General features: G+C 49.2%; 52 protein-coding genes (1 of these 52 running past the window's edge). 30 read left to right on the top strand and 22 right to left on the bottom strand.

Features of this window, described 5'->3' with window-relative positions; genetic code table 11:
* The 15 genes from GWG06_RS27465 to GWG06_RS27395 form a co-directional block, all read left to right on the top strand.
* Positions 1-270, top strand: the 3' portion of a protein-coding gene (locus GWG06_RS27465) for a phage tail protein (RefSeq protein WP_127035834.1). 192 nt of this gene lie to the left of the window's left edge; 270 of the gene's 462 nt are visible here — the last part of the coding sequence; its start codon lies off the left edge, out of view; it ends in the stop codon at positions 268-270.
* 118 nt (positions 271-388) lie between these two features.
* Positions 389-574: a DUF5908 family protein gene (locus GWG06_RS27460; RefSeq protein WP_127035832.1), complete on the top strand. Its 186-nt coding sequence runs from the start codon at positions 389-391 to the stop codon at positions 572-574.
* Positions 575-576: 2 nt separating this feature from the next.
* Positions 577-1,293: a CIS tube protein gene (locus GWG06_RS27455; protein ID WP_202183137.1), complete on the top strand. Its 717-nt coding sequence runs from the start codon at positions 577-579 to the stop codon at positions 1,291-1,293.
* Between the two features lies 1 nt (position 1,294).
* Entirely contained in the window at positions 1,295-3,049 is a 1,755-nt protein-coding gene (gene vgrG, locus GWG06_RS27450; RefSeq protein ID WP_160717582.1) for a type VI secretion system tip protein VgrG, read from the top strand.
* Between the two features lie 13 nt (positions 3,050-3,062).
* Positions 3,063-3,362: a PAAR domain-containing protein gene (locus GWG06_RS27445; protein WP_127035826.1), complete on the top strand. Its 300-nt coding sequence runs from the start codon at positions 3,063-3,065 to the stop codon at positions 3,360-3,362.
* 12 nt (positions 3,363-3,374) lie between these two features.
* Positions 3,375-3,785, top strand: a complete 411-nt coding sequence (locus GWG06_RS27440; protein WP_127035824.1) for a GPW/gp25 family protein — start codon at positions 3,375-3,377, stop codon at positions 3,783-3,785.
* Positions 3,785-7,003 carry a baseplate J/gp47 family protein gene (locus GWG06_RS27435; RefSeq protein ID WP_160717580.1) on the top strand — a complete coding sequence of 1,073 codons (3,219 nt, stop codon included), beginning with the start codon at positions 3,785-3,787 and terminating at the stop codon, positions 7,001-7,003. Before GWG06_RS27440 ends, GWG06_RS27435 begins: the two co-directional genes overlap by 1 nt.
* Positions 7,004-7,022: 19 nt before the next feature.
* A complete protein-coding gene (locus GWG06_RS27430; protein WP_160717578.1) occupies positions 7,023-8,093 on the top strand; it encodes a tail fiber domain-containing protein in 1,071 nt (356 codons plus the stop codon).
* Positions 8,086-8,289 carry a hypothetical protein gene (locus GWG06_RS27425; protein ID WP_127035817.1) on the top strand — a complete coding sequence of 68 codons (204 nt, stop codon included), beginning with the start codon at positions 8,086-8,088 and terminating at the stop codon, positions 8,287-8,289. Before GWG06_RS27430 ends, GWG06_RS27425 begins: the two co-directional genes overlap by 8 nt.
* Positions 8,286-11,126, top strand: a complete 2,841-nt coding sequence (locus GWG06_RS27420) for a hypothetical protein (RefSeq protein WP_160717576.1) — start codon at positions 8,286-8,288, stop codon at positions 11,124-11,126. The genes GWG06_RS27425 and GWG06_RS27420 overlap by 4 nt, the downstream gene beginning before the upstream one ends.
* 12 nt (positions 11,127-11,138) lie before the next feature.
* The gene (locus GWG06_RS27415; RefSeq protein WP_160717574.1) at positions 11,139-12,761 is read left to right on the top strand and encodes a contractile injection system tape measure protein; all 1,623 of its coding nucleotides are present in this window, start codon (positions 11,139-11,141) and stop codon (positions 12,759-12,761) included.
* A 31-nt stretch (positions 12,762-12,792) separates the two neighbouring features.
* Positions 12,793-15,066 (top strand): vWA domain-containing protein, encoded by a 2,274-nt coding sequence (locus tag GWG06_RS27410; protein ID WP_127035812.1) that lies wholly within the window; start codon positions 12,793-12,795, stop codon positions 15,064-15,066.
* A 6-nt stretch (positions 15,067-15,072) separates the two neighbouring features.
* Positions 15,073-19,071 carry an eCIS core domain-containing protein gene (locus GWG06_RS27405; RefSeq protein ID WP_160717572.1) on the top strand — a complete coding sequence of 1,333 codons (3,999 nt, stop codon included), beginning with the start codon at positions 15,073-15,075 and terminating at the stop codon, positions 19,069-19,071.
* 28 nt (positions 19,072-19,099) lie between these two features.
* Positions 19,100-19,480 carry a hypothetical protein gene (locus tag GWG06_RS27400; protein WP_127035808.1) on the top strand — a complete coding sequence of 127 codons (381 nt, stop codon included), beginning with the start codon at positions 19,100-19,102 and terminating at the stop codon, positions 19,478-19,480.
* A gap of 32 nt (positions 19,481-19,512) precedes the next feature.
* Entirely contained in the window at positions 19,513-20,862 is a 1,350-nt protein-coding gene (locus GWG06_RS27395; RefSeq protein ID WP_160717570.1) for an ATP-binding protein, read from the top strand.
* 88 nt (positions 20,863-20,950) lie between these two features.
* On the opposite strand, the gene GWG06_RS27390 is transcribed toward GWG06_RS27395, so the two are convergent.
* A complete protein-coding gene (locus GWG06_RS27390; protein ID WP_160717568.1) occupies positions 20,951-22,345 on the bottom strand; it encodes an alkaline phosphatase family protein in 1,395 nt (464 codons plus the stop codon).
* A 171-nt stretch (positions 22,346-22,516) separates the two neighbouring features.
* On the opposite strand from GWG06_RS27390, the gene GWG06_RS27385 reads away from it, so the two are divergent.
* The gene (locus GWG06_RS27385; protein WP_160717566.1) at positions 22,517-23,401 is read left to right on the top strand and encodes a TolB-like translocation protein; all 885 of its coding nucleotides are present in this window, start codon (positions 22,517-22,519) and stop codon (positions 23,399-23,401) included.
* A 49-nt stretch (positions 23,402-23,450) separates the two neighbouring features.
* Here the strand turns inward: GWG06_RS27385 and GWG06_RS27380 are convergent, their stop codons facing one another.
* The 3 genes from GWG06_RS27380 to GWG06_RS27370 form a co-directional block, all read right to left on the bottom strand.
* Positions 23,451-23,702 (bottom strand): hypothetical protein, encoded by a 252-nt coding sequence (locus GWG06_RS27380; protein ID WP_160717564.1) that lies wholly within the window; start codon positions 23,700-23,702, stop codon positions 23,451-23,453.
* A 225-nt stretch (positions 23,703-23,927) separates the two neighbouring features.
* On the bottom strand, positions 23,928-24,827 hold the full coding sequence (locus GWG06_RS27375; RefSeq protein ID WP_160717562.1) for a LysR substrate-binding domain-containing protein: 900 nt from the start codon (positions 24,825-24,827) through the stop codon (positions 23,928-23,930).
* A 33-nt stretch (positions 24,828-24,860) separates the two neighbouring features.
* Entirely contained in the window at positions 24,861-25,994 is a 1,134-nt protein-coding gene (locus GWG06_RS27370) for a tetratricopeptide repeat protein (protein WP_160717560.1), read from the bottom strand.
* 265 nt (positions 25,995-26,259) lie between these two features.
* Between GWG06_RS27370 and GWG06_RS27365 the strand changes: the two genes are divergently transcribed.
* Positions 26,260-27,141 (top strand): NAD(P)-dependent oxidoreductase, encoded by an 882-nt coding sequence (locus GWG06_RS27365; RefSeq protein WP_127035795.1) that lies wholly within the window; start codon positions 26,260-26,262, stop codon positions 27,139-27,141.
* On the opposite strand, the gene GWG06_RS27360 is transcribed toward GWG06_RS27365, so the two are convergent.
* On the bottom strand, positions 27,138-27,473 hold the full coding sequence (locus GWG06_RS27360) for a winged helix-turn-helix transcriptional regulator (RefSeq protein ID WP_235938561.1): 336 nt from the start codon (positions 27,471-27,473) through the stop codon (positions 27,138-27,140). The two genes, GWG06_RS27365 and GWG06_RS27360, sit on opposite strands and share 4 nt — an antisense overlap.
* A 267-nt stretch (positions 27,474-27,740) precedes the next feature.
* On the opposite strand from GWG06_RS27360, the gene GWG06_RS27355 reads away from it, so the two are divergent.
* Both GWG06_RS27355 and GWG06_RS27350 read left to right on the top strand, forming a co-directional pair.
* The gene (locus tag GWG06_RS27355; RefSeq protein ID WP_127035791.1) at positions 27,741-28,193 is read left to right on the top strand and encodes a VOC family protein; all 453 of its coding nucleotides are present in this window, start codon (positions 27,741-27,743) and stop codon (positions 28,191-28,193) included.
* A gap of 249 nt (positions 28,194-28,442) precedes the next feature.
* Complete coding sequence (locus GWG06_RS27350) at positions 28,443-29,273, top strand: helix-turn-helix transcriptional regulator (protein WP_127043723.1); 831 nt, start codon at positions 28,443-28,445, stop codon at positions 29,271-29,273.
* A 293-nt stretch (positions 29,274-29,566) separates the two neighbouring features.
* On the opposite strand, the gene GWG06_RS27345 is transcribed toward GWG06_RS27350, so the two are convergent.
* Both GWG06_RS27345 and GWG06_RS27340 read right to left on the bottom strand, forming a co-directional pair.
* On the bottom strand, positions 29,567-30,106 hold the full coding sequence (locus GWG06_RS27345; RefSeq protein WP_127043724.1) for a DUF4199 domain-containing protein: 540 nt from the start codon (positions 30,104-30,106) through the stop codon (positions 29,567-29,569).
* Positions 30,107-30,221: 115 nt separating this feature from the next.
* Positions 30,222-30,692, bottom strand: a complete 471-nt coding sequence (locus GWG06_RS27340) for a response regulator transcription factor (RefSeq protein ID WP_127043725.1) — start codon at positions 30,690-30,692, stop codon at positions 30,222-30,224.
* A gap of 256 nt (positions 30,693-30,948) precedes the next feature.
* Between GWG06_RS27340 and GWG06_RS27335 the strand changes: the two genes are divergently transcribed.
* From GWG06_RS27335 to GWG06_RS27325, 3 genes are all read left to right on the top strand, one after another.
* Positions 30,949-31,440, top strand: coding sequence for a hypothetical protein (locus GWG06_RS27335; RefSeq protein WP_127043726.1), 492 nt, complete (start codon positions 30,949-30,951; stop codon positions 31,438-31,440).
* A gap of 116 nt (positions 31,441-31,556) precedes the next feature.
* Entirely contained in the window at positions 31,557-31,982 is a 426-nt protein-coding gene (locus tag GWG06_RS27330) for a hypothetical protein (protein ID WP_160717558.1), read from the top strand.
* Between the two features lie 30 nt (positions 31,983-32,012).
* Positions 32,013-32,441, top strand: coding sequence for an SRPBCC family protein (locus tag GWG06_RS27325; RefSeq protein ID WP_127043728.1), 429 nt, complete (start codon positions 32,013-32,015; stop codon positions 32,439-32,441).
* A 3-nt stretch (positions 32,442-32,444) separates the two neighbouring features.
* On the opposite strand, the gene GWG06_RS27320 is transcribed toward GWG06_RS27325, so the two are convergent.
* The 6 genes from GWG06_RS27320 to GWG06_RS27295 all read right to left on the bottom strand — a co-directional run bounded on the left by GWG06_RS27320 (position 32,445) and on the right by GWG06_RS27295 (position 38,530).
* Complete coding sequence (locus GWG06_RS27320) at positions 32,445-32,927, bottom strand: YdcF family protein (RefSeq protein ID WP_160717557.1); 483 nt, start codon at positions 32,925-32,927, stop codon at positions 32,445-32,447.
* A gap of 6 nt (positions 32,928-32,933) precedes the next feature.
* Positions 32,934-34,244 carry an erythromycin esterase family protein gene (locus tag GWG06_RS27315; protein WP_160717556.1) on the bottom strand — a complete coding sequence of 437 codons (1,311 nt, stop codon included), beginning with the start codon at positions 34,242-34,244 and terminating at the stop codon, positions 32,934-32,936.
* 48 nt (positions 34,245-34,292) lie between these two features.
* Positions 34,293-35,000 (bottom strand): LytR/AlgR family response regulator transcription factor, encoded by a 708-nt coding sequence (locus GWG06_RS27310; protein ID WP_127043731.1) that lies wholly within the window; start codon positions 34,998-35,000, stop codon positions 34,293-34,295.
* The gene (locus GWG06_RS27305) at positions 34,997-36,103 is read right to left on the bottom strand and encodes a sensor histidine kinase (protein ID WP_160717555.1); all 1,107 of its coding nucleotides are present in this window, start codon (positions 36,101-36,103) and stop codon (positions 34,997-34,999) included. The genes GWG06_RS27310 and GWG06_RS27305 overlap by 4 nt, the downstream gene beginning before the upstream one ends.
* A gap of 420 nt (positions 36,104-36,523) precedes the next feature.
* Positions 36,524-37,042 (bottom strand): N-acetyltransferase, encoded by a 519-nt coding sequence (locus GWG06_RS27300; protein ID WP_127043733.1) that lies wholly within the window; start codon positions 37,040-37,042, stop codon positions 36,524-36,526.
* Positions 37,043-37,126: 84 nt separating this feature from the next.
* The gene (locus tag GWG06_RS27295; RefSeq protein WP_160717554.1) at positions 37,127-38,530 is read right to left on the bottom strand and encodes an aminotransferase-like domain-containing protein; all 1,404 of its coding nucleotides are present in this window, start codon (positions 38,528-38,530) and stop codon (positions 37,127-37,129) included.
* A 109-nt stretch (positions 38,531-38,639) separates the two neighbouring features.
* Between GWG06_RS27295 and GWG06_RS27290 the strand changes: the two genes are divergently transcribed.
* From GWG06_RS27290 to GWG06_RS27280, 3 genes are all read left to right on the top strand, one after another.
* Entirely contained in the window at positions 38,640-39,152 is a 513-nt protein-coding gene (locus tag GWG06_RS27290) for a hypothetical protein (protein ID WP_160717553.1), read from the top strand.
* 101 nt (positions 39,153-39,253) lie between these two features.
* Positions 39,254-39,661 (top strand): VOC family protein, encoded by a 408-nt coding sequence (locus tag GWG06_RS27285; protein WP_127043736.1) that lies wholly within the window; start codon positions 39,254-39,256, stop codon positions 39,659-39,661.
* 372 nt (positions 39,662-40,033) lie between these two features.
* A complete protein-coding gene (locus GWG06_RS27280; RefSeq protein ID WP_160717552.1) occupies positions 40,034-40,912 on the top strand; it encodes an EamA family transporter in 879 nt (292 codons plus the stop codon).
* Positions 40,913-41,050: 138 nt separating this feature from the next.
* On the opposite strand, the gene GWG06_RS27275 is transcribed toward GWG06_RS27280, so the two are convergent.
* The gene (locus GWG06_RS27275; protein ID WP_127038844.1) at positions 41,051-42,034 is read right to left on the bottom strand and encodes a GlxA family transcriptional regulator; all 984 of its coding nucleotides are present in this window, start codon (positions 42,032-42,034) and stop codon (positions 41,051-41,053) included.
* Between the two features lie 470 nt (positions 42,035-42,504).
* Here GWG06_RS27275 and GWG06_RS27270 point away from each other — a divergent pair, with 470 nt between their 5' ends.
* Together GWG06_RS27270 and GWG06_RS27265 are read left to right on the top strand one after the other, a co-directional pair.
* Complete coding sequence (locus GWG06_RS27270; RefSeq protein ID WP_160717551.1) at positions 42,505-43,488, top strand: ABC transporter ATP-binding protein; 984 nt, start codon at positions 42,505-42,507, stop codon at positions 43,486-43,488.
* Positions 43,489-43,823: 335 nt separating this feature from the next.
* Complete coding sequence (locus tag GWG06_RS27265) at positions 43,824-45,992, top strand: ATP-binding protein (protein ID WP_160717550.1); 2,169 nt, start codon at positions 43,824-43,826, stop codon at positions 45,990-45,992.
* Here the strand turns inward: GWG06_RS27265 and GWG06_RS27260 are convergent, their stop codons facing one another.
* From GWG06_RS27260 to GWG06_RS27250, 3 genes are all read right to left on the bottom strand, one after another.
* Positions 45,993-46,622, bottom strand: coding sequence for a hypothetical protein (locus tag GWG06_RS27260; RefSeq protein ID WP_160717549.1), 630 nt, complete (start codon positions 46,620-46,622; stop codon positions 45,993-45,995).
* A gap of 134 nt (positions 46,623-46,756) precedes the next feature.
* Positions 46,757-47,863 (bottom strand): agmatine deiminase family protein, encoded by a 1,107-nt coding sequence (locus GWG06_RS27255; RefSeq protein WP_202183136.1) that lies wholly within the window; start codon positions 47,861-47,863, stop codon positions 46,757-46,759.
* Positions 47,864-47,953: 90 nt separating this feature from the next.
* Positions 47,954-48,790: an AraC family transcriptional regulator gene (locus tag GWG06_RS27250; RefSeq protein ID WP_160717547.1), complete on the bottom strand. Its 837-nt coding sequence runs from the start codon at positions 48,788-48,790 to the stop codon at positions 47,954-47,956.
* Positions 48,791-48,939: 149 nt separating this feature from the next.
* Here GWG06_RS27250 and GWG06_RS27245 point away from each other — a divergent pair, with 149 nt between their 5' ends.
* On the top strand, positions 48,940-49,134 hold the full coding sequence (locus GWG06_RS27245; protein WP_127038865.1) for a hypothetical protein: 195 nt from the start codon (positions 48,940-48,942) through the stop codon (positions 49,132-49,134).
* A 141-nt stretch (positions 49,135-49,275) separates the two neighbouring features.
* Here the strand turns inward: GWG06_RS27245 and pafA are convergent, their stop codons facing one another.
* The 5 genes from pafA to GWG06_RS27220 form a co-directional block, all read right to left on the bottom strand.
* On the bottom strand, positions 49,276-50,928 hold the full coding sequence (gene pafA, locus GWG06_RS27240; protein ID WP_160717546.1) for an alkaline phosphatase PafA: 1,653 nt from the start codon (positions 50,926-50,928) through the stop codon (positions 49,276-49,278).
* 127 nt (positions 50,929-51,055) lie between these two features.
* Positions 51,056-51,961, bottom strand: a complete 906-nt coding sequence (locus GWG06_RS27235; protein WP_160717545.1) for a glycerophosphodiester phosphodiesterase family protein — start codon at positions 51,959-51,961, stop codon at positions 51,056-51,058.
* 135 nt (positions 51,962-52,096) lie between these two features.
* Positions 52,097-52,828, bottom strand: a complete 732-nt coding sequence (locus GWG06_RS27230; RefSeq protein WP_262888738.1) for an MIP/aquaporin family protein — start codon at positions 52,826-52,828, stop codon at positions 52,097-52,099.
* Positions 52,829-52,850: 22 nt separating this feature from the next.
* The gene (gene glpK, locus GWG06_RS27225; RefSeq protein ID WP_160717543.1) at positions 52,851-54,359 is read right to left on the bottom strand and encodes a glycerol kinase GlpK; all 1,509 of its coding nucleotides are present in this window, start codon (positions 54,357-54,359) and stop codon (positions 52,851-52,853) included.
* 55 nt (positions 54,360-54,414) lie between these two features.
* Positions 54,415-55,986 (bottom strand): glycerol-3-phosphate dehydrogenase/oxidase, encoded by a 1,572-nt coding sequence (locus GWG06_RS27220; protein ID WP_160717542.1) that lies wholly within the window; start codon positions 55,984-55,986, stop codon positions 54,415-54,417.
* 192 nt (positions 55,987-56,178) lie between these two features.
* Here GWG06_RS27220 and GWG06_RS27215 point away from each other — a divergent pair, with 192 nt between their 5' ends.
* Positions 56,179-56,949, top strand: a complete 771-nt coding sequence (locus GWG06_RS27215) for a DeoR/GlpR family DNA-binding transcription regulator (protein ID WP_338076711.1) — start codon at positions 56,179-56,181, stop codon at positions 56,947-56,949.
* 49 nt (positions 56,950-56,998) lie between these two features.
* Positions 56,999-57,454 carry a NanQ anomerase/TabA/YiaL family protein gene (locus GWG06_RS27210; RefSeq protein ID WP_127038885.1) on the top strand — a complete coding sequence of 152 codons (456 nt, stop codon included), beginning with the start codon at positions 56,999-57,001 and terminating at the stop codon, positions 57,452-57,454.
* Positions 57,455-57,671: the final 217 nt, after the last annotated feature.

Here is a 57,671-nt window from a genome sequence, read left to right as displayed (position 1 = left end):
CGTACAAAATTCCCGAACCTGGTACTCAAACGAGGTCTTATTAAAGACTCCTCGCTGATCAAATGGTGCCTGAACACCTTTGAACACCTGGAGATAAGACCCGTAGACCTGGAAGTAAAACTGCTGAACGAAAAACATGAACCCCTGGTGACATGGGCGGTAAAACAGGCATGGCCCAAAAAGTGGGCCGTAGAAGACCTCAACGCCCAGGAGAGCAAAGTACTGGTAGAATCCCTCGAACTCCGCTACCAGTTCTTCACCATCCTCTGATACCAGCGTTCCGCCACTGAAACTTCAAACAAAAAATCAAATAAAAAATCAAAAAACAACCCCCAAAAAACACCGGTCAAATCTCAAATCTCAAATAATCAAATAATCAAATAATCAAATGATTGAAATCCGTGAACTCTACATCAAAGCGGTCATAGATACCGGCGGTCCGAAAGGAGGTGCAGCACCTGCCGGAGCGGCCACCCCGGAAACTCCTGCCGGATCGGCTCCACCGCCGGATGATCTGATTGCGCTTTGCGTGGAAAAGGTAATGGAAATACTGAAAGATAAACAGGAACGCTGATTATGTCTGCCGAACTCAATAAGGTAAAAATTACGGCTTATACTTCCGCCGGATTTGAGGAAAACAAAAAGTTAACCTCCGGGGAATTTACAGTGCTGGTAAATCCGGAAGGCTATAACCGTACCTATAAGGTGAAGTACAAGGAGCAGCAGGCCTCCGGTACCAAATCCCAACAGATGAAGTTCGATAAGATGGAGCCGGAGGATATTGACTTCGATTTTCTCTTTGACAAAACGGGCGCCTTACCAGGAACCTTCAAGGCGAAAGACAGCGCCGGTATCCAGGAGGAAAGCAAGGAAGGTATCTGGCCGGATATCCTGCAGTTTAAGAAAGTAGTGTACGATTATAAAGGACAGATACATCAGCCTCCTTACCTGATTATCCAGTGGGGAGAACTGCTTTTCAAATGTGTGCTGAAGGAAATGACGATCAACTTCAAGCTGTTTAAACCTGATGGCACACCGATACGGGCTACCGTAAAGGCCAAGTTCACCGCCACCGTAGAGAATGAACTGAGGGTAAGGCAGCAGGCAGATAAATCGCCGGATATTACCCACAAACGTATTGTACAGGCTGGAGATACCCTGCCGATGCTTTGCTACAAGGTATATGAGGATCCCGCTTTTTATATGCAGGTGGCCAGAGCCAACAACCTGGCCGATTTCAGGAACCTGCAGCCCGGTACGCAGCTGATATTTCCGCCAATTGAAAAAAAGTAACATGAGCAACGACAGAACAATACCCATGAAGGTGGATGGCGCAACGGTCACCTTTACCGTAAAGGTAAACGGAACAGCTATCCCGCGCACCTGGCAGGTGTTCTCCGTTACTGTGCTGAAAGAAGCCAACCGTATCCCGCAGGCGAAAATTACCATCATCGACGGGGATCCCTCAAAGGAAACCTTTGCTGCCAGCAGCGATGCTATTTTCCTGCCGGGCGGCGTCATCGAAATATTTGCAGGACATCAGTCAAAGGAAGATCTTATTTATAAAGGCGTTGTTGTGAAGCATGCCATTGCCATAAGACGTAACGGCGCTTCCCAGCTGAAGCTGGACTGCCGCGATACCGCGTATAACATGACGCTGGGCCGCTTCAGCGCCAGTTATAAGGATATGAAGGACACGGACATCGCTTCCAATCTCTTTTCAAAATATAAACTGAACATCGGCAAAATTGATAAAAGCAAATTCACACATCCGGAAATGGTACAGTATGATAGTTCCGACTGGGACTTCCTGCTTGGCCGCCTCGATGTGAACGGTAAGCTGGTCCTGATTAATGACGGCACCGTATCAGTTGTAAATCCCTCTTTCTCAGCAGAACCGGTGCTGACACTGCAATACGGCGCTACCATCCTGGAGCTGGACGCAGAAATGGATGCGCGGAATCAATTCGCCGGCGTAACAGCGCTCACCTGGGATGTAGCAGATCAGGAAGTGGCGGAAGTAACCGGACAGGCGCCGGCTTCCGTAAAGGAAGCAGGTAATTTCCCTGCATCGCAGCTGGCCGGCGTCACACAGCTGAAAGCCATGCTGCTCCGTCATGGTGGCAATATCCCGCAGGAAGAACTGCAGGCGTGGGCGGATGCCGCCCGCCAGAAGTCCCTGCTGGCAAAGATCCGCGGACGTGTAACGTTCGACGGATTTGCTGCTGTTAAACCCGGCGACCTCATTTCCCTGCAGGGCGTTGGCGACCGCTTCAACGGAAAGTTATTTGTATCCGCTGTCCGGCACGACATCAGCGATGGCGCATGGACTACCAGCGCGCAGTTTGGTATGGAGCCGGAATGGTATACAGAAAAACTGCCGCAACATACCGGAGCCGCCATGCTGGTGCCGCCGGTACATGGACTGCAAACTGGTATTGTGGCGCAGCTGAAAGATGATCCTGCCGGAGAAGACCGCATCCTGATAAAAATACCGATGGTAGATATCAGCGGAGAAGGCGTATGGGCACGTATTGCCACCCTCGACGCAGGGAAGGAACGCGGCTCCTTCTTTCGCCCGGATATCGGCGACGAAGTGCTGGTTGGATTTATCACCAACGATCCCCGTGAAGCCATCGTGCTGGGCATGCTCAACAGCAGCAAAAAACCGGCGCCGCTATCGGCTAAGGATGAAAATAAAGAAAAAGGTTTCTTCTTCGCCAGCAAAATGAAAATACTTTTTCAGGAAGAAGATAAAAGCATGACGCTGGAAACACCCGCCGGAAACAGGATTGTACTGTCTGAAAAAGAAAAGGGGATTACCCTTGAAGATCAGAACGGTAATAAGCTGGTGATGAATGCGGACGGCATCACCCTGGAGACTGCCAAAAAAATCACCCTCAAATCTTCCGGCGGAGATATAGAACTGCAGGGCGTAAATATTAAAAATGCCGCACAGGCGCAATTTAAGGCAGAAGGCAGCGCAGGAATGGAACTGAGCAGCAGCGCCATCGCCAAACTGAAAGGATCGCTGGTGCAGATTAACTGATAAACAATATATAATGGGACAACCCGCAGCAAGAATAAGCGATATGCATGTATGCCCGATGGTAACACCCGGCATACCGGCAGTACCACATGTAGGTGGTCCGTGCAGTGGGCCCGGAGCCGCTACGGTACTGATTGGCGGCCTGCCGGCAGCAGTAGTGGGAGATATGGCAGTATGTACCGGCCCTCCCGATACCATCCTGCAGGGCTCATCCACCGTGCTGATAGGAGGTAAGCCCGCCGCCAGAATGGGCGACCCCACCGCGCACGGCGGACAAATCGTTATTGGTGAATTTACCGTCTTAATCGGATAAATGAATGCAGCTATGAACTCGGATCAATCATTCCTCGGTACCGGCTGGTGCTTTCCGCCGGCTTTCAATAATAATACCGGCACGGTGCAGATGGTAGCTGAAGCGGAAGATATAGAACAAAGCCTGAAGATACTGCTGGCTACCCGCCCCGGCGAAAGAGTCATGCAGCCACGCTTTGGCTGCAACCTGGAAGTACTGCTGTTCGAACCTATCACCACCAGCCTGCTGGCTTATGTGAAGGATATGATACAGACAGCCATCCTGTATTATGAACCCAGGATAGAGCTGGATTTTGTCCGCATTAATGCGGTGGACGATACCAACGGACTTATCCTCATCTCCATGGAATACACGGTGCTGGCCACTAACTCAAGGTACAACCTGGTATATCCGTTTTACATTAACGAAGGCGCTGTACAATAATGGAAGATCTGCGAATCATATATCAGTCACTGTTATACTCCGATGGCATCGGGCAGTGGGATCGTCTGGGCGCCGCGCTGGCAGATGATTACGCCCAGCTCGAAGAAAGAGATGTACCCGGTATGATAGCGCTGCTGTATACCCTTGCCCATGAACTGAATTTCTTTACGCCTGACAATACCGTTGCCGGAGACTGGACTTCGTTGTTCCGTAATTTTCTGACCAGCGGACCTGTGCCAGCATTGCTGCCGCCTGCTGATATTGCAGCCATTGCCGGCCAGGCAACGGATACTGAACCACATATAGCCCTGTTGCTCGCTTTCCTGCGGCTGCTGGATAAAGCAAGGAACAACCTGAATGCCATTACCAGCGCGCATATGCAGTTTTACTTCAGCGAGGTGCTGAAATTTCCGCGGCGTCAGGCGGTGGCAGACAAGGTGCATGTTTTCTTTGAACTGAACCGCAATGCCCTGCCGCAGCTGATACCTTCCGGCGCGGTACTGGACGCGGGTAAAGGCCCTGACGGGCAGCTGCTGAGCTATACAACCACCAGCGATATTGTGGTGAACCAGGCCCAGGTAGCAGCATTGTATTCCCTGTTTGTTGAAAATACAACGGCAGATAAAACACGGCTGCTATGGTCTGCACCTTATGATCCGGCTAAACTTCCCGGACAGCTGCTGCCATTCGGTAGCCCGCAATCCAGGCTGGCAGCGGCCGACAGAACCATGTCGCCGGTCACTACCGGGATGGGTATCTCCTCATCCCTGCTGGAACTGGAAGGTGGTTCCCGTACCATTTACCTCAGGGCGCACTCTATGCCATATGCGGTGAAAGCGCCACTGCTGGTAGACTTACAGAACATCATCCAGGTAGAGATAACCGGCGAAAAAGGCTGGATAAAACCACAACTGACAAAAGCAGTCATCTACCAGGATACCATACAACAGGCATGGCTATACGTAGAAGTATTACTGCCGGAAGTAATGCCGCCGGTTACCGGGCATAGCCAGGCCGTACATCAGAGCCGTTTTCCGGATGGCGTGCCGGCAATGAGAATCACCGGGCTGCCGGGAAAACCGCTTCCACAGGACCTGCTGGACTTTACCACAGAAACAGCCGCACTCACCGTAGATGTAAAAGGACTGAAGAAACTGATTGTACAGAGCGAGGAAGGCGTTCAGGCCGTAAACAAACCATTTACTCCTTTCGGGTCATGGCCTTCCGCCGGCTCCCGCTTCTTCATCGGCAACCGGGAATGCTTCAGTAAAAAACTGAAAAATGTTACGGTAAACGTGCAATGGCAAACACCTGCACAGGATTTTAAAACTTATTATACCGGATACAGCATCCCGGTAGATCTCACACATACCAGCTTTCAGGTAGATGCTGATGTGTTGTTCAACGGAGTGTTCGACAATCCTGTAAAAACCGGATACACGCTGTTTGAAGGCCAGGTGAAAGCCTACCGCATGAAGATGACCTTTTCAGAAGAAGACCTGAAAATTGCCAATGATAACCAGGTCCCCGAACGTAATCCCGGCCTGCCCGATATTTCGGGCGGATATGCCGGAGGCATGCCTGCAGGGTTTATCCGGCTGACGCTCTCCGCACCGGATACACCAGGGTTTACTGCTTTCGGACACAGCAACTATGCCAATGCGCTCGCGCTGGCCACGCAGAAAATGGTACAGTTTCCCAACCTGCCGCCGGTCATTCCCCAGCCGCCCTATACACCGCTGATAAGGGAAATCAGCCTGGACTACATCGCAGAAGATAACATATTTCCCGGCACTGACGATCAGGTATTCCATATAACGCCACTGGGTATACGAAAACTGACAGATAAAGGTAATCCGCTGTTTCCGGACTTCCCGGCAGTAGGATATCTTTATATAGGGCTGGCCAACCTGCAGCCGGAGCAATCCGTCAACCTGCTGATGCACCTGGCTGAAAATGATGCGGTGCAGGCCAGCGATCCGGATGCGGATTACGCCAATCCCGTTATCTCCTGGGCATACCTGGCCGGCGATGAATGGTCGCCGCTGCGCACCGATCAGCTGGCGCTGGATACTACCTCCGGATTGCAGCAATCCGGATTGCTTTCCCTGCAAACCGGCGCCGATGCGGCTACCGGTCTGCTGATGCCGCCGGGGCTTCTCTGGTTACAGGCAACCCTTACACAAGGCCTGAACAGGATCTCCCCGCTGGACGGTATTCACACACAGGCCGTAGAAGCGGTGCTCAGCCTGCTGCCCGGCGATGACCTCGCGGATTATCCGCTGCACCTGGCACAGGGCCTTCCGGCAGATACTATCAAACAAATGATTAACAGCAGCGTATCACTTAAAAGTATACGCCAGCCATACGCATCGTCCGGCGGGCTGCAACCGGAAACAAAAACGCATTACATCACCAGGATGTCGGAAAGGCTCCGCCACCGGAACAGGGCCATCAATTCCTGGGACCTGGAACGCCTGGCACTGGAAGCCTTCCCGGGTATTGTTAAGGTGAAATGTCTGAACGGCAGCGCCATCGCTACTCCCGGCGTGACCAGGGCAGTGGTGATACCGCGTATCGCAGTTGCCGCGCCGCTGGCAAAAAGACTGCAGCCCAAAGCCAGCAGCTTCCTGCTGGATCAGGTAGCGGCAGCCCTGAAAGCCCGTACCACCGCCTTTACGACCGTACAGGTCAGCAACCCGGATTACGAAGAACTGCTGGCAGATTTTAAAGTGAAGTTCAACGCAGGATTTGATCCCGCCTATTACCAGGAACAACTGAACCAGGATCTGGTGCGCTTCCTGTCGCCCTGGGCATTCGATGATAAAGTAGTGCTGCACTTTGATACCGAAGTATATCGCTCGGAAATCATCTACTTCATAGAAAATCTTCCCTACGTGGAATATATCGCTGACTTCAAACTGTTTCACCGGAATGTTACCGGCAATACTGGAGGTATCAGCAAAATGAAAATCGGAAAAACATTTGAAATCAGCCGGCAGCCGATACCCAATATCGGTATCATGAATATCGGGGACTCCTTCCTGGTAGGTATCGACTGGGAAGTGGTGACACCTTCGCAGCCCGCTGCTATACTGGTTTCTGCACCACAGCACACCATTGCCATCGTGGATACTTCCAGGGTATGTACGGCAGTATCCGGTCTGGGCATCGGTAATATGACCATCAACATAGATTTTATTGTAAGTAAAAGTTGACTCCTAAAAATATAATATCATGGAAAGACCAAGGCCAGATTTGAAAACAATATTCCGGGATGGCGCCCGCCCGAATGGAATTGATTTCGGTGATCTGTTTGATTCTTTTGTTCACCGTTCGCAGGACGGATTCAGCTTTAATCCGGTCAGCGGGATTAAAGCTGACAATTTCACGCTGGGAACTTTCAGCGCAACTCCGGCTGCCGGCTCCATGCGCTTTTTAGGCGGAGAAATTCAATTTTACAACGGAACGGAATGGAAAGGCGTAGGCAGCGGTTTCGCCCCGCTGGCTTCACAACCACCTTCCAATCAGCCTGATGTTGCCTACCGGGGCAGGGTAGGCGTTAACCTCGGTCCTTCACCTATCACCATGACGGATGATTTCGAGGTAGGCGCCGCAGGTACCGTCACCAAAGGGCGTGTAGGCAATGCCGTTATAGGCTCTCATATAGGCGGTAATGCAGGCCGCGCACTGTTCTTTCATCAGCGTGTACGCCTGCTGGCTACCAACGGGGGCAGCCCGGAAGCCAACTACGGATTCGGACAGAACCAGAACGGATCGGTGTTCATCAATACCATCACCGGGCAGGCCATCACCTTCAGCGCCAATGATGTTTCCTTCGCAGAATTCAATCCCGCCGGCAGATTGGTGCTCGGAGGCAATACCATTCCGCTGACACCGGCGGCGCCAACAGCAGATACCTTGTCCCTGCATGTATATGGTAACGCCATTAAGTCACAGGGTGGCGCCAACTGGCTCTCTACCTCCGACGAGCGTACAAAAAAAGATATACAGGACTTCCATGACGGACTGGAAAAACTAAAGGCGCTCCGGCTGGTCAATTTTAAGTATAACGGTAAAGGGGGTACGCAGGATAACGTGGAACAGATTGGCCTGATAGGTCAGCAGGTGGAAGCAGTCATGCCTTACATGGTGAAACGCCTTGGCAATGCCGGCGATGAACGCTTCCCTGAAGATATGCTCCTGCTGGATACCAGCCCGCTGATCTATGTGGTTATCAACGCCGTACGTGAACTGGATGAGAAAATACAGCAACTGCAACAATTAAAAACTGCCGACAATGCCTGAACAACTGAAACTCGAAATTACCCTGGATGAAGCCAATATGATTCTCAGCGCACTGGGAAACCTGCCTTATATACAGGTACACCGCCTCATCCATCAGCTGCAAAACCAGCTGGGACCTCAACTGCTGGAACTGGACGCCGGCAGCGACGCCCCTGTAAATACCAACGGAAAACTGAATAAAACAACTGCTGCATGAATCAGCTGATCCCTCCATTTATCAAGCCTGTTGAAGCAGTGGCCGGAGATACCGATTACAGCTCCCTGCGCGCCGCCGCCATGGAAATGATTACCGGCTACTCCGGAAGGCGATGGACGGACCATAATGAACACGATCCGGGCATCACCACCCTGGAAGCACTCTGTTACGCGCTCACGGAACAATTGCATTTCAGCAACCTCTCCGTGTCAGAACTGCTGCAGCTGCTGCGGGAAAAAGACGCACTACAGACGGATTTTTTCCAGCCGCAGGATATACTCTTCAATGCGCCGGTAACCCTGCTGGACTGGAAGAAATTTCTGGTTGACCAGGATACCGTCAGTAATGCCTGGCTGACACCGCTGACTAACGGTAACGTACCTCCGCTGTTTCTGAAGAATAATGTTTACAACTATACTGCCGGCAAATCCATCAACATACGGGGTATCTATAACGCTTTGCTGCAATGGGCGCCGGATAAAAACCTGGGAGAACTCAACGGCAATATCCTCTCTATTCCCCGTACGCTGAACCTTCCTAACGGTACACAGAAAACCTACTGGGCCGACCTGATCTTTTCCTTTACCTGGGATTCCACTGATGTGGAAGCAATCGCTTTCAGAAGTATCCTGGCGATTACGAATATTACCCTCACTACCGGTCTGGTGCCGGATGTTGCTGCTCCCGGTGTATATTTTGCCACACTGAAAATTGACCTTGGAGGTCCCAGTGTAACCGTAAACGTTATACTCCGCATCAATACCGAAATGGCCACCGGGCTGGAACGCGCGAATGTGGAAACAGAATTCGGAAATTACCTGAAAGATAAGATCGCAGGACCTGTACCGGTGTACAATAAAATCATTAACCAGGCATGGACACTTTCCCTGAATATCCGGAAGTTATTGCTGGCACACCGTAACCTCGCGGAAGATTTCTTCCAGCTCAGCGCCGTAAAAATTATTGAAATAGGTCTTCAGTGCGATCTGGAGCTGACACCAGGGATAGAGATCGAACCAGTACTGGCAGAGATTTTTTATGTGGTAGATAAATTTATCAGCCCGGTCATTCTCTTCGAAACTCCGGACCCGCAAAATTTAGCTGACAGCTTTGAAGGCCCTGAGCTGTTGCACGGGTATCTTTCTGACAGGCAACTGCTGCAATCACCCAGCTGCTGCCTGTTCCTGTCCGATATTCTGCATATCATGCTGGAAGGAAAACAGCAGGTCCGTAATCCCAATATCATCGCTATTTTCAACCTCTCCTTACAGAGCTATATCAATAATAAAATTGCCGGTAACAGTGAAGAAAACTGCCTGCGGCTGCTGGAAGACATTTCCTGGCGCCCCAGGCTCAACATTTTCAAATCTGCTATAACCGTCAGACAACGTGGTGTAATGAAATCTTTCAGCATCAGCGATGTATTCAACCGCTTCAATGTTCTTAAGAATACACCTGCTGCACTACCCGCTGCATTGCCTCCGGCAGATACAGGGGCCGATGCGGTGCAGATTCCCCTGATTCCTGCGTACTACCCGGTGCAATATGAGCTGCCGGACTGCTACCAGTTGTCTCTCCAGGAGAAAACAGCTGTCAACACCCAGATGCGGGGATACCTTTTCTTCTTCGAACAACTGCTTGCCAATATGCAATCGCAATGGCAGCATAGCATGCAACTGCTGTCTGTAGCCAATGTTGGCACAGAAACAAGATTTCCGGTGAATCTCCGCCAGGCGCTGCCTTTTTATGACAGCTACCTGAAAGCCGGATACGATACTGCATTGCTGACAGACAACAAGGAAAACCAGCTGCGCCGAAGCCTGATGCTGGATCATCTGCTGGCAAGACTGGGAGAGGATTTCCGCTATTATGGCAGCTGGAATAACCTCACTGGCGCAGCGCTGAATACCGCCAAGTATAATTTTCTTATCAGCTTGCCTGCTCTTGCTACAGCCAGGTTACAGGCTTTTGACTACTCAAAGGTTTCCTGGAATTCAACCAATACCGCTACTGTTCAGCAGAAGCTGGTACACCTGTTACATCTCCCGGATAATCTCAGTAAACGCCGCTGGAAAAATCCGAACAGCCCTGCCGGACCTTTTTCCATTACCGGCGGAGGCCCGTTCGGGTTTACTGTAAACAATGGTAATCCTTTACAGGTAGTGAACAGTCCTAATAACAATTATGCTTTCAGATATGAAGCGGAAGATGCCGCCACAGCTGTTATCCAGTGGGGAGGAAACATCGGGAACTATCAGATTCAGGAGAAGGCGGGCGCCTACTCTTACGTATTATTGAATGATGAACAGCAGCTGATAGCAGTTTCCAATAATGTGCTGTTTGTTTCGCCAGCGGCGGCACTCGCCGCGGCTACAGCGCTGGCTGCCTATCTGGCGGCGCAGTGGTTGCCGCTTGAAGGTATGCACCTGGTGGAAATGCTGCTGCTGCGTCCGCAGGTATATGTTACCGGTGGTCTGCAGGATGAGCTGCTTACCATCCCGCAGGTGAACGGCGCTATCGCAGAAGGCTTTAACGAAGATATGTACTCCTCGCAGGTGATGGCCGTATTACCCGGCGCCGGTCCGCGTTTCGGTGACCCCGGTTACCAGGAAGTAGCTGCTGCCGTCATCCGCAAAGAACTGCCTGCCTGGTTGCAGGTACGCGTAGTCTGGCTGAATATCTTCAAAATGTTTGAATTCGAAGAGGCATACCAGAGCTGGGTCAGCACTGTCAGTAATCCAGCCGCTACAGAGGTAAACATCCAGAGTGCCAAAAAAGGAATGGTGCGTATTGTCAACAGTATTCATGATATGTTGCGGCTGCGCGGCGAATATTAAAACCAGTGAAATATGAACAGGCATCTGATTCATCAGCAATTTGTAGAACTGTCGTTGTCCGACAGCAGTGCCTTTCATGCCGTAGCAGAAAAATTTTCGGATATGCTTTCCCGTAGTGCCCTGCCACTTTTATCTGATAATCTGGACCGGCTGGCGGGAGAAGAAGAAATGATTACCCTGCAGAAGGTGGAAGTAGACATGGGTGTTATCAGGTGGGAAGAAGAACAACACCTGCTGGCAGACAGGCTGGTGGCCCTGCTGCTGAAAGCCCTGCAGGATCTGTTGCCGGCACAGCCATATGGCCAGGCGCCCGGCGATGAAAATGTAATGCGTACTTCCCCGGCCATGCGCCACTGGCAAAGCTGGAGCCTGTATCTCCAAACCGGAACACTGCCCTGGCATGCATTACCGGTTCCCTCAGTATCGTGGTGGGAAGAAGTACTGCTGCAGGCGCTGGAAGGTCCGCATCGTACCAGTATTATCCGGATCATCCGGGAGGTGCTGACTACTGCGCCGGCGGTACGCAGACTGACAACTGTTTTTACACCGGAATTTATTACAAAGATCACTACTGCCGCAGCAGTATTATCTGAAACGGATATACAGCTGTCTGTTTTACTGGGCAGCCTGATACACCGGTTGCGGGCTTCAGATGCAGCCATACGTCTGATGTGGCAGCAACTGCTGATAAATGAATTTTCTTTTCCCTCATTATCACCACGATTGGTACAGCTGCTGGATTTGCTGATCCGTCAGTTTCCCGGCGAACACTGGATAGAACAGTTGTCCGCCTGGATACTCATCATGCACACCGGTATGAACGGGCAGACATCCCTGGTTTGCCCGTTACCGGTAGTGTCGCTGGTACAGGCGCTGCAGGTGGCCGCTGTTAAAGGGCCGGCCGTATTATCCGGACTTCAGGACAATGCTGTAAAACAGCTGCTGTCCCGGCTCTCTGAGCAGTCCCTGGCGATACTCCTGCAGCAACGGGAAAATGTAAATGATAACGTAATGGAATACACGAATAATGAACCGGTGCCTCATGCTGCAGCGGAAAGTCCGCTTGCTCCGGAAATAACACCGGTACCAGGTGATGATAACGGTCTTGAATACACGCCGGATGAAACAGCGGCGGTATATATTCCGGATGCAGGTCTGGTTATTGTTGCAGCCTTTCTGCCTGCCTTGTTCGAGGCGCTGGAATATACGGCAGACGGGCAGTTTCGCAGTGCGGCACAGCAATGGCGGGCAGTGATGCTGACTGCTTTTCTTGCGAATGCGAAACCCTGTACACCTGATTGGGAACTGACTATGGCAAAGATATTATGCGGTCTGCCGCCTGCTGCCATTATACCTGAAATAATACTGACGGAAACGGAGCTGGAGGAAGGGTTGGCGATGTTGCGGGCAGCCATCAGCTACTGGCAGGCTATCGGTAATACAACCGAAGACGGGCTGAGAGAAGGTTTCCTGCTGCGCAACGGAAAGCTGACCGGCAAAAACGGAGAATGGCTGCTGCTGACAGAAGCACAGGCTATCGACCTGTTACTGGAGAAACTGCCCTGGGGTATCGGCATGATACAACATCCCTGGATGCCGTGGCTCCTGCGAACAGAATGGCCGGGCATCATTTGAAGCTGAACAAATAACCTCAAAAATAAGAATCATGAAAAAAACAATTCATCTGTTTCGATGCATGATGGCATCCATTGTATGGCTGCTTTTGTTGTCAACGACGGCAAGAGCAGATTTTCCTGTTAATAAACCCGACGGATTTGTAACAGAAGGCGAATACATTACGCTGTACCTGGTAAAGGGACAGGGTGATAAGATAGTGGATTTTGATCCCGGTGCGGGCGCACCTGCGGGCGCCCAATCATGGTACATCACCGCCAAGGGTTGCCCTACGGCGCCAGCGCGACCCTGCACTTTCCCGGTATTCACGGACGATACACAGGGCCTCATGACCATCAATACCAATACCGCCTATACGGCTACTTTCAGCGTAGGTGTAACCATAGGCGCTGAATCGGCTATCGAACAGAAAGTGAAAATCGTTGTACGTAATACCATTGATATTGCCCTGGTACTGGACCGCTCCGGCAGTATGTCCGGTAATGTTAACGGCTCGTGGCCATCCGTGGTAGACTCCTCCCGCTGGAAAGGTCTGATAACAGGCGTGGGCCTGCTCGCTGCCAAGTTAAAGGAATTCTGTACTGATAAAGATTCTATTGGCTACCGCTACTTTGAAAATACAGTGTTTAAACCTAACGCACCATTTAATGGAGGACTGGTATCTCTACCGGTAAATGCACTCGCGATTCAGACGGAAGTAGCCAGTCATAATCCCGGCAGTAGCACAGCTCTCGGCGATGGTATGGCTGCTGCAGCTGAAATGCTGAAGAATAAAGACGACCACAGCAAAATTATGTTCGTCTTCAGCGATGGAGAACAGAATGACGGCGACCTCGTAAGGTCAGACAGCCCGCAGGTGACCGTTGGAAAGAAAAACCTGAATGACAGCGGCAGAATCACTACCTACACCATCGGTCTGGGTAACGCGGAAGGCTATCTGAATATGCTGGAAGCCATCGCCGAACACCAGACGGACCGCTTCCTCACCCTGAAAACAATCGGCGCCAACGACATCACCAAAATGGTGGAAGCATTTGATGCCATGGTTAACAGGATCAAGAAGGAATCCAGCCCGCAGTTCGTGGACGTGAGAAGAAATAAATATACCCGTGACGGTTATGTATGGAAGTTCAAGGAAAAATTCACTGTCAATAAAGGAATCAGCAAAGTGTTTATCACCCTGGTATCTTCTCCTTCCTATGAAGATGGTATCGAATCGCTGAAAATTGATAGCCTGGATGTACTGCCGTATGCACGCCAGTTTTCAGGCATCGGATTCCGTACGCTGGTGGTAGACTTCCCGATTTCAGAACGGGCAGATATAAAACCGGAAGGCGTCTGGACAGTAGTCGGACAACAGGGCGGATATAACAGCGCTACTCATTCTTCGTTTGATGGCGGCACCGCTAAAGCGCCTGCTTATTACCTGTCCTTTACGGTAGACGATCACCTCGTTCATCTCGATTATTCTCTCGGGGATAAAGCGAAACATGTAGGAGATGTAGTTCGTCCGAGTGTAAGGCTCACCCGCGCAGGCGTGGATGTAAAGAATGCAGTAGTAAAGGCCGTACAGCTGGCTCCCGGCGTAGATATCGGTAACTTCCTGGCCACTGCGGGCGGTGAATACAACAATCCTGATACTACCGATCCCGGTTCCCCATCTGCACAGAAGCTGGCAGAACTGCTGCGTGATACTGCCATCGCAGCAAAGCTCGCAGATAAGGTAAGTGAAATCACCCTGACCTACGATGGTACATCCGGTACATATACAGGCAGCTTCCCCAAACTGCAAGTATCCGGTAACTACCAGGTGTTGTTCTATGTACAGGCAGATGATTCCATCGTAAGTAAAATTATGCGCTATGAATCCGGTAACTACAACGTGGCGCAGAAAGATGTAGACCTGTCACAGTCAGGCGTTTCCGTAGTCGTAAACGGCGCCGGTCAGACGGTTATCACCATCAGGCCCCGCGCAGGCAACGGATTATACTGGGGTCCGGGCTGGGCAGGAAGTATTCACGTGAACTTCCCCGGCGCTAAAGTCAACAATGTAGTGGACAAGGGTGACGGTACCTATGTGATTACCATCGATGGTAAGCTGGAAGGTAAAGGTACGATCAGCATCGGGGATGTGAAAATCCTGGATGGCGATGCCAGCCAGCTGAACTGTTACAGCAATCATACAAATTTCTGGGAAAAGATAAAATGCTGGCTGATTGCGCACGGCCTGCCTGTATGGCTGGTATGGGTCATCATCGCTGCATTGATTATCCTCCTGTGGCTGATATTTAAAAAGAAGAAATAAGAAAATATGAAATCTGCTGATCAGAAATCTCCTGCAATTGCCCGGCAGCCGCAACGTACGGCTACTGCCAATCCGTTCTTTGCCAGGGCGGGAGCAGGAGGTTTTGATCATGCATCAGATACAGGCGCTCCGTTTTTTACCGGTACCTCCCCGGTGCAGGCTAAGCTGAAAGTACATCCTGCCGATGATGTGTACGAACAGGAAGCAGACGCCATGGCAGATAAAGTGGTACAGGAAGCTCCCGCCGCCGCTGCCGGCGCACCCCAGGGAGGCGATGATGAAGGCATTCAGAAAAAGCCGCTGCACAACGGCTTCCGGGCCGCACAGCGACAGCGCGCCTTTGAAAGTCCGACTGCGATGGAGCAGAACAGCGCGCATGCTGCCGGCGCCATGGAAACACCGCTGCAGGCAAAAAGTTCCGGCGATCCGTCTGAAGCTCCATCCGGCGTTGAATCCCAGCTGGATGCTTCCAAAGGCAGCGGAGAACCATTACCGGAAGCTACCCGCGATAAAATGGAGTCTTCCTTCGGAAATGATTTCAGCGATGTACGCATCCATACCGGGGCCGCTGCAGCGCAGATGAGTGATGACCTCCATGCACGCGCGTTCACACACGGAAAAGATATTTATTTTAATGAAGGCGAATACAAACCGGATACACCCGCTGGTGAACATCTGCTGGCGCACGAGCTGACACATACAGTGCAGCAGGCCGGCGGCGTAGGCCGTAAAAAGGCCGGATGGGCTATACAGAAGGCTACACCGGCTGCAGGCGCTACACCATCCTATAAAATACTCCTGGCAGATGTAACACCAGGCGCTGATAATAATTCCTTCACCGTTAAAAGCAACAATGAACAATATGCACTCACCAATGAACAGGTGAACATGCCTGCCATCTCCCTGCCGGCGCTGAAGAAGAGAAATGCCGCTAAATTCAAACTGCCGTTGCTTTCCGTCAAGGGCCGGCCGGATACCAAACAGTCCAAAGGCTGGGACCTGGCAGTAGCTGCCTTCGTGAATCCTGCCGTATTCCGACATGTGCAGGAACTGGAAAAGAAACCGGGATTTGCAGCGAAGTCAGGAGATATTTATTACCTCAAACTGTCCGGCAAGGCCTCCTTCCATGTAATAGGCACACCGGAACAAATAGCCAAATTGTGCTACAATCCTAAGTGGGACCGAAACGGTAAACCGAAGGCACATCAGGTGGATCATATCGTGGAAATGCAGCTGGGGGGCGCTGACCAGCCTGAAAATACACCGCAAAACTATGAGCTCCTGTCTGCCAAGGCCAATATGGCATCCGGTAACCTGATTAAGGGAGAACGGAAGAAACGTGTGAAAGCTGCACTGGAGCTGTTTACAGACCTGAATAAACAACAGGCTACCCTGTTTACCAAAATACCCAGCGTGGAAGATGTGATGAGCAGCTATTTTCAGCAGTATGCATCCATCGATAACAAGGACCTTGGTAATATACCGGAAGGAGATATCCGCTGGAGCTTTGAAGAAATCAAAGCTGGTAAGCAACTGCTGAAACTGGAGCCCATGACGGCGAAAGAAGTGGATGAAGCCAAAGGTAGCCCGGATGAGGCCATGATCTATGTCAGCAATAAACTGGGATCCTCTAAAAAATTAAAGTATCCTGCTCCGCAGACATTTGCAGACTTCTATCAGGGATTGGATATGCAGAGCAATAACCTGGATACCATCCGTGGTACAGATGCTGATGGCCTGATCAAATTTAAACTGAACAAGAAATTTACAAAGAAAATGAAAGCCGGCGACGAACTGGAGTTTACACTCAAGAAAATACCCGGCAGGCTCAACACCTATTTCATTCAGACCACCAAAGCGTTTAAGAAAAATACCTTCACCAAGTTTGAAGGGCTGAGTCCTGTTACGATCAATGATATTGACCTGGATGAAAGCGGATTGGTAGTGACAGGGGTAATTGAGCCAAGCATCGATCTGTTCAAAGGTATGACGATAGACTTTTCTATCGGCGCAGGAGAACTCAGCTTCTCTGCAGATGTACCGCTGGCGGTGTTGACGAAGAACTTCCCGAAAATATTCGGCATCACCAATGCCTCCCTGGAAATCAGTTACAGCACAAAAGATAATAAACTGAACCTGGCAGGTAATGTCAACTTCAACATTCCCAAGCTGGGAGAAGGAGAGGTGAGAGCCAGCTCTGATGCCAAAGGCTTCGCGATCAACGGTAAATTCATCTTCGATAAATCCAAGTTCGATGGTGAAATGCGCGTAGGCTATAGCAGCGAAAGCGGCTGGTCATTCGGCGGTTCCGCCAGAATCGGCGCCAATAAAGTAAAGGGCGTAAAAGACGCGCAGGTCAGCTTCGACTATGCCAATGGCATGATTACCGTGAATGGTAATGCCAACCTCACCGTACCGGGTATCAAAGCGCTGAAAATTGCCGCTAATATTTCCAAGGACGGCGACTTCATTATTACGGTAGAAACCACGCTGGGCGAGGTGCCCGGACTGAAGGGCGGTAGTGTGACCGTGACTATTTCCTCCAAAAAAGGAGAAGAGCTGGATATGGCCGTGGCTGGAACTGCCGTGCCGGACTTCCCGAAAGTACCGGGGCTGGGAGCTTCCGTCAGCTTCTCCTACAAGAAAGGCATTTTCGAAGTACGTGCCCTGATTGATTATAAGAAAGACCGCTTCGATGGTAAACTGGAACTTGGGCTTACGAACCGTAATGTGGATGAAAAGGGCAAGATCTCCGGAGAGCCTACAGAAGGCGCGGTTATTGTATTCGGTTACGGAGAACTGACCGTAGACCTGTTCAAGGGCAGTAAAGGCACTATCAGCGCAAGGTTTACGCCGGACAAACAATTGCTGGTAGCCGGTAAGTTCAGTATACAGAACGTATCACCATTCGGGGAAGGGGTAGACATCAACAGGAAGATTGTAGAATTCCCATCCATCAAAATACCGATCGTAGGTGTGCCGGGTGTGAGCATCTTCTTTGAAATCAGTGGTGGCGCTTATTTCAAGTTCAACTGGCAGCCATTGATGATAAAGGAATTATCTATCGGGTTCCAGGAAACCAATATCAACGAAATAGAAAATGCACAGGTAGATATTCACGGAGATATAGGCTCCAAAGCATCTGCAGAAGCATATATGGAAATCAAGGCCTCGCTGGGCGCCGAAGTGCTGATAGCACAGATCAAAGGCTCGCTCGGAGGCCAGGCAGGTATTGGTATTGAAGGAGAAGCCGGAGGTAAGGTAGATGCCACCTGGAATAATGAAAAAGGATTGCAGCTGAAAGAAGTACAGGCGTACATCACCGTGAATCCCAAGGCTATTTTCCGGCTGACCGGAAGCATCAGTGTAGATCTTGATCTGTGGTTGACTACCATCAATCTCTATTATAAAGAGTGGGTGCTGGCAGAAGGTTCTGCAGACCTGAGCGGCCTGGCGCTGAAGGTTAACTTCCCGATTAAGTTCGATGAAGAAGGTAACCTGATCCGGCCTGACTTTGACAAACTGAATATAGAAAAACCTGATTTCTCCGGCGAACAGGGTAAAGCGGCACTGGACGGAGGAATCAACGGAGACGCACAGAAAGAACGCAAGCTGGCTAAAGACAAGCTGCGCGCAGATATTGCGCGTGATATGAAAGCCTCCGTCAATGACGAAGATTTCTCTCCGACAAAATATGCTAACGGGCTGAAGGAAAAATATGCAGAGGATGCAGAAATGCAGGCATTTATCATGGATTCCGTAGAGGAAGAAGTGAAGATCAGAGAGTATGAAGAGTTTGAAGCCAAGAAGACTGAATTACGGAAGTCAGAAGCCTCCCTGGATAGTAAAATGCAGGACGCCTTTTTCTTCAAGATGTGGCGCGCCCGCATCAGTCAGGGTGATTTTCAGGCCTTCATCCAGGAATTGCAGGCAGAAGAACAGAAAAAACACGAAGCAGGGCAGCAGCAGCAATCACAGGACCAGCCGGCAGACCAGCCAGCATGATTTTTAAACACTATTAATCAGTCACACTATGCGGACAAGAAATATTCGCAGACGCAAACGTTCATCGATCCAGAAAAAACAACCTTTCTTCGGAAAGGCTGATGGGCACGAAAAGCCGTTCTTCAGCAGCGGTAGTCTGCAGCGCGAAGCCAGCGAAAAGAAAGATGATAAAGCAGCGCAGAAGGCAGAGAAGAAGGAAGATGATAAAGCAGCGCAGAAGGCAGAGAAGAAGGAAGATGATAAAGCAGCGCAGAAGGCAGAGAAGAAGGAAGATGATAAAGCAGCACAGAAGGCGGAGAAGAAGGAAGATGATAAGGCCGTGCAGAAAGCAGGTAAGGAAGAAGAAGGCGCGGCCCAGGCGAAGCGCTTTGACAGCAGCCATACGCCGGATACTGCCCCGCGGAGTTAATACATTTTACCGATAGTATGATATGTTAATTTATGCATCAATCGCAGCAACAGAAAGGTACTTACAGCTATAACTGGGATTATTATTTTCATACCCTGGCGTCACTGATAACCAGGCGTATACAGGCGTGTTTCAGCGATGACAGCAGGATGATTGCCCTGTTACCCCCGCTGGACCGCGGCAGTGGTCCTATGGCCGATTTTGTGGCAGAAAATAAACTCACCCTCCAGGATCATTACATGCTGCTCATTGCGCTGGCGCCGCATCTGCGACCGGGGTTCTTCGATGAGGTGATACAGGCAGCCCTGCCGCAACCGGGCGATTTTCCACAGATCGGCGGGGTAAGAGGGCGCCAGTTCCGGGGCTTCCTGCCAACCGCAGAAACGGCACTTTTCCTCCTGGCCGGTGATAACTGGAAGGAAAGACATGAACTGTTCCAGGATACTTTCGGCCCGGACCATTTCTTCTCACAGAAAAATATATTGCAGCTCGAAACTCCGCCTGACGGCGAACCGCTTATCAGTGGTAAACTGCTGCTCAGCCAGTCCATGGTGACCTGGTTTACCACCGGCCGTGAATACCTGCCGATGTATACGTCGCAGTTCCCTGCGAGGGAGCTGAAAACTGCGCTCACCTGGAAAGACGTTATCCTTAATCCGCAAACCCTGCACCAGCTGCAGGACCTGCGCGCATGGCACCATCATAGTAAAAAACTATTTGAAGATATGGGCCTGGGAAAGAAAGTAGGGCCAGGTTACCGCGCATTGTTCTATGGTCCGCCGGGAACCGGAAAAACTATTTCTACTGCGATACTTGGCAAGGAATTCGGTAAAACAGTATTCCGTATTGATCTTTCCAGCCTGGTATCCAAATATATCGGTGAAACAGAAAAGAACCTGGCCAGGGTATTTGAAGAAGCCGGTTACCGCAACTGGATCCTGTTCTTCGACGAAGCAGATGCGCTGTTCGGAAAACGTACGCAGGTAAAGGATGCGCACGACCGCTATGCAAACCAGGAAGTGTCTTACCTGATGCAGCGTATTGAAACATTTGACGGAATGGTGATTCTGGCGAGTAACCTGAAAGGTAATATGGACGATGCCTTTGTCCGCCGCTTTCAGTCCATCATCTATTTTCCATATCCCACGCCGGATGAACAGGTACAGATCTGGCGAAAGGCTTTTCCTGCCCGGCTGCAACCTGCACCGGATATAGATCTGCAGCAGATAGCACAGCGGCATAAACTGTCAGGCGCCAACATCATGAACATTGTACAGTACTGCTGCCTGGCTGCCATGGCAGCGAAAGAGAAGAAAGTCAGCGGAGAACTCCTGCTGCAGGGTATTCAACGCGAGCTGTCAAAAGAAGGCAAAACATTTTAACCGCCTGATTTTCCTGCAGGAGGGCTTATGTATTTAACCAGGCAGCGATGTACTACATCACTGCCTGGTTATGAAAGGAATGCAGGTATTATTTACTTTTTGATGCCAGGTGTTGCCAGCTGCGGGCCATAATGAGAGCGTGCAGGTCGCTCAGGTGCATAATGGAAGGCTCCGGATCAGGACATACCGGGGCTGTAACAATAGGCACATCCGTACGGGGTGTATTCAGATGAAGGATCTGTTCAAAGGTAGGAGCCTGGTTAACGCGTTCACCCAGATTCCATTTGGAGCGGTCAATCTGAAACCAGTTCAGTACCGTGGCAATTACTGATGTATGATCGAAGGGTATTTGACCTTCAGGCATGCGGAATACGCTGCCTGCAGGAATCCAGGGGGAAACGAATATGGCAGGCACACGAACCCCGAATGTATTGAAGCCAAAACCATATTCACCGGGATCACTGGTAGGAGGAGCCGCATTCAGCGCAATGGGTACATGATCATAAGTACCGCCGTGTTCATCAAAGGTAATGATGAACAATGTTTCTTTCCAGGCAGGACTCTGTGAGAGAGCATCATATACCTGTTTAACAAAAGTTTCGCCCGGACAGACATTTGCAAGCGGATGATAATCAGATCCGTTTAAACCAAGTTTCCAGTACATCAGTCCCCAGTCTGGTTCCAGGAAGCTGTAAGCAGGAAGCGTACCTGTGATGGCCTGATTGTAGAACTCCTGTATCGGAGAGAAGTGAGGATCAAATGCGCTGCTCCCCAGGTTGTCCTTAAAAAGGTCGCGGGTCAGGCAATAGTCGTGCGCCCACCACAGCTGACTGTAATAGATCATCCAGTCCTGCGGGCTATCTTTTCCGTTTTCAGACAATACATTCCAATGGGTTGGTAAAGTAAAATCTACCATGAAGGAATTATCTACCCAGCCTTGTGTGGTGCCTGTCAGCCAGTGCCGGCCTACGGAGTTACCTGCAGCTGCAAAAGCGCGGTTGCAGAAGGTTTGGGAAGGAACAGAAGCATACCACTTATCACATACCGCAAAATTTCTGGCTAATCCGTTTAATACCGGGAGATCTGCCGGTGAGAAGGCCATCAAGATATCATCCGGACTGTCAAACCGGGATGCATAGTCCAGATAGAATCCGCCCATCTGCGGGGTATTACCAGGTGCACCGCCTTGTAAAGGGGTGTAACATTGGGTGTGCACATGCTTAAACACTTCATGGGGGTCAAACGGTGGAACTGTTAGATTACCAGGCGGCGCAACAGTGACATAGTGTTTGTTGCCGTTCTTGTCAACATTATACAACGCTGCGGTGAGGCCGTTGTATACAGGAGGATACTGTACATCAAGGAGATTGACTGCAGGTTGGTTGCCGGTGTCTGCATACAGCCAGCCTAATATGTTGTCTAAGGACCGGTTTTCGAGCATGAGATGTACTACATGCTTAATCTGGGGCATTGTCTGAGACATATAGGATAGTTTTAGAAGTGTTATTTACATCATTTTGTTTACATGGGATCTCAGTGTTGTAAATATCCGCGGATACAATGGAAAGGGGATGGATGAGCGGTAAGGCAGATCCCCCCCGGAATGCTTACATTCGGAGTAAATTTTCCCGTATTTTCGTTAAACCTCCCTGCTATGCAATATTTCCGTTATGGTGGCATACTGATATGCCTGTTGGTAGTATGCTGTTTTAATACCGTATCAGATAATCCCTTCCATTATCCGTCACCGTTACCGGATACCGCCGCACTGCGTTTCCTGCCAGGAATGGTGTCTGCCGATTCACTGGATTTCAACTCAGCGTTTACACGGGATGGAAATACTTTCTATTTCGGACGTACTATCAACCGCAGGTGGCAGATCCTGCAATGTACCTGGGAAGGAGACCGCTGGTCAAAACCAGCACCCGCGCCATTTACCGAGCCACAGTATTCGCAGGCGGATCCTTTTGTGACAAAGGACGGCAGAATATTCTTTATCTCCACCCGCCCGCGGGATGTGCAGGATACATCACGGGATTACGATATCTGGTTTGTCCGTCCGCTGGGAAATGGAAAGTGGTCTGCCCCGGAAAATGTAACCGCAGTGAATTCCGACAGTACAGAATATTTTGTATCTCTGGCAGACAATGGGAATATGTATTTTTCTTCCTACAGGAAAGGGGGATATGGAGATGACGACCTGTATGTGAGCCGACTGGTAAACGGGAAATATACCACTCCTGAAAATCTCGGACCGGCAGTGAATTCAGCAGCGATGGAACATGATCCCTGTATTTCAGGCGATGAAAAGCTGCTCTTGTTTACGGCGGTAGACAGGCCCGGTGGTTACGGATCGGCAGATATATTCTACACGCGCCGGGGAAAAGACGGTAAATGGCTGCCGGCGCAGAATGCCGGCGGGCGTGTGAATAAGTCTACATACGAATATTGCTCCTACCTCACGCCGGATGGCAGGTATTACTTTTTCAGCAGTGAAGAAGATGTGAAGTGGATCAGTACAAAAGGCCTGTTCAGATAACCGGAGAAACAGGCATGGCGCTGTTCCGGAAAGGAACAGCGTACAGGCGTCAGCGGTATTTATACCAGGAACCGGAGTTAAATAACAGGGTAATAATATCTTCCGGTATCCAGTCTTTTTCAATCAGCTTCATCAGACCCATATACACAGCGCTGCCTTCAGGGGATAACAATGATCCCTGTGCTGCAGCAATTTCATTTGCGCCGGCTTCCATTTCTTCAGGTGTGATAGAGAGCCTGTTACCATCGCTCTGCTGCATCATATCCTGCATAATGTCTTTGTGTTCAGGTGTATTTGCCATATTGTAAATGTACCAAACAACCCATAACAAAATAGATACCGTTTGGTTATAACCTATCACGTTTGGTTATAACGATTCTTGTTCCCGCAATGAGTCCGGACGGAAGAAAATGGTTGATGGTAATGCTTTTGGAAGGATAAACATATTGCCCGTATACGCATTGTGTTTTTTGCACCTGATGAACAGGGTATGCCCGAAACTGCTGCCATACTGCAGAAGGTGTTGCTATTTACTGTAGATATCCCGCGCATAGCGGATCAGCTTTTTATTCAGTTCGCTGGTTTCCCCTTTGCGCTGAATAAAGTAAAAGCTCCGTTCAATATGCAGTCCTTCGAAATTTATTTCCGTCAGCTCTCCGTGCTTCAGTTCCTTGATAACGGACCGCTTCGGGAGAAACCCGATGCAGCCGGATTCTATCAGGTAGTTTTTCAGCGCCTCGGTACCGCCCAGTCTGGCTTTTACCTGGAGGTCGCTGATGCCGATTTTATTTTTCTGCAAGGCATATTTGAGTGCTTCCAGGGTACCGCTGCCTCTTTCCCGTAATGCTACGGGCATACGCAGTACTTCGCGCAAGGCATAATGCCGGTTCCTGGAAATGGCGCTTTTACGGCTGCAGACGGCTATCACCTGATCGTTGATAAACGGATGATATACAACATTGGTCAGCTTCTCACGGCCTTCTATAATGCCCAGGTTTATTTCCTGGTTCAGCAGTGCCTCCAGCACGATTTCCGCATTCCGGTTAAGGAGATTCACCTCTACCTGTGGATACTGTTCCTGGAAAACAGACAAAACTTTGGGCAGAATGTATAAGGCCACGGTAGTGCTGGCGCCCAGTTTGAGAATGCCTGTGGCCTGCTGCCGGTCCCGCAGGGAAGAGATCTCGAATTCCGTTTCTTCCTGTATATTCTTTACAGACAGCAAACGCTTCAGCAGCAGGTTGCCGGCGGGAGTCAGCGCAATCTGTATCCCTTTTCTTTCAAACAGTTTGGTCCGGTAATATTCTTCCAGGTGTTTGACATGCTTGCTGATGGCCGGCTGGGAAATGAACAGTACCTGGCTGGCTTTGGAAAAGCTTTTCTCTCTCGCTACTTCAATAAATACCAGGTGATGTGTGGAAAGCATAACAGCAATGTTAGTTGCTGTTAATTTAAACATTTATTTTGTCAACCTGCTTCTGAGGTAACGGTATATCTCATTTTCTTCCGTGGTGCCGGGCTTGTACAGCTGCATATAGCGCCGGTAGTATTTCATGGCCGCGGCTTCGTTGCTGAAAGCCGTTTCCTGAATTCTGCCAATGCTGTACTGGCGGAGCGGGCGGCGTGAGAGGTAATAGGAAGTATCGAGGTAGGCAATGGCTGTCTTATATTGTTTCAGGCTTTCATAATTGGCAGCGGCGCTGTTATAGTAGCTTTCCAGCGTAGCAGATCTGGCCATGCCGATGCAAAGGTGCAGCAGCTCGTTGCTTTGTGTATAACGCTGCAGCGCAGCGGCGCCCAGGGCAGCGTAATAGGTGATATGCTCTGAGGCTGCATTGTTTGCTTTGAGGTAATCGTAGAGGGCAATACAGTCTTCATATTGTTTCAGGATATAACTGGCAGTGCTGACATAGGCGAAGGTATTGGGGCTTATCACCTGCATCCGCTGTAATTGCTTGCCCAGTGCGGTAGTACGGTCGTAATTTTTTTTGAAGAAAGAAGTTTTTACGGCTGTCATCAGTACGTTGGTCTGCATGGAATCACGTACTATAAAGGCGCTGACCAGCGAATCTGCCTTGTCATACTGTTTCCTGTCCAGCCATTCTTCTGCCAGCCGGGCAGTCACTTTTGCATCTGCCGGATTCAGCCGCCAGGCCGTCTGCAGCCAGATGAAACCGGAATCAGTCTGCTGCGCAGCCAATGCGGCAAAGCTCAGTTGCTTCCAGGAGTAGGCGTGCTGCGGGCGCAGCTGCACCAGCCGTTTATATAATGCTGTTGCGGTGGTATATAACTCCTGCTGCAAACGTATATGCCCCAGGTATTGCAGGGCAGGGATGTAGTTGCTGTCCAGCGTGAGTACGCTGGTGTAAGTGTCTGCCGCTTCGCTGATTTTCCCTGCCTGCATATATGTATATGCCAGCAGTGCCAGCTGCCTGGCATCGCTCACGTTAACGGATGTACGCAGATAGCTGATGGCTTCTTCGTATTGTTGCTCCTGCAGGTACTCCATTACTTTTTTACTATCTGCAGATGATTGCCCGTTGCTGATGACCCATATCAGGGAGATGCTGATGATACCTGCCAGTTTTTTCATATAGACGTGCTGTTTAGTATAAAACTAAATAATTAGTTTTAAAACTAAAAATTTAGTTTTGTTGTTTAACGTCAGTCGTTTTACGATGTACGCCGGGGCAGCAGTCCGAAAATCTAACAGGGTATAATAACCGGACTGGTAATGAGGTTAGCAACAGGTAATAAGAGGCAGTGAAAAAATTTTCCCTATGCTGAATATTTTTTCCCGTATTGTCACTCGTTGTTGCAGATCCTAGCTTTGCACCATCACAAAAAAATAAAGACAAATGGAACAGAAGAAAGTAACAGTATTAGGGTTAGGATCAATGGGAGCCGCACTGGCAAAGGCATTCATCGCGAAAGGTTATACAGTAACCGTATGGAACAGGGACAGCGCCAAAAGCATTCCATTGGTAAAGGCCGGTGCAACCGCGGCCACAAGTGCGGCAGAGGCGATTCTTGCCAGTGAGATAACCATCATCTGCGTATCAGACTATAAAGTAACCAGGCGTATACTGGAAGACGATAAAACGGCTGCTGCCCTGAAAGGCCGTACCATTGTACAACTGAGCACCGGCACACCAAAAGAGGCGAGGGATCTGCACAAGTGGGCATTGCAACAGGGCGCGCAAACCATTAACGGCGCTATCCTGGCGTGGCCTAATCAGATCGGCGGAGAAGAAACGACCATCCTGGTTTCCGGCGAAACGGCGGTATATCAGCCATATGAACAGTTGTTAAAAGCGCTGGCGGGCAGGCTGACCTATATGGGGGAAGAGCCGGGTAGTTCTGCTGCCTTGTTCTCTGCAGTGCTGGCCTATCTTGCCGGCAGCTGGATCGGTATGACCCATGGCGCGCTGATCGCAGAAAATGAAGGACTGCGCCCGGATGAATTCGGCGCCTTGCTGGAATCCATCTCACCTATACTGGGCGCAGAATCCAGGCATATGGGAGAAGTGATCCAGCATAATAAATTCGCTGATCCCGAAAGCACGGTGAGAACAACCGGAGAAGATCTGCACATACTGGTGCAGCAGGCACATGAAGCAGGCATTAACGATGAATTGCCGCAGTTCGCTGCCAATATCTTCCAACGCGCTATTGATGCGGGTTTCGGACTGGAGGAACATGCGGCCATTATCAAAGTGCTGCGCGGAAAAAAGGCTTAATTCTCGCTCAGCTCCAGGGTGTTTTTCAGCACCTCTTCCCGGTTGTCGGTACCCCATTTCTCCAGCACATCCAGCACCGGTAACAGGCTCTCACCAGTAGGGGTAAACGAATACTCTACCCTGGCCGGAATCTCGGCATATATCTCCTTACGGATGATGCCGAGATCTTCCAGTTCTTTCAGCTGCATGCTGACGATACGCGGGTTAACTTCGGCCAGCTCCCGTTGCAGGGCACTGGGGCGTTTGATGCCACGCCGGATACAGTCCATGATCCAGGCTTTCCATTTTCCGCCTACTACCTTAACGGCTACACTGAGCCCACAGTCAAGCATTTCGGGTATTTTCCTTTCGTACATATTATAGCGTTTATATGTCAAAGGTAATATTCGGGCAAGAAAGAGGGGACAGGGAAAAATTTTTCCCTGTCCCCCTTGCTGATTTTATTACCTGCAACCGTGTAACCGGCAGTTATTATTTTACAGCATGTAAGTAACGCTGCAGGTGCCGTCAGGATCATCCCCTGATATTTTTGCTTTTATACTGATTCTTTCTTATGTTTAAGAAAATAGCTATCTGAAAGTTCAGTAAAAAGCATAGACATGAAAAAGATAACACCCTTCCTGTGGTTCAATGGTAAAGTAGAAGAGGCCATGAACTTTTATACTGCTGTTTTCCAGGATGCCAGCGTGCTGAACGTGATACGTGCCGGTGATCAGGTAGTATCCGCCACCTTCCGGCTGGAAGACCAGGAATTTATTGCACTGAACGGAGGCCCTGAGTTTTCCTTCACCCCGGCGGTATCATTTTTTGTAAACTGTATCACCCAGGAAGAAGTAGACCATTTATGGAATACCCTCTCCGCCGGCGGCCGACAGGATCGCTGTGGCTGGCTGGCAGATAAATACGGCCTGTCCTGGCAGATTGTCCCCACCATCCTGGGACAGCTCCTCAGTGACCCCGACCGGGGCAGAGCACAACGCGTGATGCAGGCCATGATGGGAATGACGAAGATTGATATAGCTGCGCTGCAACGCGCATATAATGGAGAATAATTGCAAATTACGAATTACAAATTACGAATTACGAATGTGGAAGCGAAGATTTAGGCGGATATTTAGATTTGAGATTTTTTTATTTGAAATTTTGTAGTCGTTCAGGATTTGCCTTTACACTTTCAGGTACAAGGGAAACAAGGATTGGATGCAAAATCTCAAATAAAAAAATCTCAAATCTAAATATCCGCCTAAATCTTCGCTTCCACATTCGCAATTCGTAATTTGTAATTCGTAATTTCACGTATTATGCAACTAAAAACCTATGCTCCGCATCCTGCGTTGCGGGATTTTGTAAGCAGTATTAAAATTCTGAAGACGGACTTTACCGCTGCTACCGGTCTTTCGAATATTTACAGGTTTGTACCTACCTACCAGCGGTATATGATGTTTTACATTGCTGACCCGATAAAGGTGTTGCGGGAGTATAACAACGAGTTCCAGACGAAGTCGGTTTCACTGACGGTAGGACCGCTGGAGCGCGCCGTTACGCTGGATCTGGGGCGGCAGCACATGGCGCTGGGAGTTGCATTCAAGCCTGGCGGGCTTTTCCGCCTGCTCAATATACACATGACGGAACTGCATGAACAGGATTTTGATACCAGCCTGCTGCTGGGCAGCGAAATCCATGAAATCAACGAGCAGCTCCAGGAAAATATGGAAGATTGGGATAAGATGGCCGGCATCCTGCAGCAATTCCTGCTGAAGAAACTAAACCGGCTGAAGCCCGTTACTTCCGTGGATAAGGTAATGGACACCCTGGTACAGCACAGTGGCAACCTGACGATAGAGCAGCTGGCAGCAGACTCCTGTGTGAGCCTGCGCCAGTTTGAAAGAAAATGCGTGGAACGCATGGGCATGTCTCCCAAACGTTATGCCCGCCTGATCCGTTTCTGCAGAGCCTATCACCTGAAGGAGCTGCACCCGGAGGCTACCTGGACGAAGATAGCTTACGAAAGCGGCTACTATGACCAGATGCATTTTATCCGCGACTTTAAAGAATTTGCAGGTGTGACCCCTTCCTTCCTGAATGAAGAAAAACTTATTGCCACTGTGAGATTTCACAGTATCATGGACTGAAAAATGTCGTATTTGTACTATGTCAGCTAATGGATACTTGATAATTTTGTCTGAACGGCATCATCCTGTTACCCTATAGCTGATCACGCTTGTTATTATATTCAGGCCCGGATTTTCAGCTGATGATCCGGGTTTTTTGTTTGCTTTCCTTCCGCCATGATGGAAATTTTCTCCAGGGTTTGTTCCCCAAAACCGGTCGGGTGTCTACCTGTACCTGTTGTATCAGACCGCCCGCATTCATCTTCCGCATCAGGGCACTTTCCGTAATTCTCCCCCTTTCAGTTCCTGTAGGATCACGAAACTACGGCATTACCGGCCGGGGTACGGCGCTTTAATATCAGGGCGCTGATCAGGGTAATCAGGAGGCCCAGTGGTAATATCTCCATATAGGTAAGGAGTACCACAAAAAGCGGATTCCTGTACATCTCGCTGTATCTGTTCATATCCGCCTGCGTGCGCAGCAGGGTAGCGGCATCAGCACCGTCTTTCCTGGCCTGGGTCATTATATGCGCGGAATACCGCTCCATAAAGTCGGGGATGAAAAAATAGTAGGAGATAAGCCATACTACCACATACATGGTAGAGGCGATCAGCGCAATGTACAGCCCGGTGAGAAAGGCTTTGCCGAAAGTGATTACCCCGCCGTTATATTTATCACGGTAGTTTTTTATCCCGATAAATATGAAGGAGAAGGCCAGGAGCATGGCGGTATAACCTATCACCATGCTTCCCCGGAAATCCGGGTCCTTGTAACAGAGGATAACAGATACCAGCATCATGGCGGTGACAATAGCGCCGGAAATGAGCCCGAAAACAATTACATTTTTTTTCATCTGTCAGCAGTTTTTTGATATGCCCAAAAATGAGTTTTTACTGTCTGATTGTCTTCATACTTTAGGGTGATTTTAGAAAGATCCGCTACTATAGCCCTTTTAGGCGAGGCTCCCGCTAAGGTATGATCCGTAGTTTCCTCGCCATATCCACCGCCTGAGTACGGCGTTTCACATCCATTTTAATAAAGAGATTGGAAGAATGCGTTTTGATGGTATTGAGAGAAACAAACAGGCGCGCGGCAATTTCCTGGTTACTTAACCCTGCGGCCATCAGCTGCAGGACTTCCAGTTCCCGGTTGCTGAGTCCCAGCTTCTCTAATTCGCGGTGGTTGATAGTAAAAGGATCTCCGGAATCAGGCACTTTTTTTTCTATCACAACGGTTGTTACTTTTGGTCGGGCAAGTTTTAAGGCCAGCCATATGCCCAGGCAGGTGAAGATAAGTGCAATGGCGCCGATATAAATTTCCAGCGCATGATGGAATATCAGCAACTGCCACTCCAGCCACTTCAACAGCAGCAACAGCACTGCCAGGGAAATGCCATACAGGATCGTCTGTTTATGTTTTGTCAGAAAATGCAGTTTCATGGGTTGCCGGTTGCTGAATAAAAATACAGGATTCTCTGTAAATGGACATCCCTTATATAAGAGCGTAAGATAATTAACGGGTTGCTTGTCAGCTCTTTTAATATCCGTTCTTTTCCGCTATCAGTATACCTTTTATGCCATCGCAATTCAGGATTTTTTATATAAATTGCAGATACAAAACAACTGTTTACCTGCCGTCTCTTGACTGTACTGTCATCACACGGGTTTATTATCCCTCTAACGTAATTTGATACCTATGGCAACATTGCTGGAAGACATTCAAACCCACACTCAATGGATTGTTGACGCATTTAAAGCAGATAACCTGCAATTAGATTACACAATTTACAGCTTTATTCAGATCGACAGATTTTTCGAAATGCATTCTTCTAAAGGACATGCCGTTAAACACGGGAGGCTGGAAGAGAATCTTGGGCCTGTTTTATTTTCAATAGGCGCCTACGTCGGTGAAACGCTCATCCGGTGCCTGCCCGGAGCTGTATGGGAAACCGATGACAATGATCCGCATGGAGAAATCACCATAGCGGTGGTATTGATAGACGGTACCCGTATCTGGCCGGTGCAGCGGGTAATGAAAAGATTTTCCAACGGATCTGATGATTCTCTGTATCCCTATGGATATGAGCTGACGAAGGAATTATCCGGCGAGCCTTTTGAAAGTTCTTTCTGGGAAGTGATTTCCGCACCGAAAGAAGAAGGCCGCAAGTACTGGTGGAAGTTCTGGTAGCCCCATATCGGATTTGCCCCCTTAAATTGTCGTAGTAGCACCCTTTTAAGTTGGTTTTTGGATGCTACTTTTATACTGTGATGAAAATGACCTCATCTGTATAAATAGTAGCATTTATGAGAAAACATCGTTTCAGAAGAACAGTGGCCATACTGGCCGGATTGATTACCATCGTTCTCCTTACCATACTCACAGATGTACTGTTGCAACAGTCCGGTATTTTCCCTGTACCGCCGCATTCATTCAACAACTGGTGGATGATACTGCTCGCGGTGGCTTACCGTACGCTTTTCAGCGTGGCAGGCAGTTTTGTAACTGCAGCGCTGGTGCCGGCCAAACATATGTACCATGCTATGCTGACTGGCATCATCTGTGTAGTGCTCAATGTGGCCGGTGGTATTATCATGCGGAACCAGGCGCCGCTTATCTATCCGTTAGCGCTCACGCTGCTGGCATTGCCGGCTGCCTGGATGGGCGGTAAACTGGAGCGCCTGCGCCGTTACCAGGAGAGAACATTTCCTGTCCGTATACATTTTCTGTAAACGTTTTCTTAACTTATAAAATCACTGATTATGGAAAAGCATCAGTTTTCAATTGCTATCAACGCACCCCGTGAAAAAGTATGGAATGTTCTCTGGGACAATGATTCCTATCAGCAATGGACCAGCGTTTTCAGCGAAGGTTCCCGTGTGGAAACAGACTGGAAAAAGGGAAGCAAAGCCCTGTTTCTGAACGCAGACCGCGATGGTATGCTGGCTATTATTGACGAAAATATTCCCAATGAATTCATGTCTTTCCGCCATGTGGGAGAAGTGAAGAAAGGTGTGGAGGAAAATGCGTCGCAGGACTGGGTTAATTCGCATGAAAACTACCGCCTGACAGACAACAATGGTAAAACAACCCTGCTGGTGGAGATGGATATTACGGCAGAATGGAAGGAGTATTTTGATAAAACATTTCCACAGGCACTGGCAAAAGTAAAGGAGCTGGCGGAAGCCTGAGTGTCAGCTTTTCTCAATAGCTGCAATGGCTCGCTGTTCATGCGCCAGCAGTTGCGCCATCTCTTCGGCGGAAACGCCGGAAGGCGCCGGCCAGAACAGGGTACGGGGATACCCGGTGTATTTGTTGTGCAGCAACCGCGCACGTGGAATATGAAAATCAGAAGTAACAACTATCAGCACTTCCGGCTGTAAGGTATGTATGTGTGGCGCTGATAACCGGAAATCTTCCGCTGTATTGGCGGAGTCGACGGTAAAAGTAAATGCGGCTGCCGGTATCTCCTGTTGGAGGAGATACCGGTGCGCGTAAATATAATGCGGCAGTGCCGTATTATTGAAATGAATTCCTTTGCCGCCGGTACAGGCTATCTGCAGGTCTGGGTTGCTGCGGTATATGGCGGCAACGGTCTGCAGCCTGTCCAGCGCCTGCCGGCTCAGGTTGCCGGCATCGTCATTAGGTGCGCCGAGGCAAAGAATAATACCTTTCATCTGTAATTATAATGTTGTACGTTCTACCGGGGTAGAAGTATTGATAAAGAATAACCCGTCGAGGATACCAGGCCACCCTGATTTCAGGTAAGTGAAATCAAACAGGGACGCCACCTGTGGGTCGCGGAAATATTTACCGGCCTGTTTGTAGTCTACAAAAATATACGGATGGCCGGTAGCGGAAAGGCTGCTTTCTATACTGCCTGCTGCCGGCGCGGGTACCGTTTTGATTTTATTATCGTTGTAGTCTACATAAGTGCCCTGCGCACCGGAAAAGCCGAGTATATAGGCATCTTTGCCGAAATGCGCCTTCACCGTAGTACCCATCGGCGTGAGGGATTCAAAAAACGGTATAGGCGTACCCGTTAGAGGGGCCAGCAAGGCGCCGGTATTTTTGGCAATGTGAATGTTGTGCGCCCACACGATGATCTTCTTCCCCGGAAATGCTTTCTCCGCCAGCCAGATCAGGTTTTGAGCCATCTGCAGGTCACGTACGGAAAGTTCATTGCTTTTGACCAGATCCCAGTAGCGGCTAGCCTGGGATTCAATGCTGGTAGTTACCTGATACCAGAATCCGGGTGAGCTACTGATATGTCCATCATCCGGAGTGGTTTTGGCAGCCAGTAATTTTTTCAGCTCCTCCAGCTTTTGGAAAAACAACGCTCTTTCAGCGTCCTCCGGACGGTATGCCCTGGAGTTGAAAGTGGCTACAGCTATACGTTTAAAGAGGTTCCAGTTACTATCCAGTACAGCCGCATGGTCTTTTCTCAGGAAAGTCTCGAAATCAGGAAATAACAGCCTGATGGCGTTTCTGCCTGAGTGCTGACTCTCAAAACCCGCTACTGTCAATGGCCGGGGGCTTTTTACTTTGGCCTGTATATACTGGAACAGTGGCATCATCTGTTTGCTGGTGGCATACATGAAAAACAGGCTGCCTGTTACTTCATCCGCAAGGTTGCCGCCATTACGCGTATTTTCCCAGATGCGGGCGCAGTCATACAGACCGCTTTCGAATGCCAGCACTTCAAACCCCATTTTTTCATAAAGGAATTTTATCAGCCTTGTCTTAGCTTCAAAGGTGGTGGCTTCTCCGTGGGTTTGTTCTCCCAGCATAACTATACGGGCGTTTCCAACAGCTTTCCGGAACCCAGCCAAGTCGGCATAGGCGGTATCTGCAGGATCAACCGACCGGATGATGCTAAGGTCCCTGGCGTTCATGGCAGATTGTCCGCAGGCGGCGGTAACAGTTCCTGTCAGCAGGATGGAAAGTGCATATCTGCGTATAGCGGTAAACGTTAGATGGCATCTCTTTTTCATAATCGGCGTTGCTTTGGGCAATGATGTCGGGCAACTATGCCCCAGGTACTATACATCATGCAGATTCAGGCGACGGAACAGGGCTGTTTTGTAGGAACCGCCGAGCGGAATTACCACCGGTCCCACTTCCAGTGTGTTACCCTGTATGGCGGTGATGGCGGAGAGGGCCACCATATACGACCGGTGCACCCGCATAAATTGCCGGCCGGGCAACATATCTTCCATCAGTTTGAGGTGATGCCCCACCAGCATACTGCCTGTTTTCAGATGTATACGGGAGAAGTCTTTCAGGGCTTCTACATATAGTATATCTCCCAGCAGGACTTTCACCAGTTTGCTATCCTGTTTGATGAAAATATAGTCCGTTTCTACGGCCGGCAGCAGCCCGTTATTACCGGCAATCAGTCGTTCCATTTTATCTGTGGCCTCGCGGAAACGTTCTTCTGTAATAGGTTTCAGGAGATAATCTACTGCGCGCAGGTCAAAGGCATTGACGGCATACTCGGGGTATGCTGTAGTAAAAATTACTGCCGGCGGATGCTTGAGCGAACGCAGGAAATCGATCCCGGAGATAACGGGCATGCGTATATCAAGAAAAATCACATCCGGGTGGTGATGCAGCAGCGCTTCATAAGCTACGGTGGCTTGCTGGCATGTAGCCAGCAGCTGCCATCCCTGGGTTCTGCCTATATAGGTCGTCAGCAGTTCCCGGGCCAGTGGTTCATCATCTATTACAATACAGGTAATCTCTTTCATGCTATCTTAAAACTTACGGTGAGCGAGTAGTTATACTCTTTCACGGCTACAATATAAGCATAAGCATCCCTGAAATGAAATTTCAGCCTTTTTTGAAGATTGGTCAGGCCAATACCGCCTGTACCTGTAATTTTACCGGGATCAAAACTATTTTCCAGCAGGCACCGGAAAAAGCCGTTTTCCACCTGGATCTGTATCCGAATATAGCTGCTGTCGGTATTATCATCTACATACTTAAAGGCATTTTCTACCGCCGGCATCAGTAGCAGCGGCGGGATATGGTAATCTCCCTGGTCACTGTCAAAACGGAAGTCCACAACGGTCTGGTTCAGCCGTATTTTTTCCAGCGCTATATAGTCCTGCAGAAGCTGTATCTCCCTGGCGAGCGGGATGGCATCGGAATCGCTCTCATACAGCGTATATCGCATGAAATCTGACAGGCGGGCAATAGTAGTGGTGGCCTGTTTCTTTTTATCGTTTTCTACCAGCGAGTAAATATTGTTCAATGTGTTAAACAGGAAATGCGGGTTTACCTGTGATTTCAGAAAATTAAACTCCAGCTGCAGGTTATTTCTGGAAAGCTCCAGCTGCCGGATAGTCTGGCGGAAATAGCTCCGGGCCAGCTTCAGTGATACCGGCAGACAAATAGTAATCATCAGCGCATACAGCACTCCGAAATTCGTCAGTCTTGCTTTCATCATCTCTAAAGCAGGCGTGCGCAGAAGGTCGTAGTATTCAATACTGGCAATTTTATAATGCGCCATACAGGCGGCACAGCGCAGCATCACCACCTGCTCGAAGTAGCTGTCTATCCAGGTGTGGAGCAGGAACAGCAGTAAGGCGCCGCCAGCTGCCGCCAGGTACTTTTTCCGGAGCAGCCAGCGGGGAACAATAAAATACATGAGCGGGTAGAAGAAGACGACCAGCGCCAGCGTGTTTTTAGCTACAATCAGGAGGGCGGTACCGGTATCCTGGTAGTTATAGAGCGAAATAGTGCTGAAATAAAATGCGCTCAGGCCGATGGCCGTCCAGAAAAGCAAGTGAAGTAATATCCGTTTGATTTTGTTACTGTAGGTCAGTTCCATGAATTGTGTCAGCGTCATACCCAAATTTCAGTATTTCCCGGCTGACAAAATAATATTACCGATAAAAAGCAGTAGGCAGACAATGAAGCGGCTGTTTATGTCAATAAAAATCTCCGTTGCTGAAAATGGGGGCTGTATCGGAGTATAGATGATCTTCGTCGGTTTCTTTTGGAGATATTCCGGTATCTTATTCTCTTTGAGCCGGAAACTATGAATGATACTGAAAAGATGTGATGTGATGTTTTACGTTGTCATGGCGGAGGGAGCGGATACAGATCCGTATAGTTACCACAAATATTATTGTAGCGATCCTGTAGATGCTGATGTATATGCCGGACGAAAATGTACGACAGCAACCCGGTTGCCTGACGATACCGGCGGACATGATTCCGGTCAGGCATATGTTTTTGTCACCGGGCTGCGACGTAAAAAGCAGACTTATTTCTCCCTGATAAGCCAGGTAGCAGGCAGCGCCAGTTCCTCCGTAGGAGGCGCTCCATCAAGCAGGCGGAATCCCATGTTTAAAAAGAATGGCAGCATGGGCGCAGCATTGTGGGTATGGATCCAGATGGCGTTGCCGGCATTTCCGGCCAGCAGGCACTTTTCAAAAAGTGACTGCAGTACCTCCGGGCGGTTATATTCCAGGAGCACTCCGAAATCAGCCAGCCTGAGTGCTCTTTTACCTTCCAGTTCCGCTGGTCGTTTACCCGCAGACGTTAGCCGGGCATAACCTGCCGGCACATCGCCGGCGTAAACGATCAGCCACTGGTTGGAAAAACTGTTTACCGCATTAATCAGCTGCTGCGTCTGAAAGCGGGTGGCTATATAGTCATTGAGTTGCTCCTCCGGCGCCAGGCCGGTATATTGCTCCCGTGCCAGCTTTGTTCCCAGCTCCTGTAATTGAGGAAGTGTGGTATTGTTGACAATCGCAAACTTCGTAATAATCTTCTTCTCCATAATATTTTCATTTACTACACAAAAATATCCCGGTTTGTACTTTCATACAGATACAGAAGATGAATAAATAACCGGTACAGATTTTCAACGAAGGTTTTGTCCTGCCAGTCTTAATGCCTGTTTTCTTCTGGCGGTATATTTATCAGCAAAAACGATCCTGAAGAAACGCTGGTAATCATTACCATAGGAGAAAGAAGCGCCCGGCGTAAACTGCACGCCTATTTTATCGCATTGTACATAAAAGCGGCTGATGTCTGTTCTGGCCGGCAGCTGTACCCATAAGCTGTATCCTCCCTGCGGGGTGGTATAGCGGATACCTGCGGGGAAGGAGGTCGTCAGCAGGTTGATCGTCATAAAGGCATTTCTGGCCAGTTGTAACCTGAAAGCCCGTACGTGGCGGTCGTACTGACGACTCTGTAACAGTTTTGCTACCGTTTCCTGGTAAACCGGGGCTACGCTGCTGCCCAGAGAGAATTTCAATTGTTCCGCACGGGAGAAAAATTTACCGGCATACAGCCAGCCTACGCGGATACCCGGCGCCAGGGACTTGGACCAGGAAGCGCAGGTCATCACCAGACCGCTGTCGTCCATAGATAAAATATTCTCCGGCCTTTCCGCCCCAAAATGCAGATCCCCGTAAATATCATTTTCAATCAACGGAATATTGTGGTACTGCGCCACGGTAAGCAACTGTTTTTTCTGCGCGGTTGTCATCAGCAGGCCGGTAGGATTATGGAAGTTGGGCGTTACCACAATAGCTTTAACCGGCACATGGATACAGCTTTTTTTGAGAAAGTCGATATCGAAACCATCGCTGCTGCAGGGAATCTCCACTACGCGCAGCCGCAGCATACTGATTACTTCCAGCACGGAAAATACGCAGGGGCTTTCCACGGCAATAACATCTCCGGGCACACAAACCGCTGCCAGCGCAATATACAGGGCCTGTAACGCACCATCGGTAATCAGCATATTTTCAGGCTGCATCAGGGTATTGTATCCGGCAGCCCTTTTTACAATATGTTCTTTCAGCAGGGGAGAGCCGTCCGGTGGGTAATACCGGAGCAGTGCAGCCCCGGATTCACGTATCACCTGTTGCATGGTGCGCAGCAGCAGTTTCTGCGGCATCAGCAGATCGCCGGGCGCCGCAGCATGGAAAGCAGCGGTGCTGTGTGGTTTACCTTCCCCGGTAGTCTGCTGCAGGCGATGGCGGAATACAGCGTCGCGCACGGCCGGTGGCCGGGAAACAGCCTTGATATGCCCGGCAGGAAAGGGCTGCCGGCTTACATAATAGCCTGACTTAGGCACGCTTTCCACCAGACCCTTTATCATCAGGTATTCATACCCGTTTTGTATGGTGCTGATGCTGGTTTTATATTTTTCTTTCAACACCCTCACGGAAGGCAGCTTATGCCCTGGTTTATAAGTGCCCGCTGCAATATGCCGCTCTATATCGGAGGTAAAGACTTCATACCGGTAAGCTGTCATATCTGTACTGGTTAAATGTGGGAAATGAAGAGCTGTATCAAAGGTATTGTATTTATATATCTTGAGACTTCGTAAATTGAGTGGCGGTAATTATAAAAGCGCACTATCTATGAAGTATCTGACCGGCATTATCCTCCTGCTTATTTGTTGTACCGGCGTACAGGCCCAGCTGAAGAACGGTGACAGGGTTACACAGATCACTATCCGGGATGCCCGTAACCAGCCTATGATATTGCCCTGGTGGGGCGAAAAATGCTACCTGATATTTTACCCCGATCCGGACCATGCCTCACAGAACAAGGAGTTTATAGACTGGCTGAAAGCCCATCCCATCAACAGTCCTAATATATTTGCCTTTGGGGTGGTGAACCTGCGCGACGCACCCTTTCTGCCCAATGCCATCATCCGCATGATGGTCAGAAGGGAGGTAAGACAAACCGGCGCCAATATCTATACAGATGTTAATAATACCCTCAGCGGCGCCTGGAACATGGGAGATGTGAATAATAAATTCTGTATCATTTTTATTAACCGCCACGCGGAAGTGGAATTCTATCACGCGGGAGAGATGAACCTTTCCGAGCAGCGCGCCTTACTGGATGTAATTGCAAAGAATAAATAATTGACGCATTACGCCCGCTATATTGTCGTCTTCACACACGAATAAATGTTTTTATTACTGCTAATTTTGTTTCATCAACCGGATAAAAAAAACACACCGATATGGCAAAAATGATTTTTGTAAACGTAGCAGTAAAAGACCTTCAGCGTTCTATCGCTTTCTTTAACGCCCTGGGTTATAATTTCAATCCGCAGTTCACAGACGATAAAGCCGGCTGTCTGGTTATCTCTGATACCATTTATGCGATGCTCCTTGTTGAACCGTTCTTCCAGTCTTTCCTCCCGGAACAGATACAGCTCTGTGATACCGGCAAAAGCACCGAAGCACTCATCTGCCTCTCTGCCGACTCCCGCGCAGAAGTAGACGACATCGTTGAAAAAGCTATCAAAGCCGGCGCCACCACACCTAAAGAAACACAGGACATGGGCTTTATGTACAGCCGCAGCTTCCGCGACCTGGACGGGCATCATTGGGAGTATATGTGGATGGATGAAAGTGCAATGCAATAAATAGTAAATAATTACGAATTACGAATTGCGAATTACGAATGTAGAAGCGAAGATTAAAACGAAGATCAAAGGTGATATTTTATAGATATCCCTAATAATCTTCGTTTTAATCTTCGCTTCTACATTCGTAATTCGCAATTTGTAATTCGTAATTATTTATTATTTTGTACCATGATCTACCACATCTCCAATCCTCCTCCGGTAGCCTTACAGGCATAATTCCGGTGCAAACGCTGCCAGGCATTCGTTGTTTCTTCTCAGAACCAGCAGCATAGTTGTTTTTATCTGTGTCAACGGACACTGATTGCACGGTTATGTCCTGTATTCCAATGGGCCATGATTTTATTGTTTTACGCAATCAGTTAAATAAAAATGACCAGATATACATTGATGGTTTTTGCCGGGGCATGCAGCTTTGGTATCTTATCTACTTTTGTTAAATTATCTTACGGAGAAGGCTATACGGCGGCAGAGATATCTTTGTCACAGGCATTTTGCGGGATGTTATGTTTGTGGGCGTTGTGGGGAGCTACCAGCAGAACAGGAAGCAGGACCAGCGTTAAACTGCCCTGGCGGGAGCGTTGGGGGTTGTTGCTGACAGGCGTCACCATCGGGCTGACAACCTTCGTATACTACGTTTCCGTAAAATATATACCCGCTTCAGTGGCAATTGTGATATTGATGCAGTTCACCTGGATGGGGGTATTGCTGGACTGGATTTTTTTCGGGAAGAAGCCGGGAGTGGCAGAAGGGGTGATTATACTGCTGATACTGGTGGGTGCTGTGTTATCCGGCGGGTGGATGAAAGCAGGAGAATGGCGTATATCCGTGACCGGTATCCTGTTTGCCTTGCTGGCGGCGTTGCTGTATGCCATATATATTGTGGCCAACAGCCGGGTAGGTAAGGAGGTGTCTCCATTGCAGAAGAGCGTGGTTATTATGACCGGCTCCACGTTGGGGATATTACTGGTGAATGTGCCGGTGCTGACGGCCGCACACCTGGATGCTGGCTTATTAAAGTGGGCTTTGTTCCTGGCCTTGTTCGGTACAATTATACCGCCGGTATTATTTGCGAAAGGTATTCCCCGGATAGGGGCCACTATGAGCGCCATTGTGATGACTGCTGAATTACCCGTAGCCATCCTTTGTTCCCATTTTGTTCTGCACGAACAACTAAGCACCTGGCAATGTATGGGCATCCTGATCATGCTGTTGTCCATCGCAGGACTTCAACTCAGGAATAAAATTTAGTTATTTTATTATTTGAGATTTGGTTATTTGAAATGCAGCGAAGGCTAAAGCGAAATATTTAATTTGTCAATCCGCTTTCATCTTCGCTGCATTTCAAATAACCAAATCTCAAATAATTAAATAACAAAATCCCCCTGTTTAGCTTACCATTTCTGTTTCCCGGTTGTATTTGTTTCTGTATTGTACGGGAGACAGGCCGGTGATGCGTTTGAAGGTTATACGGAAGGCTTTGGGATCGGTGTAGCCGACATTGTACATGACTTCGTTCACGTTTTCGCGGGAGGATTCAAGGCTCATTTTGGCGGCTTCAATTTTCACGCGTTGGATGTATTCCACTACCGTGTTGGAAGTAGCTTTTTTGAACCTGCGTTCCAGGTTTCTGCGTCCGAGCGAGAACATGCTGGCCAGCTGGTCTACGGTAATACGTTCCGTGAAATTCTGTTCAATGTATTCCTGTGCCTGTTTGATGGAAAGGTCTTCATGATCTTTCTGGCCGCGGAAAACGGTGAAGGGCGACTGGCTGTCGCGCTGAATATCTATCTGGAATGCTTTGGAACAGAAGACTGCTACCTGGCGGCCACAGTACTTTTCAATCAGGTAGAGGATCAGGTTCAGATAGGAGAAGGCGCCGCCACTGGAATAGATGCCATGTTCATCCGTAATGATTTTGTCTTCCACCAGGTTTACTGCCGGGAACATTTTCCGGAAATCGTTGGCGGCCATCCAGTGGGTTGCACATTTTTTGCCGTCGATCAGTCCGGTAGAAGCCAGCAGGAATGCGCCGATACACAAGCTGGCTACTTCAGCGCCCGCTTTGTAGTGATCGATGATCCATGGAATAAAAGGTTTACTGTTCTCCAGGTTGTTGATCATATCGCCATCCAGCGCAGGGATGATGATCAGGTCTGTCCTGGGCACCTCACTGATAACAGCATCCGCAGTCACCTTGTACATACCGTTGTACACAGGTATCTCGCGGGTTAACCCAACGAGCTGCACATTGAAGAGTGCTGGGTGCCCGTTGTTCTTCAGTATTTTGTTTACTTCCGTCAATACTTGACGCGGGCCCTCAACGCTGCCTAAGATGGCCCCTTTGGGAACGAGGATGGATATGTGTTTCATAGCTTAAAGATAAGATAAGTCGTTGTCGCAACCAACCCCTCAGTTTGGCGCATTTGACCCTTCGTAGCTATGCACTGCCAATTTAATAGAGGTGTCATTTTTATGGTTTTCATGTTGATGCTATATAACGAAGTCAAACCTGAAATGTACTATCCGCTAAAAGAAAAAATCTGAAAATTATTGACCGGAAACATGTTCCGCAGGCGCTATCTCCCTACAGTAGCGGAATTACAGCGTAATAGTTGCCTTTTCCCCTAATTCTGGCTATATTTGCCCGATAAGATAGAGGGTCCTTCTTGAGCCGGGAGGGATTTAGTGATTTTGGAATTTTGGAATTTTGAGATTTTATATAAATGCAGCGATTGCTCTTCGCGAAGAACTTCGCTGCATTTATATAAATTCCTAAATTTCAAAATTCCAAAATCACTAAATCCCTCCCGGCTCAAGAAGGACCAATTAAAAAGATCGGCATGAGTTTTTTAAGTGTATCGAATATCAGCAAACAACAGCTGGGCGCGCCTGTACTGAAGAATGTCAGTTTTACGGTAGATAAATTTCAGAAGGTCGCCATTGCAGGCGAAACAGGTTCGGGCAAAAGTACCCTGCTGAAGATTGCCGGTGGATACGGACAGGCGGATGAAGGACTGGTTACCTTTGAAGGTAAAAGAGTAAAGGGCGTACTGGAAGTATTGCTGCCGGGGCATCCTGGCATCGCATACCTGTCGCAGCACTTTGAGCTGCGCAACAATTACCGGGTTGAAGAAATTCTTTCCTATAATAATAAATTAACAGAAGCATCCTCCATAGAACTGTTTGAAGTCTGCCGTATCACACACCTGCTGAAACGGAAGACTGACCAGCTTTCCGGCGGAGAAAAACAACGGATTGCACTGGCCAGGCTGCTGGTAACTTCCCCGCAGGTATTGCTGCTCGACGAACCCTATTCTAACCTGGACCTGATTCATAAAAATATTTTAAAGGACGTTATCCGCGATGTGTCTGAGAAACTGGCCATCACCTGTGTACTGATCTCCCACGATCCGCAGGACATCCTCTCCTGGGCGGATGAAGTACTCATCATGAGAAACGGAGAAATAGTGCAGCAGGGCTCACCGGAACAGGTGTACCGGCAGCCGGTGAGTGAATATGCTGCCAGTCTCCTGGGGCCTTTCAATCTTATCAGCCCGGATAAAGTAAAATCTTTTACCGCATTACCCGGTATCAAGGATAATGGCAGCAGCCTGTTCCTGCGTCCGGAGAGCTTCCTGATTACAGCAGCGGATAATGATACACTGAAGGGAAAGGTGGAAAACATCACCTTCTATGGTAGCTTTTATGAGGTTACGGTAAAACTGCAGCACGTAACGGTTACGGTCAGGACAGCCAACTGTCAGGCGAAAAAAGGTGATACTATCCGTATTGCTGTGAACCCTGACCATGTATGGTATCTGTAACCGGGGCCGTGTCAACTAAAGCCAAACAACAAAAGATTAACAAATAGAAGCCACTCCCTGCCGGAGTGGCTTTTTTATAGTGCCGGCCTGTGTTTTAGCCTGTTTATTATACTTGTTTCCTGCAGATGCCCCCGCTGCCAGTTGATTTGTTTCATGTTTTTTTATTATTTTAGACACTTGTGTGAAAGTCCGATTAAAGACCTGATAATAATTCGAGAGACCACAGATTATTATTGCAGAAAAACCAATATCCAAAAAGACCAGAATAACCGTTCGTTCCCCCTTTCATATCAGTTCATGTGTGTTTATTGATTGTTCATTAACTAATTCGTACTATGCGTCGTTCATTACCTGTCTTTATTATTTGCTTGTCGCTGGCCTTTGTTGCATTGGCGGCATTTTTTATTTACGGCTACCGGGAACACCGCCAGAGCGCAGGCGCATTATTACAGGCAGCAGATACCCTGTCAAAGGACGAACCGGGGTTAAGAATGATGGACGACGCCCTGCTGGCATTAAATGATGCGGAAGGTAATTTCCGTATGTTCACGGTAACATATGAAAAACGTTATCTGCAGACGTTCTCCTCCGAACTGGGGCAGGTCCTCAATATGGTGGATACCATCAGCGGTATGCTGACCGGCATGGAGAAAAATACGGAGTTCAATGAGCTGATCAGCCGTAAGTCGGCCGTATCAGAAAAGATTGGAGAGCTGAAAAAGTCCACGGATTCAATGCTGACGCAATCAATCAGTGACGACCGTATCGATAAACTGCTGAATGGTATTCCGGCCTATAAGGTAACCCAGGTGAAAAAGGATGAGGTTACCATGGATACCGTAAGTAACGTACAGCAGTCGCAGAAGAAAAACAACTTCCTGAAACGCGTATTCTCCAACAAAAAAGATACGGTAAAAGCCCAGATGGCAGTGATGGTACGCACCAAAAGCGGTAGGGTAATAGATAAGGAAACCTATGACAAACAAAGGCTCCAGGATATTATTACTGATGTAAACGGCTACTACAAAAAGGTATTGAAAACGCAGCTGGTCAACAGAATGAAGATCAACTCCCAGGAACAGGCGCTTGCGGGCACCAACATGGCCATGCTGGATGAACTGAAGGATATTATCATCGCATTGAAGGAAAAGTCTTTCGCCGCTGTATCCAAACAAAAGGAACAGGCCAGCGGTATTGTACATAACAGCCTCGGCCAGCTGAAATTTATCTCTCTGAGCGGACTTATTGTGTTACTGGCCTGCCTCTGTATCATCACGCTGGCCGTATGTTTATACCGGATGTTTGTAAACCGCCTGGAAACAAGCCGCTCAGATGCACACGAGCAGGCCCGTATCCGGACCAACTTCCTCGCCAATATGAGCCACGAGATCCGTACACCGCTGAACTCTATTGTCGGTTTCAGCGAACAGCTTTCTTTTACGGATCTGAAACCCGGGCAGCGCGACCTGCTGGGCTCCGTGGAGGTGGCGTCCGAAATGCTCATGCAGGTGGTAAACGATGTACTGGATTTCTCCAAGCTGGAAAAGGAATACATCTCTATTCAGCAGGAGCCTTTCCTGCTGTTCCGTGCTTTCGATGAAGTGGTCAGCATCATGCGGATACAGGCCAAGCAAAAGAACCTCAATTTCAATGTCAGCTTCGAAGGGAACAAGAGCTGGGAAGTGCGCGGAGACAGGTTCCGGCTGAAGCAGATATTACTGAACCTGATCAGCAACGCCATTAAATACACCCCCAGAGGCAGTGTAACGATAACGGCTAAACTGGAAAAGGAAACCGAGGAAAAATCCCTGTTTCTCTTTACCATTACAGATACCGGGGAAGGCATCAGCCAGGAAGCGCAGATACATCTTTTTGAAAGATTCTACCAGGCTACCCCTTCCCGTACCACTATAAAGGGCACCGGTCTGGGACTTGCTATCACCAAGCGTCTGGTGGAGCTGCAGGGCGGAAATATTTCTTTCACCAGCGAACTGCATGTAGGTACCCAGTTTATCTGCTATATTCCGTTTGAAATTGTTTCCGCACCGATGATGGTAGCGATCACCCAGAAAGATCTGGAGGAAGAAACGCCGAGTGCATTGATGGAAGGACGCTACGTACTGGTAGCAGAAGATCAGGAGATGAACCTGCTGCTGATGAAGATGATGCTTACACGCTGGAAATGCCGTTTCGATATGGCGAAAGACGGAGAACTGGCGCTCCAGCTGTTTGATCAGAACGACTATGACCTCGTTTTACTGGATCTCCATATGCCGAAGTTAAGCGGTATTGATGTGGTGGAAAGAATACGTGAACACAAGGACCCGGAGAAGGCAAAGGTGGTATGCCTCGCTTTAACCGCTGATATTTCCGATGATGAAGAGCGTGATTTCCGCAAAGCAGGATTCAATGCCTGGCTCATGAAACCTTTCCGGGAAAAGGATATCTACGAGGTGGTACGCAAACACCTGCTTTCCGGGGAAGACATGGCCGCCAACAGCTGATTATTTGCCTGTCAGTTTCTTCATTACCTTTTCTACCCGTTTCTTTTTGCTGTCCTTTTCAATATCCGGCAGCCGCTTACGCAATGTGTCCAGCAATTGCGGAGCATCCGCCGGTTTTATTACCGCTGCAGCCTGTTCGGCATACATCGGCAGCTGATTAGCCGGACTTGCCTGCAATTGTTCCAGCAGCAGGGTAAACACATCTGCTGCATAGGCTGGCAGCAGGTATAGTTTCAGCAGGATGGCAATAAAATTATCTTTTGTGATGACAGAGCCCTTATCCGCGCTGGCTGCGAGCTTTCCCAGGGCTTTGTATACTTCGCCTGATTTTTCTGTTGTGATAGTCCTGATGGCTGCCATCCCTCCCCATTGCATCCGGTTATCGCGGCTTTGCAGCAGCGCTATGAAGTCGGACAGATAAGGGGCCAGCAGCGCCGGCGCCAGTTCACCGGTTTCATACAACACCTTGATACAATCATGCTGAATATCTTTTGATTTATCTGTCAGATGCGTCATCAGCTCCTTAACAGCAGCGTTGTCCTTCCGGGCAGCGATGGACTGTGCCAGTTCCTGATTGGGTATCTCATCCCTGCGTTGTTGTGCAGAGGCTAGTAAGGGGAGTACTGTCATGCCAAATAATTGTAAAACGGAAGGTACGAATTGAAATCAGTTTTGCGGTATATCTGTCGGCTGAAAATAACTTTTTGCTGTATACAACATACCGGTACTGCCTGTGAAGCCGGTACCGGTACGCTATAACAGTATTATCTGGGTTGCTGCTGGGTGACGCAGTGCACCATGCCGCCGTTGGCGAACAGGTTGCGGCAATCAATGCCAACCACCTTTTTATCAGGATAGAGCTGCTGAATAATATTCATGGCTACAATATCGTTAGGATCGTTGTAGTTAGGTACCAGCACGCTTTTATTGGCAATGTAGTAATTGATGTAAGAGGCTTTGCCCAGGTTTTTCCCGTAGGTAGTAACTACCTCCTGCTGTGTGAGCGGTACTTTCACAAGTTTATAGGCGCCACCTGCTTTGTTCGTAGCGGCATACAGGGTTTGGATATCCTGCTGCGGCACCTGCCAGTAGTCCAGATCCTGCTCATTCATCGTGATGATGGTAGAGGAGTTGGCAAACCGGGCAAACCCGTCTATATGCATATCAGTAATATCCAGGCCGGCCTTGCCTTCCAGCCAGATAAATTTAGTGATGCCCAGGTACCTGCTGAAGATGGCTTCCGCTTCCTGCTGCGTCATACCCGGATTCCTGTTTTCATTGAGGATGGAACTTTTGCAGGCCATCAGTACGCCTTTTCCGTCGATTTCAACACTGCCGCCTTCATTGACCATTACTGTATTGAGATTTATTTTAGGGGTGTGCTGATCTGCAGCTACCCTGGAAGGCACAGCATTACAGTTATCATAGGCAGCCTTTCTTCCCCAGCCGTTGAATCCCCAGTCCTGGATAACCAGTCTGCCATTAGTATCCTTTACATAGATAGGGCCGTTATCTCTTACCCATACATCATCAGTAGGATAGATTTTAAAGTCTACATTGCCCAGGGGAACGCCTTCCGTTTCCAGCAGCGCGGTAATGCGTTCCTGCTCCGTTTGATCGTAGGCTACCAGGTGTACTTTTTCTCCTTTCACCAGCTCTTTGGTCATGGCAATCCAGGTGGCATCCAGCCTGTTGCGGTAGGATTTGCCATATTGATACTGATGAGGCCATTGCAGCCAGGTGCCTTCATGCGGAGCCGATTCTTCGGGCATAACATAAGTGATGGCGGTATCGCCGGGAGGCGTAACAGGCGCCTCTTTTTTGTCGCATGACAATAACAGTGTAGATAAAACCAGGAGTAAATTTTCCATTTTTCGCATGATTAAATATGTATGCTGTGTTTAACAATACAGCAAAACTAGATGGATACGAAAGTGAAATGTTGTCCGGAATTGACAATCTTACAGCAGGGGTAATAATATAGCCGTTACCTGGTCTGCTTCAGCGCTGGTGTTATCCGCATGCCTGATATATTTTTCAATCACCGGCGTATGAGCAAACTCCAGGGCCGATTCCAGCATCCAGCCGGAGTAGATATGCTTATATGTTTCCTCTATTGTTTCATATGTACCTGTATGCATGAACTGCGCGTACCGGGCTCCCAGTATCATCTTCGATGGCAATTCCCGGCCCCGGGCCTGTACGGAGGAGCACGCATCATACCTGCAGTTCAGTTCCTGTGTTATCAGCGGCTCATCTGCAATGACGCCATAATAGGTGATGTCTTTACCTGAAAATCCATTCCGCATAAACCGTTGCCACAGCTTTTCTATGCCTCCGTTATCATATGACAGAAAAGCGCTTTCATAATATACGTTTACAGCGGGCAGATAGATGATTTCCGGTTGCAGTACCACACCGGATTCCACGGGAGTAATATCCGCCTCGCTGAATAAGCGTGTTTTATTCGATTTTGCTTCTTTGGGAGAGCAGTTGAAATGTTGCTTAAAAGCTTTGGAGAAAGAAGCCAGGTTGGCAAATCCGACAGTCAGCGCAATAGAGGTGATGCTTTCCCGGGTATACAGCATCAGTTTATATGCGTTCTCCACCCTGAGCCGCTGCTGATACGCGCCGATCGTTTCTCCGCAGGTATATTTAAATATCCGCTGAATATTCCTGTAAGAATAATGGGATACTTCTTCCAGTTGCTTTACAGCAATCGGCTGATCGTAATGGTCTGCGATAAAACTAAGCGTATTATAAACACAATTCAGATTGGGTGAGCTGTTGCTGTTCATCTGCTGCTTTTGTCGGGGTAAATGTCGTAAAATAATGAACAGCATGAGCACCAGCAGGTTAACTTTCTGTACTTTTCATGAAAATCAACTGCCGGGAAATTGCATACGGGCGGAATAACTTCCCTTATTAAATCCCTTAAACTGTAGTTATGAAAAAAGTTAAACTGGAGAAAAAAAGCTCCCTTTCGCTGTACAGGCTCCCCATCGCTTCCCTGAACAAAGTACCCGGCGGCCGCAACCTGAACCAGGATACCGTACCGGCAACTGAAACCGGTACATGGACAGAGCATATAACGCGTATTGCGCTGTGTCCGGTACCAACGCAGATAGAAAATTGCTTTTAATTACGAATTACGAATTGCGAATTACGAATGTAGAAGCGAAGATTAAAACGAAGATTTAAGGAGATAACTATTAGATATCTCTTTTAATCTTCGTTTTAATCTTCGCTTCTACATTCGTAATTCGCAATTCGTAATTCGTAATTAATTTATCACTTCTTTTATCGGCTTCCCTACACAACCATTAGGCATCTGAATATGGAGCATAGCGGCGAGGGTTGCAGCGATATCGGTCATATGAACGGTTTCGTTGCTGGCTCCGTGCCTGATGTGCCAGCCCATGAATACCAGTGGAATATGGATGTCATAGAGATTCCAGTTGCCGTGTGTGGTGCCTTTATCGGAGCCCTGAAACCATCCTGGCTCGGGAATAATCATGACGCCGCCGGTGCGTTTAGGGTTGTAACCGTTGCTGACCATACTTTTGATAGGCTCAGGCAACGGGCTGTTGCCGATGTTGTCTATATCTGCGGCGAACTGGATACCGGGTTGCTGCTGGAGGAACTGTACGGTTACTTTTTTGATGGCGTCGTAGTCCAGTTTGTTGCTGTTGATTTTAGCCATATCGTAGTTCACGTGGTAGTTCTGACCGGAGCGTACCAGGCCTTTCACGCCGAAACGTGCTTCCAGCAGGTCGTCGAGGGTGGCCATCAGTTGTTTGTCTTTTACCAGTCCGGCGGGTATGTTGTGTTCGTTCATGAAGCCGATGGAATGAGCGGCGCCATGGTCGGCAGTCAGGAATACGAGGTAGTTGCCTTTGCCGACGCGTTTGTCGAGATAGCTGAAGAAACCTGCCAGGTCTTTATCCAGTCGCAGGTAGGTATCTTCTACTTCGATGGAGTTCGGGCCGTATTTATGCCCTACATAATCAGTGGAGGCGCAGTTGATGGTGAGGAAGTCTGTTTCCGGACCGTTGCCCAGGTTATATCCTTCGATGGCGGCCATGGCAAAATCCAGGGTGAGGGTATTGCCGGAAGGAGTGGAACGGAGACTGCCCGGATCTTTCTTGTATACTTCCTGCATGTTATGCGGGAATACCGGTGCTTTTTCTCCGCTGAAAGTGCCTTCCCAGCCTACGTTGTCGGCGGTGCTCTGAAGGTATGTGTTTTCAGCATATAAGGGAGTCCAGGGTCTGGACATCAGCTGGGCCGGTGTTTTCTTTGCGTTGTAACGCTGTACCCATTCCGGCAGTTCTTTCATGTAATAGGTGCTGGTGATGAAGTTGCCGCTGGCATCGTCCAGCCAGAAAGCGCCATTGGGCGTGTGTCCTGCCGGGAGAATGGAGGCGCGGTCTTTCAGGGAAACACCTACCACTTTAGAGCGGAAGTTGGTGGCTAACCGCAGTTCATCTGTGATAGTAGAGGCGAGGAGGTTGCGGGGCGACATCTGACCTGCTCTGGTAACGGCTCCTACAGATTGCGCGACAGTATCTTCTGTGCAATACCATTTTCTGCCTGTCTGCTGATCGATCCAGTCGTTGCCCGTGATACCGTGAATAGCAGGTACAGAGCCGGTATATACGGTACTGTGGCCTACAGCGGTGAAAGACGGCAGGTGGCTGATGAGGGTGTTCTCGCAGGAGAATCCTTCTCCCAGCAGTCGTTTAAAGCCATCGGATTCGTATCGGTTGTAGTAGCGGTAAAGATAATCCCATCGCATCTGGTCGGCTACAATGCCCACAATCAGTTTGGGTCTTTCATTGGGTTGAATCGCCTGTGCATATACCGGCTGTTCCGGTGCAAGCGTTACCGTGCCTGCCAGTGCCAGGACTGGTAACAGATTTCGTAAGCTGATCATATTAATATAGATTTCTGATTCGTATAAAGCCAAACGGTTCTGATCAAAGACCAGAACCGCTAATTTTATCCTGTTTGCGCAAAAAAGCACAAATTAATGTATAAACGGGCATATAATCGGATAAGCATCACAAACCCGCCTGCTGCAGGCGGTTGGGATAATCCGTGATGATGCCGTCAACGCCCGTCGCTTTCAGCTTTTTCATTTCTTCTGTTTCCTGTACTGTCCATGGTACAATCAGTATATTTTTCGCATGGCATTTACTCACCAGTTCAGGCGTTACCAGGTTGTAGGACGGATTATAGAACAGTGGTATAAAGCCCAGCTGCTCCAGGTGTTGCTCAAAGGTGGCGTGTTTGTCGCCGGTGAGGAAGCCCAGTTTTATTTTCGGATATTTCTTATGCAGTACCTGCAGCGGGCGCATATCGAAAGATTGTATCAGCAAACGTTTTCCCAGCGGACGTAATTGCTTTACGGCCATCAGTTGCTGAATGTATGCTTCCGGAGCTGGTTGTTCCGTGCCATCTGTTTTTTCTGAAGATTTTATTTCCAGCAGATAGTAAGGTGCAGGCAGATGATGTGCTTTGGCATATTGTTCTACCGAGTCAATCATTTCTCCCAGCAGCGGCGCATAGGAGCGGAGTCTTTCCTGCTCCGGAAAGGCAGGGTAAGGTTTTTCCCCGATGATAAACGGACGAATGTCCGCGTAGTTCATCTGATAGAAAGTATATTTCGCACGGTCGGCAGCCGGAATATCAGTGCCATCCGGCATGGTGGTATAGGACGGTGTAAAGGAGGCGTCATGGTAAACCACTACCTGTCCGTCTTTGGTGATGTGCACATCAAATTCTATTGTATTGGCGCCGGTTTCCAGTCCCTTATACATGGCCGGGATAGTATTTTCCGGCATCAGCCCCCTGGTACCACGATGACCAACCTTAAAGAATGAAGGCAGATTTTTCTGCTGCGCCGTTGCTGCAGCAGCGGTGAAAACAGTGCCTGCCGCGGCAATGGCGTAAATCAATTTTCGCATGCTAATACGTTTTATTGGAGATGTAGTTATTTGAGATTTGGTTATTTGAGATGTTGCAGCCGGTCAAGGTATTCTTTTGTACCTGTAAGTACAAGGGAAATAAGGCGTGGATGCAACATCTCAGATAACCAACTATTAAATGAGCAGCAGGTAAAGGCCGGCGGCGAGTGCAGCGCCGGCTACCGGGCCGAGTACCGGTATCCAGGCGTAGTTCCAGTCGCTGCCTCCTTTTCCATTGATGGGCAGGAGGGCGTGCATGATTCTGGGGCCCAGGTCCCTGGCCGGGTTGATGGCGTAGCCCGTAGTGCCTCCGAGCGACAGCCCGATGGCCCATACCAGCAAAGCGACCGGCAGCGCTCCCAGAGAGCCCATACCTATTGGTGTTTTATCTTTTCCCAGCTCTGCGCCGGTAAAATAGAAAATGGTGAACAGGAGTACGAAGGTACCGGTTACTTCGCAGAGGAAGTTCCTGGTGTATTTTCGTATAGCCGGTTCCGTGCAGAAGGTAGCCCGTTGTAAGCCGGTGTCTGCGGTAGCGTCCAGGTGGTCTTTGTAATTGTACCATACCAGGGTGGTGCCGGCCATAGCTCCCAGCAGCTGGGCGGCAATATAGAGCGGCGCCTTTGCCCAGGCAAATTTTCCGGTAAGGGCCAGGGCCAGCGTAACGGCGGGATTCAGGTGAGCGCCGCTGTAAGGGCCGGCTACCACTACACCTACATAAACAGCCAGTGCCCAACCGGTGGTGATGACTATCCATCCGCCGTTGTTACCTTTTGTTTTATTTAATACCACGTTTGCCACCACACCATTGCCCAGCAGTATCAGGAGGGCAGTACCTATGAATTCAGCTAAAGCAGGAGACATCATATTTCAGATTTAGATATTTGGGTTATTGGTTGTTTTGCAGTTGCGCCCAATGCCTGGCGGCGGCTATGGCTTTATTCCAGCCGCTGATCCAGGTATCGCGGTGTGCGGCCTGCGCGGGATCGGGAGTAAAGCACTTTTCCATCTGCCATTGCTTGCTGATTTCTTCCAGGTTGTTCCAGTAGCCGGTGGCAAGTCCTGCCAGGTAAGCCGCACCCAGGGCAGTTGTTTCGGTGATACCGGGGCGTACTACGTTGGTACCCAGTATATCGGCCTGGAACTGCATAAGCAGGTTGTTTTTAGTGGCGCCGCCGTCTACCCGCAACTCGGTGATGCTGATACCGGCATCGGCTTCCATGGCTTTCAGTACTTCCATTGTCTGGTATGCGATGCTTTCCAGGGCAGCTCTGGCAATGTGCGCAGAACCGGTGCCACGGGTCATGCCTACCAGGGTGCCGCGGGCGTGCTGATCCCAGTGGGGTGCGCCCAGCCCTGCGAAGGCGGGCACCAGGTATACGCCGTCATTCTGCGTTACGCTGGCGGCCAGGGCTTCCACTTCCGCCGAAGAGCGGATAATGCCCAATCCGTCGCGCAGCCATTGCACAATAGCGCCGGCAATGAAGATACTACCTTCCAGTGCATATTGTATCTGTCCGTTTACTTTCCAGGCTACGGTGGTCAGCAGATTGTTTTTACTGATGATAGGCTGTTCCCCGATGTTCATCAGCATGAAGCATCCGGTGCCATAGGTGTTTTTAACCATGCCGGGAGCGATGCACATCTGACCGAAGAGGGCTGCGTGCTGATCGCCGGCAATACCGGCAATGGGTATCTGTGCCGCGAAGATGCCGGGAGCCGTGAGGCCGCATACCTGGCTGGATTCCTGTACTGCCGGCAGTATGGAAGCAGGTATATCCAGCAATTGCAGTAACGTTGTATCCCATTGCTGGGTATGTATGTTGAACAACATGGTGCGGGAGGCGTTGGTCACATCTGTCGTGTGTACGTTGCCGTGAGTAAGGTTCCATATCAGCCAGGAGTCGATGGTGCCGAAGGCCAGCCTGCCCTGTTCTGCGCGTTCGCGTGCGCCTGGCACATGATCCAGTATCCATTTGATTTTGGAGCCGGAGAAGTAAGCATCTATTACCAGTCCTGTTTTCTGACGGATCATATCTTCATGGCCGGCAGCTTTGAGGCTGTCGCACCAGCCGGCAGTACGGCGGTCCTGCCACACGATGGCATTGTACACAGGCTTGCCGGTTTCCCGGTCCCACACTACAGTAGTTTCCCTTTGGTTGGTGATACCGATGGCGTGGATGTCGCCGCCTTCCAGTCCTACTTTGGCCATTGCTTCGGTGGCCACGCCTATCTGGCTGCTCCAGATTTCTGCCGGGTCATGTTCTACCTGACCGGGAGAGGGAAAGTGTTGTGTAAATTCCTTTTGTGCAACGGAGATGACAGCGCCTGATCTGTCGAAAATAATGGCCCTGGAGCTGGTAGTACCCTGGTCCAGCGCGAGAATGTATTTACTCATTGTCAGTGTTTTCTACGTGGATATGTATGTTGACTAAAGTTGACGGATATAAGAATTAATCGGCCAGCAGATACTGCTGCGCGATGTCGGTGAAGGAGCGTACCTGCTGTTCCTGCCAGTGTTCGTCTCTTCCCAGTTCGGCGGCCATCAGCGCGGCTACCTGCGGCGCCATGTCGATGGCGGCCTGCGCATCGAGGAACAGTGCACGCAGCCGGCGTGCCAGTGTATCTTCTACGGTGCGTGCCATCTCATGTTTCACCGCCCAGATAACCTGTGCTTTGATATAAGGCAGGCGCGGATGTAACCTTTCGCCGAGGGCGGGTTGCAGGGAAACGATGGACTGCAGCAGGGTGGCATCGCTGCCATAAACATCCAGAGGCGCTTTGGCCATCGGTTGTTTCTGATAGCCATGCAGGTGCATGCCTTTGGTTTTGCAGGCGGCAGGAGATAGCTTACCCTGGCGGATGGCTTCTTCCACGGTATCTTCTGCCATCCGGCGGTAAGTGGTCCATTTACCGCCGGTAATAGTAATCAGCCCTGAAGGCGCTACGATGATTTTATGACTGCGGGATATTTCCTTGGTGCTGCCTGTATCTTTCTGCGGTGCTGCCAGCGGGCGCAGGCCGGCGAATACACTGAGTACATCCTTGCGCGCCGGTGGTTTAGCCAGGTATTGTGCAGCTGTCTGCAGGATGAAATTAATTTCCTTCTCCAGCGCTACCGGCTCCATGCGGTGTTCATCCAGTGGTGTGTCGGTGGTACCCAGCAATACTTTATTATGCCAGGGCACCGCGAAAAGTACGCGCCCATCGGATGTTTTTGGAATCATAATAGCGCTGCTGCCCTGGAGAAATGACGCGTCCAGTACGAGGTGAACACCCTGGCTGGGCCGCACCATGGGCCTGGCGCCAGGATTATCCAGCTGCAGTATTTCATCTACAAACACACCGGTGGCATTGATAACGGTACGTGCGGCCAGCTGAAAGCTTTCGCCGGTTTCAAGGTCGGTGGCAGTAACGCCGCTGACCCGGCCGTCGGCCTGTTTGAGCAAACCATTCACTTTAAAGTAGTTGAGCAGTACAGCGCCGTTTTCTGCGGCTGTCTGCGCCATGTTGATAGCAAGACGGGCATCATCGAACTGTCCGTCATGATATACAATTCCACCTTTCAGTCCCTTGGGCTGTATGTTGGGCAACCTGCTGAGTACCTCCTTTTTACTGATATGGGAAGAGCTGCCCAGGCTCAGACGGCCGGAGAGCAGGTCATAGATTTTTAAACCGATTGTATAGAAGGGGCCCTGCCACCAATTGTAATGTGGAATGATAAACTGCTGATTATGAGCCAGGTGAGGGGCATTGTTTAATAATAGTCCCCTTTCATATAATGCTTCTCTTACCAGCGCTATATCCCCCTGGGCGAGGTATCGTACCCCGCCATGTACCAGTTTGGTGCTGCGGCTGGAAGTGCCTTTGGCGAAATCCGCCTGTTCAAGCAAAAGGGTTTTATAACCCCTGGAAGCTGCGTCTATGGCTATTCCCAGGCCAGTGGCGCCGCCTCCGGTGATAATGATGTCCCATTGTTTTGCCGGTGCTGATTTCATGCTTTTAATGAATTCCGTCCTGTTCATGATCTCGCTTTTGAATACTTTCGAATGCTTTTATTTCGATGTAAAATAAAAGAAAAGAAAACATTTTGAAATCAAAATAGAAAATAAAATGAAAATTTTAAGTAATTTTTTACCGGATAACATTAAAAGAGATAATTAACTGAAATTATTTTCCTGCATCTTTGCAGGATACTGCAACCTAACTCGTGTGATATGTCTATGATCAATATTGCTGAACGGCATAAATTTATTCTGGATAAACTGGCGGAGAAAGGATATGTGAACGTGATAGATCTCTGCAGGGAACTGGATGTATCCGGAGTAACCATTCGGAAGGATCTGAAACTGCTGGAAGATAAATCCCTGCTGTTCAGGTCCCATGGCGGCGCTACCATCAATAATCCTTACACGAATGATAAACCTGTCAATGAAAAGGAGAAAATACGCTGGCAGGAGAAATATAATATCGGACAGGCTGCCGCTGCACTGATTGCCCCCAACGATGCTGTAATCATCGCTTCCGGTACCTCTGTACTGGCACTGGCAAAAAATATACACCCGAAAGGACATCTGACTGTAATCACCGGCGCCCTCAATGTGGCACTGGAACTGCTCCGCTGGCCGGAGATAGAGGTCATACAGCTCGGTGGACAGCTCCGCAGCAGCTCATCTTCTGTGACAGGTCCTTATGCCGAAAAAATACTGGAAGACTTCTCCTGCAGTAAGCTGTTCCTCGGCGTGGATGGCATAGACCTGGAATTCGGACTCACCACCTCCAATATCAATGAAGCACACCTGAATCAGAAAATGATTGCCACCGTTCAGAAAATTATAGTACTGGCGGATTCCAGCAAATTCGGCAAACGGGGCTTCGGCAGAATATGCGGTCTGGAAGATATCGATGAAATCATCACAGACAACGGCATCTCCGCCCACACCGTCAAAGCCCTGGAAGATACCGGTATTAAGGTCACCATCGTTTAATCTACCAGTAACTGCTGTATAGTTATCTTAATCTACTTATTTTTTATTTATGATTATTGACACGCTCGCCAATGCCCACCTGTACTATGGTCTGGGGCCACAATTTGTAAAAGCCTTCGGATACCTCGCAACAACCGATTTCTCTACCCTCGAAAAGGGGAAATATGAAATTGACGGCGATAACATCTTCGCTATTGTGAATGAATACGATACTGTACCCGCTTCCGGAGAACAGATGGAAGCGCATAAAAAGCACATCGATGTGCAATATATTGTAACAGGAGCAGAGCTGATCGGCCACGATTTCCTGCAGCAACAGGTTCCGTCAAAAGCCTACAGCGAAACAGAAGATTATATGCTCTTCGCGGAAAAACCTTCCTTCTTCACCAAACTGGCAGCAGCACATTTCGCCATTTTCTTCCCCACCGATCTGCACATGCCCAATCTTCTAATAGACACACCGCAGCGTGTGAAAAAGGTCGTTATTAAAATCAGAATAGCTTAAATAATTACGAATTACGAATTGCGAATTACGAATGAGGAGCGAAGACATAAGCGTAGCCATTATTTGACTTACGCTTATATCTTCGCTCCTCATTCGTAATTCGCAATTCGTAATTCTATAGTGTCCGGTTAAAATAACCCAAAGGATAAATAAAAGGAGGCCGATGTGGCCTCCTTTTTTAGTAAGTTTAAGTTACCACACTAAAACTACTATTATG

The organism is Chitinophaga solisilvae (assembly GCF_009928525.1).
GTDB lineage: Bacteria > Bacteroidota > Bacteroidia > Chitinophagales > Chitinophagaceae > Chitinophaga > Chitinophaga solisilvae.
The sequence above is the reverse complement of the archived record's forward strand: the minus strand, read 5'-3'. Positions and strand labels throughout refer to the sequence as shown.

Bases quoted from the DNA above. Each gene is read 5' to 3' on its own strand.
- GWG06_RS27395 (WP_160717570.1), top strand. From the start codon at position 19,513: ATGCATCAATCGCAGCAACAGAAAGGTACTTACAGCTATAACTGGGAT.
- GWG06_RS27455 (WP_202183137.1), top strand. From the start codon at position 577: ATGTCTGCCGAACTCAATAAGGTAAAAATTACGGCTTATACTTCCGCC.
- GWG06_RS27310 (WP_127043731.1), bottom strand. From the start codon at position 35,000: ATGAAAGAGATTACCTGTATTGTAATAGATGATGAACCACTGGCCCGG.
- GWG06_RS27220 (WP_160717542.1), bottom strand. From the start codon at position 55,986: ATGAACAGGACGGAATTCATTAAAAGCATGAAATCAGCACCGGCAAAA.
- GWG06_RS27340 (WP_127043725.1), bottom strand. From the start codon at position 30,692: ATGAAACTGCATTTTCTGACAAAACATAAACAGACGATCCTGTATGGC.
- GWG06_RS27330 (WP_160717558.1), top strand. From the start codon at position 31,557: ATGAGAAAACATCGTTTCAGAAGAACAGTGGCCATACTGGCCGGATTG.
- vgrG (WP_160717582.1), top strand. From the start codon at position 1,295: ATGAGCAACGACAGAACAATACCCATGAAGGTGGATGGCGCAACGGTC.
- GWG06_RS27265 (WP_160717550.1), top strand. From the start codon at position 43,824: ATGCGTCGTTCATTACCTGTCTTTATTATTTGCTTGTCGCTGGCCTTT.
- GWG06_RS27370 (WP_160717560.1), bottom strand. From the start codon at position 25,994: ATGAAAAAACTGGCAGGTATCATCAGCATCTCCCTGATATGGGTCATC.
- GWG06_RS27290 (WP_160717553.1), top strand. From the start codon at position 38,640: ATGAAGTATCTGACCGGCATTATCCTCCTGCTTATTTGTTGTACCGGC.
- GWG06_RS27380 (WP_160717564.1), bottom strand. From the start codon at position 23,702: ATGGCAAATACACCTGAACACAAAGACATTATGCAGGATATGATGCAG.
- GWG06_RS27255 (WP_202183136.1), bottom strand. From the start codon at position 47,863: ATGGAAAATTTACTCCTGGTTTTATCTACACTGTTATTGTCATGCGAC.
- GWG06_RS27335 (WP_127043726.1), top strand. From the start codon at position 30,949: ATGGCAACATTGCTGGAAGACATTCAAACCCACACTCAATGGATTGTT.
- GWG06_RS27405 (WP_160717572.1), top strand. From the start codon at position 15,073: ATGAAATCTGCTGATCAGAAATCTCCTGCAATTGCCCGGCAGCCGCAA.
- GWG06_RS27435 (WP_160717580.1), top strand. From the start codon at position 3,785: ATGGAAGATCTGCGAATCATATATCAGTCACTGTTATACTCCGATGGC.
- GWG06_RS27250 (WP_160717547.1), bottom strand. From the start codon at position 48,790: ATGAACAGCAACAGCTCACCCAATCTGAATTGTGTTTATAATACGCTT.
- GWG06_RS27345 (WP_127043724.1), bottom strand. From the start codon at position 30,106: ATGAAAAAAAATGTAATTGTTTTCGGGCTCATTTCCGGCGCTATTGTC.
- GWG06_RS27355 (WP_127035791.1), top strand. From the start codon at position 27,741: ATGAAAAAGATAACACCCTTCCTGTGGTTCAATGGTAAAGTAGAAGAG.
- GWG06_RS27215 (WP_338076711.1), top strand. From the start codon at position 56,179: ATGTCTATGATCAATATTGCTGAACGGCATAAATTTATTCTGGATAAA.
- GWG06_RS27440 (WP_127035824.1), top strand. From the start codon at position 3,375: ATGAACTCGGATCAATCATTCCTCGGTACCGGCTGGTGCTTTCCGCCG.
- GWG06_RS27365 (WP_127035795.1), top strand. From the start codon at position 26,260: ATGGAACAGAAGAAAGTAACAGTATTAGGGTTAGGATCAATGGGAGCC.
- GWG06_RS27270 (WP_160717551.1), top strand. From the start codon at position 42,505: ATGAGTTTTTTAAGTGTATCGAATATCAGCAAACAACAGCTGGGCGCG.
- GWG06_RS27400 (WP_127035808.1), top strand. From the start codon at position 19,100: ATGCGGACAAGAAATATTCGCAGACGCAAACGTTCATCGATCCAGAAA.
- GWG06_RS27315 (WP_160717556.1), bottom strand. From the start codon at position 34,244: ATGAAAAAGAGATGCCATCTAACGTTTACCGCTATACGCAGATATGCA.
- GWG06_RS27260 (WP_160717549.1), bottom strand. From the start codon at position 46,622: ATGACAGTACTCCCCTTACTAGCCTCTGCACAACAACGCAGGGATGAG.
- GWG06_RS27375 (WP_160717562.1), bottom strand. From the start codon at position 24,827: ATGCTTTCCACACATCACCTGGTATTTATTGAAGTAGCGAGAGAGAAA.
- GWG06_RS27325 (WP_127043728.1), top strand. From the start codon at position 32,013: ATGGAAAAGCATCAGTTTTCAATTGCTATCAACGCACCCCGTGAAAAA.
- GWG06_RS27415 (WP_160717574.1), top strand. From the start codon at position 11,139: ATGAACAGGCATCTGATTCATCAGCAATTTGTAGAACTGTCGTTGTCC.
- GWG06_RS27230 (WP_262888738.1), bottom strand. From the start codon at position 52,828: ATGATGTCTCCTGCTTTAGCTGAATTCATAGGTACTGCCCTCCTGATA.
- GWG06_RS27320 (WP_160717557.1), bottom strand. From the start codon at position 32,927: ATGAAAGGTATTATTCTTTGCCTCGGCGCACCTAATGACGATGCCGGC.
- GWG06_RS27245 (WP_127038865.1), top strand. From the start codon at position 48,940: ATGAAAAAAGTTAAACTGGAGAAAAAAAGCTCCCTTTCGCTGTACAGG.
- GWG06_RS27425 (WP_127035817.1), top strand. From the start codon at position 8,086: ATGCCTGAACAACTGAAACTCGAAATTACCCTGGATGAAGCCAATATG.
- GWG06_RS27285 (WP_127043736.1), top strand. From the start codon at position 39,254: ATGGCAAAAATGATTTTTGTAAACGTAGCAGTAAAAGACCTTCAGCGT.
- GWG06_RS27300 (WP_127043733.1), bottom strand. From the start codon at position 37,042: ATGGAGAAGAAGATTATTACGAAGTTTGCGATTGTCAACAATACCACA.
- GWG06_RS27360 (WP_235938561.1), bottom strand. From the start codon at position 27,473: ATGCTTGACTGTGGGCTCAGTGTAGCCGTTAAGGTAGTAGGCGGAAAA.
- GWG06_RS27295 (WP_160717554.1), bottom strand. From the start codon at position 38,530: ATGACAGCTTACCGGTATGAAGTCTTTACCTCCGATATAGAGCGGCAT.
- GWG06_RS27350 (WP_127043723.1), top strand. From the start codon at position 28,443: ATGCAACTAAAAACCTATGCTCCGCATCCTGCGTTGCGGGATTTTGTA.
- GWG06_RS27210 (WP_127038885.1), top strand. From the start codon at position 56,999: ATGATTATTGACACGCTCGCCAATGCCCACCTGTACTATGGTCTGGGG.
- GWG06_RS27390 (WP_160717568.1), bottom strand. From the start codon at position 22,345: ATGTCTCAGACAATGCCCCAGATTAAGCATGTAGTACATCTCATGCTC.
- GWG06_RS27430 (WP_160717578.1), top strand. From the start codon at position 7,023: ATGGAAAGACCAAGGCCAGATTTGAAAACAATATTCCGGGATGGCGCC.
- GWG06_RS27280 (WP_160717552.1), top strand. From the start codon at position 40,034: ATGACCAGATATACATTGATGGTTTTTGCCGGGGCATGCAGCTTTGGT.
- GWG06_RS27275 (WP_127038844.1), bottom strand. From the start codon at position 42,034: ATGAAACACATATCCATCCTCGTTCCCAAAGGGGCCATCTTAGGCAGC.
- pafA (WP_160717546.1), bottom strand. From the start codon at position 50,928: ATGATCAGCTTACGAAATCTGTTACCAGTCCTGGCACTGGCAGGCACG.
- GWG06_RS27420 (WP_160717576.1), top strand. From the start codon at position 8,286: ATGAATCAGCTGATCCCTCCATTTATCAAGCCTGTTGAAGCAGTGGCC.
- GWG06_RS27410 (WP_127035812.1), top strand. From the start codon at position 12,793: ATGAAAAAAACAATTCATCTGTTTCGATGCATGATGGCATCCATTGTA.
- GWG06_RS27460 (WP_127035832.1), top strand. From the start codon at position 389: ATGATTGAAATCCGTGAACTCTACATCAAAGCGGTCATAGATACCGGC.
- GWG06_RS27445 (WP_127035826.1), top strand. From the start codon at position 3,063: ATGGGACAACCCGCAGCAAGAATAAGCGATATGCATGTATGCCCGATG.
- GWG06_RS27385 (WP_160717566.1), top strand. From the start codon at position 22,517: ATGCAATATTTCCGTTATGGTGGCATACTGATATGCCTGTTGGTAGTA.
- GWG06_RS27305 (WP_160717555.1), bottom strand. From the start codon at position 36,103: ATGACGCTGACACAATTCATGGAACTGACCTACAGTAACAAAATCAAA.
- glpK (WP_160717543.1), bottom strand. From the start codon at position 54,359: ATGAGTAAATACATTCTCGCGCTGGACCAGGGTACTACCAGCTCCAGG.
- GWG06_RS27235 (WP_160717545.1), bottom strand. From the start codon at position 51,961: ATGCGAAAATTGATTTACGCCATTGCCGCGGCAGGCACTGTTTTCACC.